Origin of the sequence: Acinetobacter sp. MF4642 (assembly GCF_002018925.1) — a bacterium.
Lineage (GTDB): Bacteria > Pseudomonadota > Gammaproteobacteria > Pseudomonadales > Moraxellaceae > Acinetobacter > Acinetobacter johnsonii.
This window is the reverse complement of the sequence record NZ_MVON01000020.1, coordinates 1-53,243: the sequence shown is the minus strand read 5'-3', so window position 1 is coordinate 53,243 and position 53,243 is coordinate 1. Positions and strand designations below refer to the sequence as shown.

Annotated in this window: 58 protein-coding genes, 3 tRNA genes and 3 pseudogenes; 27 read left to right on the top strand and 37 right to left on the bottom strand. The window is 41.2% G+C overall.

The window, feature by feature from the left end; genetic code table 11:
- From MF4642_RS16695 to def, 5 genes and pseudogenes are all read right to left on the bottom strand, one after another.
- Nucleotides 1-85, bottom strand: a pseudogene (locus MF4642_RS16695) (IS5/IS1182 family transposase); the annotation flags it as partial.
- A 110-nt stretch (nucleotides 86-195) separates the two neighbouring features.
- A complete protein-coding gene (locus MF4642_RS11580; RefSeq protein ID WP_078426309.1) occupies nucleotides 196-960 on the bottom strand; it encodes an IS5 family transposase in 765 nt (254 codons plus the stop codon).
- Nucleotides 961-1,194: 234 nt separating this feature from the next.
- Nucleotides 1,195-3,222 (bottom strand): TonB-dependent copper receptor, encoded by a 2,028-nt coding sequence (locus MF4642_RS11575; protein ID WP_078426308.1) that lies wholly within the window; start codon nucleotides 3,220-3,222, stop codon nucleotides 1,195-1,197.
- 72 nt (nucleotides 3,223-3,294) lie between these two features.
- Nucleotides 3,295-3,714, bottom strand: coding sequence for a DUF2946 family protein (locus tag MF4642_RS11570; protein ID WP_004684453.1), 420 nt, complete (start codon nucleotides 3,712-3,714; stop codon nucleotides 3,295-3,297).
- 90 nt (nucleotides 3,715-3,804) lie between these two features.
- Nucleotides 3,805-4,338, bottom strand: a complete 534-nt coding sequence (gene def, locus MF4642_RS11565) for a peptide deformylase (protein WP_004684452.1) — start codon at nucleotides 4,336-4,338, stop codon at nucleotides 3,805-3,807.
- A gap of 120 nt (nucleotides 4,339-4,458) precedes the next feature.
- Here def and MF4642_RS11560 point away from each other — a divergent pair, with 120 nt between their 5' ends.
- Genes MF4642_RS11560 through MF4642_RS11550 form a run of 3 tightly spaced genes read left to right on the top strand, consistent with a single transcriptional unit; the run spans nucleotide 4,459 to nucleotide 7,384 of the window.
- Nucleotides 4,459-5,613 carry a LysM peptidoglycan-binding domain-containing protein gene (locus MF4642_RS11560; RefSeq protein ID WP_004684451.1) on the top strand — a complete coding sequence of 385 codons (1,155 nt, stop codon included), beginning with the start codon at nucleotides 4,459-4,461 and terminating at the stop codon, nucleotides 5,611-5,613.
- Between the two features lie 22 nt (nucleotides 5,614-5,635).
- The gene (gene dprA / locus MF4642_RS11555; protein WP_078426307.1) at nucleotides 5,636-6,769 is read left to right on the top strand and encodes a DNA-processing protein DprA; all 1,134 of its coding nucleotides are present in this window, start codon (nucleotides 5,636-5,638) and stop codon (nucleotides 6,767-6,769) included.
- A 45-nt stretch (nucleotides 6,770-6,814) separates the two neighbouring features.
- Nucleotides 6,815-7,384, top strand: a complete 570-nt coding sequence (locus MF4642_RS11550) for an L-threonylcarbamoyladenylate synthase (RefSeq protein WP_078426306.1) — start codon at nucleotides 6,815-6,817, stop codon at nucleotides 7,382-7,384.
- Between the two features lie 400 nt (nucleotides 7,385-7,784).
- Here the strand turns inward: MF4642_RS11550 and MF4642_RS11545 are convergent, their stop codons facing one another.
- Nucleotides 7,785-8,705, bottom strand: a complete 921-nt coding sequence (locus MF4642_RS11545) for a DMT family transporter (RefSeq protein ID WP_078426305.1) — start codon at nucleotides 8,703-8,705, stop codon at nucleotides 7,785-7,787.
- Nucleotides 8,706-9,042: 337 nt separating this feature from the next.
- Here MF4642_RS11545 and MF4642_RS11540 point away from each other — a divergent pair, with 337 nt between their 5' ends.
- From MF4642_RS11540 to MF4642_RS11515, 6 genes are all read left to right on the top strand, one after another.
- The gene (locus tag MF4642_RS11540; protein WP_078426304.1) at nucleotides 9,043-9,597 is read left to right on the top strand and encodes a hypothetical protein; all 555 of its coding nucleotides are present in this window, start codon (nucleotides 9,043-9,045) and stop codon (nucleotides 9,595-9,597) included.
- 123 nt (nucleotides 9,598-9,720) lie between these two features.
- On the top strand, nucleotides 9,721-10,266 hold the full coding sequence (locus tag MF4642_RS11535) for a glutathione peroxidase (RefSeq protein WP_004984048.1): 546 nt from the start codon (nucleotides 9,721-9,723) through the stop codon (nucleotides 10,264-10,266).
- A gap of 198 nt (nucleotides 10,267-10,464) precedes the next feature.
- Nucleotides 10,465-10,848, top strand: coding sequence for an RcnB family protein (locus tag MF4642_RS11530; RefSeq protein ID WP_078426311.1), 384 nt, complete (start codon nucleotides 10,465-10,467; stop codon nucleotides 10,846-10,848).
- A gap of 135 nt (nucleotides 10,849-10,983) precedes the next feature.
- Nucleotides 10,984-11,574, top strand: coding sequence for a hypothetical protein (locus MF4642_RS11525; RefSeq protein WP_101495449.1), 591 nt, complete (start codon nucleotides 10,984-10,986; stop codon nucleotides 11,572-11,574).
- A gap of 90 nt (nucleotides 11,575-11,664) precedes the next feature.
- Complete coding sequence (locus MF4642_RS11520) at nucleotides 11,665-12,108, top strand: AAA family ATPase (protein ID WP_078426302.1); 444 nt, start codon at nucleotides 11,665-11,667, stop codon at nucleotides 12,106-12,108.
- An 81-nt stretch (nucleotides 12,109-12,189) separates the two neighbouring features.
- On the top strand, nucleotides 12,190-13,125 hold the full coding sequence (locus tag MF4642_RS11515) for a hypothetical protein (protein WP_078426301.1): 936 nt from the start codon (nucleotides 12,190-12,192) through the stop codon (nucleotides 13,123-13,125).
- Nucleotides 13,126-13,156: 31 nt separating this feature from the next.
- Here the strand turns inward: MF4642_RS11515 and MF4642_RS11510 are convergent, their stop codons facing one another.
- The 11 genes from MF4642_RS11510 to MF4642_RS11460 form a co-directional block, all read right to left on the bottom strand.
- Nucleotides 13,157-13,477: a hypothetical protein gene (locus tag MF4642_RS11510; RefSeq protein ID WP_004684433.1), complete on the bottom strand. Its 321-nt coding sequence runs from the start codon at nucleotides 13,475-13,477 to the stop codon at nucleotides 13,157-13,159.
- A gap of 357 nt (nucleotides 13,478-13,834) precedes the next feature.
- Entirely contained in the window at nucleotides 13,835-14,254 is a 420-nt protein-coding gene (locus MF4642_RS11505) for a F0F1 ATP synthase subunit epsilon (RefSeq protein WP_004684427.1), read from the bottom strand.
- A 26-nt stretch (nucleotides 14,255-14,280) separates the two neighbouring features.
- Complete coding sequence (gene atpD, locus MF4642_RS11500; protein WP_004684425.1) at nucleotides 14,281-15,675, bottom strand: F0F1 ATP synthase subunit beta; 1,395 nt, start codon at nucleotides 15,673-15,675, stop codon at nucleotides 14,281-14,283.
- Nucleotides 15,676-15,701: 26 nt separating this feature from the next.
- Nucleotides 15,702-16,571 carry a F0F1 ATP synthase subunit gamma gene (gene atpG / locus MF4642_RS11495; RefSeq protein WP_005401891.1) on the bottom strand — a complete coding sequence of 290 codons (870 nt, stop codon included), beginning with the start codon at nucleotides 16,569-16,571 and terminating at the stop codon, nucleotides 15,702-15,704.
- Between the two features lie 88 nt (nucleotides 16,572-16,659).
- Nucleotides 16,660-18,204 (bottom strand): F0F1 ATP synthase subunit alpha, encoded by a 1,545-nt coding sequence (gene atpA, locus MF4642_RS11490; protein WP_004684423.1) that lies wholly within the window; start codon nucleotides 18,202-18,204, stop codon nucleotides 16,660-16,662.
- Between the two features lie 44 nt (nucleotides 18,205-18,248).
- A complete protein-coding gene (locus tag MF4642_RS11485; protein ID WP_004984037.1) occupies nucleotides 18,249-18,785 on the bottom strand; it encodes a F0F1 ATP synthase subunit delta in 537 nt (178 codons plus the stop codon).
- 12 nt (nucleotides 18,786-18,797) lie between these two features.
- The gene (locus tag MF4642_RS11480; RefSeq protein WP_004684420.1) at nucleotides 18,798-19,268 is read right to left on the bottom strand and encodes a F0F1 ATP synthase subunit B; all 471 of its coding nucleotides are present in this window, start codon (nucleotides 19,266-19,268) and stop codon (nucleotides 18,798-18,800) included.
- A gap of 38 nt (nucleotides 19,269-19,306) precedes the next feature.
- Nucleotides 19,307-19,552, bottom strand: coding sequence for a F0F1 ATP synthase subunit C (gene atpE / locus MF4642_RS11475; protein WP_000424060.1), 246 nt, complete (start codon nucleotides 19,550-19,552; stop codon nucleotides 19,307-19,309).
- An 84-nt stretch (nucleotides 19,553-19,636) separates the two neighbouring features.
- Nucleotides 19,637-20,512, bottom strand: a complete 876-nt coding sequence (atpB, locus tag MF4642_RS11470) for a F0F1 ATP synthase subunit A (RefSeq protein ID WP_004684418.1) — start codon at nucleotides 20,510-20,512, stop codon at nucleotides 19,637-19,639.
- 107 nt (nucleotides 20,513-20,619) lie between these two features.
- Entirely contained in the window at nucleotides 20,620-21,018 is a 399-nt protein-coding gene (locus tag MF4642_RS11465) for an ATP synthase subunit I (protein WP_004684416.1), read from the bottom strand.
- A 171-nt stretch (nucleotides 21,019-21,189) separates the two neighbouring features.
- Nucleotides 21,190-22,029, bottom strand: a complete 840-nt coding sequence (locus tag MF4642_RS11460) for a metal ABC transporter solute-binding protein, Zn/Mn family (protein WP_078426300.1) — start codon at nucleotides 22,027-22,029, stop codon at nucleotides 21,190-21,192.
- Between the two features lie 141 nt (nucleotides 22,030-22,170).
- Between MF4642_RS11460 and MF4642_RS11455 the strand changes: the two genes are divergently transcribed.
- Genes MF4642_RS11455 through MF4642_RS11440 form a run of 4 tightly spaced genes read left to right on the top strand, consistent with a single transcriptional unit; the run spans nucleotide 22,171 to nucleotide 24,738 of the window.
- A complete protein-coding gene (locus tag MF4642_RS11455; protein WP_004684412.1) occupies nucleotides 22,171-22,665 on the top strand; it encodes a transcriptional repressor in 495 nt (164 codons plus the stop codon).
- Complete coding sequence (gene znuC / locus MF4642_RS11450; protein WP_078426299.1) at nucleotides 22,650-23,432, top strand: zinc ABC transporter ATP-binding protein ZnuC; 783 nt, start codon at nucleotides 22,650-22,652, stop codon at nucleotides 23,430-23,432. Before MF4642_RS11455 ends, znuC begins: the two co-directional genes overlap by 16 nt.
- 3 nt (nucleotides 23,433-23,435) lie before the next feature.
- Nucleotides 23,436-24,236: a zinc ABC transporter permease subunit ZnuB gene (gene znuB / locus MF4642_RS11445; protein ID WP_078426298.1), complete on the top strand. Its 801-nt coding sequence runs from the start codon at nucleotides 23,436-23,438 to the stop codon at nucleotides 24,234-24,236.
- 4 nt (nucleotides 24,237-24,240) lie between these two features.
- A complete protein-coding gene (locus MF4642_RS11440; RefSeq protein ID WP_078426297.1) occupies nucleotides 24,241-24,738 on the top strand; it encodes a DUF523 domain-containing protein in 498 nt (165 codons plus the stop codon).
- Here the strand turns inward: MF4642_RS11440 and MF4642_RS11435 are convergent.
- On the bottom strand, nucleotides 24,719-25,339 hold the full coding sequence (locus tag MF4642_RS11435) for a LysE family transporter (protein WP_078426296.1): 621 nt from the start codon (nucleotides 25,337-25,339) through the stop codon (nucleotides 24,719-24,721). The two genes, MF4642_RS11440 and MF4642_RS11435, sit on opposite strands and share 20 nt — an antisense overlap.
- 161 nt (nucleotides 25,340-25,500) lie before the next feature.
- Between MF4642_RS11435 and MF4642_RS11430 the strand changes: the two genes are divergently transcribed.
- Nucleotides 25,501-26,421 (top strand): Dyp-type peroxidase, encoded by a 921-nt coding sequence (locus MF4642_RS11430; protein WP_078426295.1) that lies wholly within the window; start codon nucleotides 25,501-25,503, stop codon nucleotides 26,419-26,421.
- Between the two features lie 104 nt (nucleotides 26,422-26,525).
- Here MF4642_RS11430 and MF4642_RS11425 read toward each other — a convergent pair whose 3' ends face one another.
- The 5 genes from MF4642_RS11425 to MF4642_RS11405 form a co-directional block, all read right to left on the bottom strand.
- Nucleotides 26,526-27,050 carry a hypothetical protein gene (locus tag MF4642_RS11425; protein ID WP_078426294.1) on the bottom strand — a complete coding sequence of 175 codons (525 nt, stop codon included), beginning with the start codon at nucleotides 27,048-27,050 and terminating at the stop codon, nucleotides 26,526-26,528.
- Complete coding sequence (locus MF4642_RS11420) at nucleotides 27,050-29,470, bottom strand: hypothetical protein (protein WP_078426293.1); 2,421 nt, start codon at nucleotides 29,468-29,470, stop codon at nucleotides 27,050-27,052. Before MF4642_RS11420 ends, MF4642_RS11425 begins: the two co-directional genes overlap by 1 nt.
- Nucleotides 29,470-30,003, bottom strand: coding sequence for a hypothetical protein (locus MF4642_RS11415; protein ID WP_004684400.1), 534 nt, complete (start codon nucleotides 30,001-30,003; stop codon nucleotides 29,470-29,472). Before MF4642_RS11415 ends, MF4642_RS11420 begins: the two co-directional genes overlap by 1 nt.
- Before the next feature lie 6 nt (nucleotides 30,004-30,009).
- Entirely contained in the window at nucleotides 30,010-33,405 is a 3,396-nt protein-coding gene (locus MF4642_RS11410) for a type VI secretion system Vgr family protein (protein ID WP_078426292.1), read from the bottom strand.
- Nucleotides 33,406-33,556: 151 nt separating this feature from the next.
- Entirely contained in the window at nucleotides 33,557-35,257 is a 1,701-nt protein-coding gene (locus tag MF4642_RS11405; RefSeq protein ID WP_078426291.1) for an NAD-dependent malic enzyme, read from the bottom strand.
- A 273-nt stretch (nucleotides 35,258-35,530) separates the two neighbouring features.
- Here MF4642_RS11405 and MF4642_RS11400 point away from each other — a divergent pair, with 273 nt between their 5' ends.
- The gene (locus tag MF4642_RS11400) at nucleotides 35,531-36,130 is read left to right on the top strand and encodes a hypothetical protein (RefSeq protein ID WP_078426290.1); all 600 of its coding nucleotides are present in this window, start codon (nucleotides 35,531-35,533) and stop codon (nucleotides 36,128-36,130) included.
- Nucleotides 36,131-36,138: 8 nt separating this feature from the next.
- Here the strand turns inward: MF4642_RS11400 and MF4642_RS11395 are convergent, their stop codons facing one another.
- The gene (locus MF4642_RS11395) at nucleotides 36,139-36,423 is read right to left on the bottom strand and encodes a DUF2798 domain-containing protein (RefSeq protein WP_004684392.1); all 285 of its coding nucleotides are present in this window, start codon (nucleotides 36,421-36,423) and stop codon (nucleotides 36,139-36,141) included.
- 177 nt (nucleotides 36,424-36,600) lie between these two features.
- Here MF4642_RS11395 and argS point away from each other — a divergent pair, with 177 nt between their 5' ends.
- Both argS and MF4642_RS11385 read left to right on the top strand, forming a co-directional pair.
- The gene (gene argS / locus MF4642_RS11390) at nucleotides 36,601-38,406 is read left to right on the top strand and encodes an arginine--tRNA ligase (RefSeq protein ID WP_078426289.1); all 1,806 of its coding nucleotides are present in this window, start codon (nucleotides 36,601-36,603) and stop codon (nucleotides 38,404-38,406) included.
- 278 nt (nucleotides 38,407-38,684) lie between these two features.
- Nucleotides 38,685-39,287, top strand: coding sequence for an SPOR domain-containing protein (locus MF4642_RS11385; protein WP_078426288.1), 603 nt, complete (start codon nucleotides 38,685-38,687; stop codon nucleotides 39,285-39,287).
- A gap of 29 nt (nucleotides 39,288-39,316) precedes the next feature.
- Here the strand turns inward: MF4642_RS11385 and MF4642_RS11380 are convergent, their stop codons facing one another.
- The 7 genes and pseudogenes from MF4642_RS11380 to MF4642_RS11350 form a co-directional block, all read right to left on the bottom strand.
- Nucleotides 39,317-39,916 carry an alpha/beta fold hydrolase gene (locus MF4642_RS11380; RefSeq protein ID WP_078426310.1) on the bottom strand — a complete coding sequence of 200 codons (600 nt, stop codon included), beginning with the start codon at nucleotides 39,914-39,916 and terminating at the stop codon, nucleotides 39,317-39,319.
- Nucleotides 39,917-39,930: 14 nt separating this feature from the next.
- Entirely contained in the window at nucleotides 39,931-40,572 is a 642-nt protein-coding gene (locus MF4642_RS11375) for a glutathione S-transferase family protein (protein ID WP_078426287.1), read from the bottom strand.
- Between the two features lie 131 nt (nucleotides 40,573-40,703).
- Entirely contained in the window at nucleotides 40,704-41,102 is a 399-nt protein-coding gene (locus MF4642_RS11370; RefSeq protein ID WP_078426286.1) for an OsmC family protein, read from the bottom strand.
- A 102-nt stretch (nucleotides 41,103-41,204) separates the two neighbouring features.
- On the bottom strand, nucleotides 41,205-42,152 hold the full coding sequence (locus MF4642_RS11365) for a pirin family protein (RefSeq protein WP_078426285.1): 948 nt from the start codon (nucleotides 42,150-42,152) through the stop codon (nucleotides 41,205-41,207).
- 383 nt (nucleotides 42,153-42,535) lie between these two features.
- Nucleotides 42,536-44,104 carry a glutamine-hydrolyzing GMP synthase gene (guaA, locus tag MF4642_RS11360; protein WP_004684379.1) on the bottom strand — a complete coding sequence of 523 codons (1,569 nt, stop codon included), beginning with the start codon at nucleotides 44,102-44,104 and terminating at the stop codon, nucleotides 42,536-42,538.
- A 147-nt stretch (nucleotides 44,105-44,251) separates the two neighbouring features.
- Entirely contained in the window at nucleotides 44,252-44,599 is a 348-nt protein-coding gene (locus MF4642_RS11355; protein WP_078426284.1) for a NirD/YgiW/YdeI family stress tolerance protein, read from the bottom strand.
- A 126-nt stretch (nucleotides 44,600-44,725) separates the two neighbouring features.
- Nucleotides 44,726-45,130 (bottom strand): annotated as a pseudogene (locus MF4642_RS11350) (DoxX family protein).
- A gap of 194 nt (nucleotides 45,131-45,324) precedes the next feature.
- On the opposite strand from MF4642_RS11350, the gene MF4642_RS11345 reads away from it, so the two are divergent.
- Complete coding sequence (locus MF4642_RS11345; RefSeq protein ID WP_078426283.1) at nucleotides 45,325-45,963, top strand: DedA family protein; 639 nt, start codon at nucleotides 45,325-45,327, stop codon at nucleotides 45,961-45,963.
- A gap of 3 nt (nucleotides 45,964-45,966) precedes the next feature.
- Here the strand turns inward: MF4642_RS11345 and MF4642_RS11340 are convergent, their stop codons facing one another.
- The 5 genes from MF4642_RS11340 to MF4642_RS11320 form a co-directional block, all read right to left on the bottom strand.
- Entirely contained in the window at nucleotides 45,967-46,560 is a 594-nt protein-coding gene (locus MF4642_RS11340) for a LysE family translocator (RefSeq protein ID WP_005401909.1), read from the bottom strand.
- Nucleotides 46,561-46,775: 215 nt separating this feature from the next.
- Entirely contained in the window at nucleotides 46,776-47,165 is a 390-nt protein-coding gene (locus MF4642_RS11335; RefSeq protein WP_078426282.1) for a hypothetical protein, read from the bottom strand.
- Nucleotides 47,162-48,016, bottom strand: coding sequence for a ParA family protein (locus tag MF4642_RS11330; protein WP_004684373.1), 855 nt, complete (start codon nucleotides 48,014-48,016; stop codon nucleotides 47,162-47,164). The genes MF4642_RS11335 and MF4642_RS11330 overlap by 4 nt, the downstream gene beginning before the upstream one ends.
- Nucleotides 48,017-48,101: 85 nt before the next feature.
- Nucleotides 48,102-48,494, bottom strand: coding sequence for a SirB2 family protein (locus tag MF4642_RS11325; protein WP_004684372.1), 393 nt, complete (start codon nucleotides 48,492-48,494; stop codon nucleotides 48,102-48,104).
- A gap of 14 nt (nucleotides 48,495-48,508) precedes the next feature.
- Entirely contained in the window at nucleotides 48,509-48,817 is a 309-nt protein-coding gene (locus MF4642_RS11320) for a BolA family protein (protein WP_004684371.1), read from the bottom strand.
- Nucleotides 48,818-49,037: 220 nt separating this feature from the next.
- Between MF4642_RS11320 and MF4642_RS11315 the strand changes: the two genes are divergently transcribed.
- From MF4642_RS11315 to MF4642_RS11305, 3 genes are all read left to right on the top strand, one after another.
- A tRNA-Gly gene (locus MF4642_RS11315) sits at nucleotides 49,038-49,113 on the top strand.
- A 41-nt stretch (nucleotides 49,114-49,154) separates the two neighbouring features.
- Nucleotides 49,155-49,230: transfer RNA gene (locus tag MF4642_RS11310), tRNA-Gly, on the top strand.
- A gap of 37 nt (nucleotides 49,231-49,267) precedes the next feature.
- Nucleotides 49,268-49,343 (top strand) — tRNA-Gly (locus tag MF4642_RS11305).
- Between the two features lie 335 nt (nucleotides 49,344-49,678).
- On the opposite strand, the gene MF4642_RS11300 is transcribed toward MF4642_RS11305, so the two are convergent.
- Nucleotides 49,679-49,906 carry a helix-turn-helix domain-containing protein gene (locus MF4642_RS11300; protein WP_078426281.1) on the bottom strand — a complete coding sequence of 76 codons (228 nt, stop codon included), beginning with the start codon at nucleotides 49,904-49,906 and terminating at the stop codon, nucleotides 49,679-49,681.
- Nucleotides 49,907-50,021: 115 nt separating this feature from the next.
- Here MF4642_RS11300 and MF4642_RS11295 point away from each other — a divergent pair, with 115 nt between their 5' ends.
- The 6 genes and pseudogenes from MF4642_RS11295 to MF4642_RS16690 form a co-directional block, all read left to right on the top strand.
- Nucleotides 50,022-50,231: a hypothetical protein gene (locus MF4642_RS11295; protein WP_000122748.1), complete on the top strand. Its 210-nt coding sequence runs from the start codon at nucleotides 50,022-50,024 to the stop codon at nucleotides 50,229-50,231.
- A 19-nt stretch (nucleotides 50,232-50,250) separates the two neighbouring features.
- Nucleotides 50,251-51,435: a site-specific integrase gene (locus tag MF4642_RS11290; protein WP_078426280.1), complete on the top strand. Its 1,185-nt coding sequence runs from the start codon at nucleotides 50,251-50,253 to the stop codon at nucleotides 51,433-51,435.
- Nucleotides 51,425-51,673 carry a hypothetical protein gene (locus MF4642_RS11285; RefSeq protein ID WP_078426279.1) on the top strand — a complete coding sequence of 83 codons (249 nt, stop codon included), beginning with the start codon at nucleotides 51,425-51,427 and terminating at the stop codon, nucleotides 51,671-51,673. Before MF4642_RS11290 ends, MF4642_RS11285 begins: the two co-directional genes overlap by 11 nt.
- Nucleotides 51,674-51,745: 72 nt before the next feature.
- Nucleotides 51,746-52,282 carry a DUF1376 domain-containing protein gene (locus MF4642_RS11280; protein WP_078426278.1) on the top strand — a complete coding sequence of 179 codons (537 nt, stop codon included), beginning with the start codon at nucleotides 51,746-51,748 and terminating at the stop codon, nucleotides 52,280-52,282.
- A gap of 10 nt (nucleotides 52,283-52,292) precedes the next feature.
- Nucleotides 52,293-53,039 (top strand): ATP-binding protein, encoded by a 747-nt coding sequence (locus tag MF4642_RS11275; protein WP_078426277.1) that lies wholly within the window; start codon nucleotides 52,293-52,295, stop codon nucleotides 53,037-53,039.
- A 119-nt stretch (nucleotides 53,040-53,158) separates the two neighbouring features.
- Nucleotides 53,159-53,243 (top strand): annotated as a pseudogene (locus MF4642_RS16690) (IS5/IS1182 family transposase); the annotation flags it as partial.

Here is a 53,243-nt window from a genome sequence, read left to right as displayed (position 1 = left end):
CCATTTCAGTAAAAACATGTCGAGGTACGCCAACCAAGCGTTTGAATTCAGAATCTGAAAAACGATTTAATTTCTGATATCTCATGAAATTTATATTGAGGTGGTTTTTACTTTCGCAAGAGGTCTATTGTTTTAATTAATTTAAATAGAAATATATCAAAGTAATATTTAAATATTTTAGGGTCTGTTGACATTTCAAGTATAGAATTTACCCGATAAAGGTAGCCAAATAAATATACAAGCTAATGCAACTGCCCCCTCATAGCTACACTTTAGCTTATCATATCGTGTTGCTATTCCTCTGAACTGCTTTAACCTACAAAATGCATTCTCAACTAAGTGTCTGATTTTATATAAATACCAATCCATATGATCATTATTTGACTGAGTATTTGATTTTCTTGGAATATTCGCTTTAGTTTTTTTCACAGATATTTGTTCTCTTAATGATTCAGAGTCATATCCTTTGTCTGCACAACATACTTCCGTTTCACTCAAATCAAGTTTTTCAATCATTTTGGGAGCAATCTTGACATCATGTATCGTTCCATCGGAGATAATAATTTCGATTGGATTGCCATCCGCATCAACAGCTAAGTGTATTTTAGAACTATTTCCACCAATGCTTTTAGAAATATCCTGATCTTTTATTCCAGCAGAATGTTGGTGTGCCCGAACATGACTAGCATCAATAAAAACCCATTCCATATCAGCATTTGAAGAAATTAATTTAAATATTTTCATTAACTTATCATTTTTACACCAGCGATTATATTTTTTAAAGATTGAGTTATACGAACCAAATTCTTTAGGCAAATCACGCCATGGGCAGCCTGTTCTTATTCTATAAAGTATTGCTTCGACAAAATTTCTCAAATTAGATTTGAAATAGATATCAAAATTTCGGAAAATAGAAAGTAACTTAGACCAGTGTTGATCATTCAGCATTGTACGAGGCATAGCGAGAAGTAAATTTGGTTTGGCGATTAAATTTTACTTTCTCGCTATTTTTTTGAACAGAAAATGTCAACAGGCCCCAAAGTAATATTTAAATATTTTATTTAAATCGCTTTTTCTTTCTACTTTTTATGGTGAATATCCGCTCACAATGCTGTTTTCTCACTCAATTTCTACCTTAAAACCAAAACAGCCATTCTATTTCTAGAATGGCTGTTTCCGATCATCTCAACATGTTTAGAACTTCATACTGATACGCGCCCAATAATTACGTCCAATATTATTGAATTGTTCGGTTGCAGCATAATCAAAACCTGAACTTCCAAGTTTATTCAAATGCTCGGCATAGTTTTTATTCAGCACATTATCTATTCCGACTGAAAGGTCTAAATCTTTTTGGATATTATAAGTCCCATTTAAAGACAAAGTTCCAAAACTTTTACTATCTTCTAAATCGTATCCAATGATATTGCCTTCTCGATAACTGGTACGATCTTGTGCTGCCACCACACGCCATAACAAACCAAGATTATATTTCTCTTGCACATAACGTAGATTGAAACGCCCTTCTAATGGTGCAATTTGCGGTAAAGCGGTGTGATCCGTTGTATTTTCACCCCACGCATACATGGTACTGATATCCGCTTGAATTTGATCCGTCAACTGGTAAGCTACACCTACTTCAGCACCGGCAATGGTTGCATCGACATTTCGGCTACGAGCTTCATATTTCGTTTTACCCATAGAAATCACGGGTACATATTTAACTAATATATAGTCTTGAATCAAACCTGCATAAACTGAAGCCCATGATTTAAATGCACCCTGTTCATATTGATAACCTGCATCAAACTGCGCGGTTTTTTCATTCTCTAAATTGGCAAAGGTCGTACCTGTACTTTGATGGTATTTGGTACTAAACAATTCCCAATAATCAGGCACACGCTCTACATAACCCAAACCTGCGTAAGTTTTAACATGTTCCGCAAGTTCACTTTCAATTCGAATAAAACCACTTGGCAGGGTTTCTTTACGCTCTGTATCAGTGGCTAAGTTATCGATCTTCGCTTGATCGAGGCGTGCACCTGTCACCAGTTTATGCTGATCATTGAATGCATAACTCAGCTCACCGAAAGCCCCATAAGACTCAAAATCCATATCTCCGACACGAGCTTTATTTTGATAAGGAGACATTAAGCTACCACTACGTTTAGTGTGCTCATTTTTTTGACTATCAATACCTGAAATAAGTTGCAATTGTCCCCAGTCCTGCGTCATAGCAACCCGTGCATTTAAAGTCCTACGAGCAACATTTGAAGCCATCGGCATTGACATACCATCTGCGGGATTAAATTTTCGCAAACTAAAATTATCCATGACATGATCGTTATAGCTATAGTCCACCTGCGCTTCGACTTTCTTGATCACCTCACTAATGTTTTTCTTTTCAACATGTAAACCTAGACTTTCACGAGCAAACTTAGAGCCATCCATGCTACGTCCAGCATAGACTGCCTCACCATCACTCTTCCCACCTTTCAGCTCTATCCATGTGTCCTCATTTGGAGTCCAGCCCAGCGCAAGATCTGCATTCCACTTTTCCCAATCGGACGGAACCGTATTGCCAGCTCCATCTTGATAGCTATCTGCAATCGAACGGTTGGCATTTAAACGTGCGTATTTCGTTTCATCACCAACAGCGGCTTCAACATTCTGATCCAAGCGACCATAAGAGCCAAGCATGACACTGGCTTGTCCGCGATAGGGTTTCACCGAAGTGAGCTGTTCAGGTTCACGTTCAAAAATAACAGTTGCGGCTGAGCCAGTATGTGCATACTGAACAGTTTGTGGCCCTTTTACGACTGTGATTTTGTCGTAGCTTTCAGGGGAGACATAAGAAGCTGGATTATCCATACGACCTGGGCATGCGCCTAAATTTTCCGTACCATCTGTGAGGATTTTAATACGTGAGCCAAACATACCGCGGAAGGTGACATCACCATTCGCCCCACCATTTTTGATTTGGTTAAAACCCACAATACTTTGTAGGTAGGCTGCACCATCAACCGCAGGAATTGGCTGAGTGGGTTGTTTAGGGTCAGCATGTACAATCAGACCATGGGCATCATTGCCCTGCTGAGCCGTCACCACGATAGGTGCTAAAATGTGTGCACTGTCTGCTTCAGCGGCAAATACGACGCTTGAAAAACAAGCAAGGGAAATCGCAGCCGCAAGAGGCTGTAAAAAGAATGTAGGCTGAGCCATTTTTATTCTCACTGAATCTATAAATACAACTAGGCTAGAGTCCGTTAAGACCCGAAAAATATATGTCTAGGTTTATACAAACAGTGGCGGTGCTCGCCCTTGAGGTAGTAAAAAGAGTTGTTGCAGTGCAAACCAAACATGCGCAAAGGCTTTTTGGAATGCAATTAAACGGACTTGAATACGGTCAAGTACCGCTTTTAACTCTAAATCAGGCGGCAGCACGAGATTGCCATATACCGTACAGTATTGGCATTGATGACTTGCATCATGATGATTGTGTTCGGCATGTTGTGAACTGAGTTCATGCTGATGTGTTGAATGCTTTTCAGCATGAGAACTGAGATGTTCAACTGGTTTGAGTAAAAGCGCACGCGAAATGGTTTCACAGACCGGCGCAATTTGATATTGCGTCGGTAGTAAAGGCTGTAAAAAAACAGCAATCTGTAAAAACACAGCTACACAAGACAGTAGCAACGCAGCTCTAAAAAACAATCCATTCCATCCGAATTGAGAACGCGGCCAGTATAACAAAGCCCAATTGAAATTGGGCTCACTTTAAAGATGATTTTTAAGCAAAAAAACTTAACCGCGTTTCACAGCTACTTTGTCTTTTTGGCGCTGACGAGTCAATTTTTCTACTTTTTCACGTGCACGTTGACGCTTCAGTGGTGACAAATAGTCGACGAACAATTTGCCATTTAAGTGATCCATTTCATGTTGAATACAAACAGCGAGAAGTTCGTCAGCTTCGATCTCAAATGCTTGACCTTCAAGGTTAATTGCTTCGATCTTTACGCGTGACGGGCGCTCAACTTTGTCGTATATTTGGGGAACTGATAGGCAGCCTTCTTCATAGGGCTGCGTTTCTTCAGTCAATGGGGTAACTTTGGGGTTAATGAATACCAAAGGTTGATCTTTATGTTCAGACAAGTCCATGACAATCAACTGAATATGACGATCAACTTGTGTCGCGGCAAGTCCAATGCCTGGCGCTTCATACATGGTTTCAAACATATCTGCAGCCAGCTGACGAATTTCATCAGTAACTTCTTCGACGGGTTCTGCAATGGTACGAAGACGGGGATCAGGAAAACTTAAAATAGGTAATAAGGCCATACTGCGTCCTCAATTATGCCATTGATCAAAAAACCAAATGAAGGGAATGCTTGATCAAAAAAATGTGTGTAATATCGTTATTATAACGCAACTACATACATAATTTTAGGAATTATGATAATGAAAAAGGTTTTTATGGGCATGCCATCTTTTAGTGCCTTGGGGTTTAAGCAACACATGTTAGCACTTGCGGTTTGCGTAAGTGTTGGCGCAGGCGTCATTTCAACAGCTCAAGCGGCGCCTACACGAAATTACAATCCACCTGCTTTAAAAGCCAATGCACCGAATGTTTATGTGGTGAAAAAAGGCGATACCCTGTGGGATATTTCTAAACGTTTCCTAAACAATCCTGTGCGTTGGCCTGAAATTTGGGCCAGCAATAGACACGTCAAAAATCCACATTGGATTTTCCCGGGTGACCGCTTACTGATGTGTACTCATGAAGGCCGTCCAATTATTGGTAAAGACGAAGGCGATGGCTGTGAAGGGATTATTCGTCGTTATACAGGCGGCACTAAACTTCAACCTCAAGCACGCGTTGAGTCTTTAAACAATGCCATTCCTGTCATTCCACTGGAATACATTAAAAACTGGCTTGAACACAGCACTATTCTTTCAGAGGAATCTCTGGAAGGTACACCATATATCGTTGGTGCTGCCGATCAGCGTGTCATTGCAGGTAAAGGTCAAACCGTTTATGCACGTGGCCAAGGCATTGAAGTCGGTCAACGCTACGCGATTTACCGTGAAGGCGAACCGTACATTGTGACGGATGCAGAGGGTAAAAAACAAAATCTAGGTCTAGAATTGACTCAGGTTGGCTCAGCCATTGCCATTCGTGGTGAAAATGACATGTCCACTTTAGAAATCACAGATTCGTATAATTCTGAAGTACGTCGTGGTTATCGCGTACTGCCTGAATACGACGCCATGCTTCCAACCTTGTTCTACCCAACACATGCACAAGATGTGACTGGGGGTGGACAAGTGATTCGTGTTCAAGGTTCGATTGGTCTAGCTGCGAAGCATTCAGTTGTAACCATTGATCGTGGCACAGTGGATGGCGTTCAATCGGGTTATGTGTTCTCGGTTAGTCAAAAGGGTCAAGAAATTCGTGATCCGAAAACCAATGAAAAACTGACCCTTCCAACGGAGCGTATCGGCAACATCATGGTATTTAAAACCTTTGACCGTGTCAGCTATGCTTATGTGCTCGACAGCGAACTACCAATGAACTTGGGCGCGAAACTTTCTCCCTCTGTCGTGGATGAATAATCCGTTGCTTTAAGGTGTATATATGCTGAACTCTTTATCACATGAACAGATTGCAACAATCACCCTGTGGTATTTAGTTCAGCATTCTTTATCGAGCTTTCAAAAACTACAGCAGCATTTTGGCACAAGCACAAAAGCTGTTGCTGCCTCCAATCTTCAGATCTGGCCAAATCTCGGCTTACACAAAAGCCATCTACAACGTGTCGCAGAAATCCAAACACCTGCTGGACAAACCAAATTACAAACTTTATTGCATGACGTCCAATCCAATTGTGATTTTATTTTGCTTGATAGTGAAAGTCATTATCCCTCGCAGCTGCTGCCCTATGCTGACCGACCACCGATTTTATTTGGTCAGGGCAATCCACAAAGTTTACTCCAACCTCAAGTTGCTATCGTCGGTAGTCGAAAACCCAGTCCGCACGGCAAACAAGTGGCTTATGACTTTGCTTATTACCTCGCCGAAAAAGGCTTTTATATTTGCAGTGGTTTAGCTGAAGGCATTGATGCAGCGGCACATCAGGGCGGCTTAAAACATCAACGCACTATTGCGGTGATGGGCACGGGCTTAGATCTCACTTACCCTTCCCAACATCAAGCCCTGCGTACGCAAATATTAGAAAATAATGGCTGTATCATTACTGAATTTTTACCACATACACCGCCTTTACAGCATAATTTTCCACGGCGCAACCGCATCGTCAGTGCATTGAGTTTAGGGGTTGTGGTTGCAGAAGCCGCACTCAAAAGTGGCTCTCTTGGCACAGCCAAAACTGCTGCTGAACAAGGCAAGATAATTTTTGCGATTCCCGGTCATATTTACAGTGAACATCATCAAGGTTGTCATCAACTAATCCGAGAAGGGGCGATTTTGGTTGATCATCCTGAGCAAATCATTGAAGACTTGGCACTCCCCACTCAATGGCATAGCCAATCCCAGTCACAAGAAACCGCCCCAAGTGCTAGTATTGAGATCCCATCTGATTTACTCAAACTTTATAATCAACTGGATTGGGTGGGACAAAATATGGATCAACTTAATTTCAAACTTAACACCGATATTGCCACACTCACGAGCCAGTTAATGGAACTGGAGATTTTGGGGCTTGCACAACAACAGGCTGGTAATTATCTGCGTTGCCGTTCCAACCAATAAGGTTCACAATAACCCTTTATGAATCAATAAAAGGTACTAAGTGTAATGATTACCACCTCTGTGACTGAAGCGGCGCAATGTTTAAAACAAGGTCAAGTTTTAGCATATCCAACAGAAGCAGTATGGGGTTTAGGCTGTGATCCGTATAACGAACAGGCCTTTCTAGATATTTTGCAGATTAAGCAACGCCCGATTGAAAAAGGGGTAATTTTACTGGCTGGGCAAATTGCTCAAGTTGAACCGCTTTTAGAACATTTAGATCCCAACATCCGCCAGCAAGTGATCGAGAGTTGGAGTGATCGCAGTCCATCAGAACGCGCAACCACGTGGTTACTACCAACGAATGAACACATTCCGACATGGATTAAAGGCAATCACCCTAAAGTTGCTGTACGGGTAACCACACATCCGATTTGTGTGGCGCTTTGCAATGCTTTTCAAGGCTTTATTGTCTCCACCAGTGCCAACCCCGCTGGATTATCACCTGCCCGTTCACTACAAGATGCCAACCACTACTTTGCCCAACAGGTCAATTATCTGAATGGTGACCTAGGCTTGAGCCAAGAACCGAGTCGCATACTCGATGCCGAAACTGGCGCAGTGGTTCGTGCTTAAAAGCGTGCTATTTCTCAGGATTTTTACTGAAAAATAGATAAAAAAAAAGCTCAGCCATATAGGGATGGCTGAGCATAAAAAAGGATGTGTAATCACATCCAGAGGGTCTGAAAACTGATGAGCAAACACTTAATACCCGTTTTGACATTGGCCTAAGTTTGCAGTGCGCGTATTATGTAGCAAATTGCATTTCTAAACAAATAGATTTTTTATATTAAAAACAGCGTTAAAACGCTGATTAATTGAGATAATTAAAATATAATTCAAATTATCTACCTATTTTTAATCAGCTTTTATATACATTAAATACATTAATCATCTAAAATAGCATTAATAAATTAACTTATTAATGAATTATTCTATTAAAAAAATAATTTAAATGATCGATTTTCAACCAAAATTAATCCATCGAGTTTACTAAAGGTGCCGTTTTTAAAGCTGTTTTACGCTGTGCCAGTAAAATGCCACAGATAATGACCACACCACCGACCGTATGATAAACCGTCCACGCCTCTTTCAACCAGACATAGGCAATCACTGCGGTAAAGACTGGCATCAAGTTCATGAAAATACTGGTTCGATTCGGCCCTAAATGGGTAATGGCCAACATCCACAGTAAAGGCGCAACCAAAGAAGGGAAAATGCTGGCATACATAACACTTGCCGCATTTTGACTATTGATTGAATCGAGACCGAAATAGGCAATAAAAGGTAAATGGTAAAGCAGTGCAAAAAAGATCTGCACATAGAGGCTCAACATCAAGGGAATTTGCAATTGCCACTTTTTCAAAAACACCCCATAAAAGGCATAGAAGAATACCGCAACCACCATCAGGACATCACCCAAATGCCCACCCGATTGAACTAAGCCTGCAAGATTGCCCTGCCCAATGATATAAACCAAACCTGCAAAAGATAAAATACTCCCGATCATCGCAAAACGATTTGGAATATCTTTTAAGATCAGCAGTGAAACAAAAATGGTAAAGATCGGAATAAAGGCATTAATCAATCCCATATTGGTCGCAGTCGTATAGTGCGCTGCGGTGTAGGCTAAGCCCTGATACAACACCAGACCAAATGCACTTAGCACTGCCAACTGACCCAAATGCACTCGAATTAATGCCCACTGCCGACATAAAGGTCGCACGACAAAAGGTGTTAACAGAATGAAGGCAAAGAACCACCGATAAAAACTAATACTGACTGGCGAAATGAAATCAGCTACATAACGCGTAACGACAATATTGATCGACCAAATGAGTACGGCAATGATAGGGAGACTCAAAGCCCAATACATACGTTGTGTTGTGGTACTCATTCTTTTTCCCGTTTAGCTTTTGTTTGCAAAATTTAAATGAATGGTAAAACATTTTTATGATTTATTCGAATATCATTTGGGTATCACACATAATTGATACATTTATCTTAAAATATAAAATTCATAAAAAACATAATATTAAGACAATGTAAAACTATACACTTCAATAAATTGATGCATTTCAGCAGCTTCACTCTACAAAAACACCATAGAACAATGTCAACGATCTCTGCATCGTATTGATGCTGTTCTAGCGAACGTATTTTTTAATTGATTGGTCATTGCTCTTATAGACTTTGGCCTACAAAAACATATTTCCCGATAGAAGGATGTCGTTATGAAAAAGTTACTTTTAACCACAGTTTGTATGGCCACACTTACTTTGGCTGCGTGCGAAAAAAAAGGAACTGAGCCAGCCGTTGAACAAACGACGTCTGCATCTGAAGCGACCTCAACCGAAGCAACCACTATCGTTGCTAATCATAGCAATAACAATATTGCCGATATTCAAGCCGATTTGTTAGCCGTACAAACGCTATCGAATGCCAAAGCTCAAGAAGCCACCGCGTTTCAAAAAGAAGTGAGTGCAACCTTAGAGAAAAAGGATCCCGCTCAAATTAAAAGTATGGTTGAAAAAACAGAAACCTATGTGAAGCAATTTAATGATGAATTGGATGCCTTAACCTTAAAAAGTGCTGAAGTAGATGCTTTACGTGAAAAAATGCAGGACGCCAATGATCTGGGTGTCGAGCTCACCAAAGAAAGTACAAAAACAACGCCAGATAGCGCGAAAATCACCGAACTTCAAAACAAAGCCACTGAATTGCAGAAATCGATCATTGCTGACGTAACGGCTTTAGAAGCGAAAGTCAAAGCAGCTCCAGCATCTTAATGACCTCCCTACTCTTTAAAGCAAGCCTCGGCTTGCTTTTTTGTTGCGATCAACCCGCAAATGGGCGTGACTTTGTCGAACGCTTCCAACACAATAAAATGCACATCGTATAAGGACACGCAAATGAGCACTTCGATTTATAACATTCCTGTCAAATCCATTCAGGGCGAAGACATCAACTTAAACCAATACCAAGGTAAAGTTCTCTTGGTGGTGAATGTGGCATCTAAATGTGGCCTCACACCGCAGTACGAAGGTTTAGAAAAACTCTATCAAGACAAAAAATCACAGGGTTTAGAGATTCTAGGTTTTCCTGCCAACAATTTCTTGGCTCAAGAACCGGGTTCAGATGCTGAAATTCAAGAATTCTGCTCCTTAAACTATCAAGTAGATTTCCCGCTTTTTTCAAAAATCTCGGTCGCAGGGGATGATAAGCATCCGTTATATGAAACGCTCACCCAAGCGGTGCCTGAACGTATTGGTGAAGGCCCTTGGTGGAAAGACTTGGTGGACTATGGTTTAACACCGAACGAACCACCTGAAGTGCTGTGGAACTTTGAGAAATTCTTAATCAATAAAAATGGCGAAGTGGTTGCGCGTTTTGCACCGGACATTACGGCCAATGATCCGCGTATTGTCGATGCCATCAATGCCGAATTGGCCAAATAAGCCTGAAGCTGTTTATAAGCAGTCGAATTTAACGGCTGCTTATATTTTATTTTTTTAAATGAGTAATGACACTCGAATCGGTTCGATCTTCATGATTTCTTCTTTATTTTGATGATTTTACAACACTTCATTCACGATCAATCAAATACTTCACTCTATGATGCATCTATCCGCTCAAGACAACCAAAAGTGAAGCTCATGAATACCTTTATAAAAGCAGCTATTTTATCTATCTCAACGGCATTGATTGCCCTTCCTACACTAGCAGCACCACAAGAACAACATCAGCAACATCAGCAACATCACGCAGCTCAGTCACACGGACATGCGCAACAGCAGACATCAAATGGACATCAACAGCCAACTCAAGCCACTGTAAAGAAAGCCAACCGTCCATCTCAAGACTGGAAAGCAGGTCAAAAACTCCCAAGCGCTTACCATAGCAATGCCTATAAAGTAGATCACCAAAAATACAAAAAACTCAGCAAACCGGCTAAAAACCAACAGTGGATTAAAGTGAATGGCGACTATGTACTGACAGACATTCGTAATCATTCCATTATTAAAATCATTGCTGGTTAAACTGCTGTAAATGAAGAGTGCTCAGGCACTCTTTTTTTTGTTTTAAAAAGTTTTGTTATGACTTTGAAAACCAGCATTTTATCTACACATTTTGCCCTTATATTAAAAAACACATAGCCCAATATTGATTTGATGATGAAAAAGCTTTTACAAAACTTGGTTCTTCCTTTTGCACTGTTTAGTTCAGGCATCCTACTCATTGGCTGTGAGCAAGCAACAGAGCCGAATCAGCAAGACATCCAGACTGAGTCATCTGAGCAACACCAATCAGCGAATACACAAAGCCCTGAAAAAGCTGAACTGAAAAGTGGCAACATGCTCTATATCGTGCGTGATGTTGCAGATATGCAATTAAAAGCAGGCGAATATGTCACTCAGCTGCAAGAAACCCAAAATGACTTGCAGACCGCAATTGAACAGCACGATCAGCAACAGTTGCAAGAAGCCGCGACAGCTTTACAACAACAGCTTACAGGTTTCAATAATGCCTTGAATGGCCTGAATCTTAAAACCCAAGAAATCAATGATATCCGTGAAAAATTACTGTCTGCTAACCAACAAGTTTTAGCTTCGCCTTTTTTAAATGGACAAGTGGATTTTAGCCAAGTCGACTTTAAAAAGATACAACAGCAAATGGGCACGATCCAATCTGAAATGTTGAAACTGGCTTCAATGATGATTCCGCAACAAGCTGAGAATGATAGCTCAAACACAAACCGATCTTAAAACATGTAAATATTGGTGCTTTCAGCAATAGAGTAGGAGAAAATGACTACAACCGTTTTCTCCTACTTTGATTGAGGCACGATTTCACACATGCAGCTGATTATTTTTATGGGCATCCAAGCTTCGGGAAAATCGAGCTATTATCTGCTGAATTTGGCACATAGCCATTTGCGCATCAACCTTGATATGCTGAAAACACGGCATCGTGAAAAACTCATTTTTGAAGCAGGACTGGCCTCAAAAACCAAAATGGTGATTGATAATACCAACCCTACGCCAGCCGATCGTGCGCGTTATATTGCCAGTGCTCAGGCCGCAGGCTTTGAAATTGTTGGCTATTTCTTTGAGACTGAGCTTAAAGGTGCACTGGAACGCAACCACTTACGTGAAGGCAAAGCCTGCATTCCTGAAGTCGGAATCAGAGCCACCGCTCAAAAATTTGAACCTCCACACTACGCTGAAGGCTTTGATGCACTGTATAAAGTTCGTATTCTTGGGCAAGGTGAATTTTCAATTTCACCCATACAGATTTGAAGCTTTAATGAAAAAACATTAACTATTTCTCATTTTTAGGCTACCATGTACAAATAAGAAACACAGAAAAACATTTTTATAATGAAAAAAGTCATTCTTGTGATCGCCTGTTTAGCAATCATCGTCTTTGGCGGGATGCACTTTTTAATGCCTGAAAAAACCACGCCACACTTAACCCAGTTTTTTTCTAAAGAGCATAAAGAGGTTCAACGTATTCAGGACTGGCTCAAATACAAACAACAACAGCAGTTACTTTTGGTCGATGTTGTAAGCCCTGTCAGCCCCAAACAACAAGGTGCTTATGCTGAATACATCAAACAAAAAATTGAGTTCAACCAGCAAAATATTCAGCGCCTGCAGCTCAGCCGCTATCAAAGCAAAGCGTTTAAAGAGCTACAACAGCTCGAAATTCATGCGCTAGAGCAATGGAATACATTATTTCAAACGCATATTGTAGATGCCTTCGTTGAACAACAACATTTCACTGAAATTCCAGCCGAAGAATACCAACAATTTGATACTGAAGCGCGCTATGCCTTACAAAAGCAAGAAGTTTTGGTTCTCGAACACTTACAACAATTGCTGCAACACAACAGCCCATATCTGTCTGACATCGATCATAGCCTGCTCAGTGATTGGCTTTATTACCAACTGATGCAACATGAAATTCATCCGGTTTTCTCTGAATGGTTGGAAGTCGAAACAGATATGCCTGATCGAAGCCGTCAAGATGCGATGCAAGACTTAAGGCTTTATAAGCGGTTTAACCCCAATACCGATGAATATAAGTACATCATGTCACTCGAAACACAGCTTTGGCAGAACGAACACCCATCTTCAAATTTGCTTGCACAGCCGTCCAATACCATGTCCAATTCGGATATCGAAATCGATCCAGAGATTGTGATTCCTGAAGATAAACCTCAAGTTGAGCAAATCAAAAAGTTGATTGAGACTCAACACAATAGCGTTAGCCGCATGATGTTCAGCCAATTGCGTCAAAGCTTTTTGCAATAAATTTAAAATAATGCTTTGAGCTCACACCTCATCAAAACGAAGACTGTTCCTGAGTTTTGCTCTGTGCTAACCATTCTTTAAAAGCCTTTTGCATGGCGTGACGCTCATATGGCTTGGCTAAACGTGCTTCCATCATTGAAAAATCACCCTTATAAGCTGCTTCAATCATGGCTTTGGTCAGCTCCTGAATACTCTCGCGACCTCGATGTTCATATTGTAATATTTCTTCTGAAGTCAGTACCAAGTCCCAACATGACACCACTGAACTCATATCGACTGCGATACTCAGATAATAATGCTCAAAATCTTGGTAAAGTTCCCAAAAGTGGGATTCATGCGCAATCAGGTTCATCTTCATCTACCCTCACAGAGAAGTGTTCAAAATATAACTTCTGTTGAATAAAAGATATGCAACTTTAGATAGTCGTGCCCCTGCTAAACGAAATATATCAAGCATAGGAGCGCTGGTTCAGCTGAATTTTAAAAATTGTGTATTCAAAGTATTCTACAAGCCAGCGTACAGTTAAAAGACGAAGGACTATCATGCAAAACAAAGATTGCATGTATGCAGCAGACCAATCCAGTCCATTTGAACAATGACAACTAAGAAACCAACAAACTCATCATGAAATAAGCAATTGACGCATTTTCACCAACAGACATAAAAAAAGCCACCTTTCGGTGGCTTTTTTTAATCTCAAACCGTCTCTTATTGAGCGCGGTTTTTGATTTTGCGGATGGTTTCCAACTGAGCAGCAGTTTCTGCAAGAGCAGCCAAAGCAGCAGCCGAGTCCAAGTCGCTCTTTTGATTCGCGAGCAATTGTTCAGCGTGTTTACGCGCTTCAAGAATTGCTGCTTCATCTAAGTTTTCTGCACGGACTGCAGTATCTGCAAGAACCGTAACAACATGCGGTTGAACTTCTAGAACACCACCAGATACATAGATTAACTCTTCTGTACCGTTTTCAAGCAGAACACGGATTGTACCCGGCTTGAGTAAAGTTACTAGTGGCGCGTGACCAGGCATAATACCTAATTCACCACCAGCACCTTTAGCAATTAGCATCGTTACAGCGCCAGAGTACAAAGACTCTTGAACACTTACAACATCACACTGCATAGTCGACATGAGAATCTCCTAAATTAGGTAACTAATTAAAGTTTCTCAGCTTTAGCAATTACTTCGTCAATACCACCAACCATATAGAACGCTTGTTCTGGAATGTGGTCATATTCACCAGCTAAAAGACCTTTAAAGCCACGAATCGTTTCTTTAAGCGGTACAAGTTTACCAGGAGCACCAGTAAACACTTCAGCTACGTGGAACGGTTGAGAGAAGAAACGTTGGATTTTACGCGCACGGTAAACAGTCAACTTATCTTCTTCTGCAAGTTCGTCCATACCAAGAATCGCGATGATGTCTTTCAATTCTTTATAACGTTGAAGAACGTTTTGAACTGAACGAGCAATCTCGTAATGCTCAGCACCCACTACTAGTGGATCTAACTGACGTGAAGTTGAGTCAAGTGGATCGATCGCTGGGTAAATACCAGAAGATGCGATGTCACGGCTCAATACTACAGTTGCATCTAAGTGAGCAAACGTAGTTGCAGGCGATGGATCTGTTAAGTCATCGGCAGGTACGTATACCGCTTGGATTGACGTAATAGAACCAGACTTAGTCGATGTAATACGTTCTTGAAGAACACCCATCTCTTCTGCAAGTGTAGGCTGGTAACCTACTGCAGATGGCATACGACCTAGAAGTGCTGATACTTCAGTACCTGCTAGTGTATAACGGTAGATGTTATCTACGAACAATAGTACGTCACGGCCTTTGCCGTTTTCGTCTTTCTCGTCACGGAAGTACTCAGCCATGGTCAAACCAGTCAACGCTACGCGTAAACGGTTACCCGGTGGCTCGTTCATCTGACCGTAGACCATTGCTACTTTGTCTAGAACGTTTGAGTCTTTCATCTCGTGATAGAAGTCGTTACCTTCACGAGTACGCTCACCAACACCAGCGAACACAGATAAACCTGAGTGCGCTTTCGCGATGTTGTTGATCAACTCCATCATGTTTACAGTTTTACCAACACCGGCACCACCGAACAGACCAACTTTACCACCTTTAGCAAACGGGCATAGTAAGTCAATGACTTTAATACCAGTTTCTAAAAGGTCAGTAGAAGCTGCTTGTTCAGCATAAGAAGGTGCTTGACGGTGAATCGGCAAACGCGCTTCAGTCGCAACTGGACCAGCTTCGTCGATTGGGCGACCAAGAACGTCCATGATACGACCCAAAGTCGCTGTACCCACTGGTACAGAGATTGGAGCGTTAGTATTCGTTACGTTCAAACCACGCTTAAGGCCTTCAGTAGAACCCATTGCAATAGTACGAACTACGCCATCACCAAGTTGTTGCTGAACTTCTAATGTAGTTTCAGTGCCATCAACGTGGAGAGCGTCATAGATCTTAGGAACGCTGTTACGTTCAAACTCGACGTCGATAACCGCGCCGATGATCTGAATGATACGACCGCTACTCATTGCTGTCTCCTCAATTCAAAATAATGTTAAACGGCAGCGGCACCACCAACGATCTCAGAAATTTCCTGAGTAATCGCGGCTTGACGCAGCTTGTTATAAATAAGTTGTAGGCTCTTGATCAAATCACCTGCGTTGTCCGTTGCAGCTTTCATTGCAACCATACGAGCTGACTGCTCACACGCGATGTTTTCGATCACGCCTTGATATACCACAGACTCGATATAACGAACCAATAAGCCATTTAAAAGCTCTTCAGCTTCAGGCTCATAGAGATAATCCCAACCGTATTGACGGTTAAGGGTCTTGTTTTCTTCAGCAGTTGCTAAAGGAACAAGTTGTTCGATTTTTTGATTTTGAGTCATGGCATTGACAAAGCCGTTTGACACAAGATAAATACGATCTAACTCGCCTTTATCAAATGCGTCTAACATCACCTGTACAGAACCAGATAACTGTTCAAGGCTTGGTGTATCACCGACATTTGTCGTAGCACCCAGCACTTTACCGCCGTAGTTTTTAAAAAACGAAACCGCTTTTTGACCAATTAAAGCAAATTGAACTTCAATTGACTGCTCTTGTTGCTGTTGTACGTGTTTAACCACTTTTTTGAACAAGTTAATGTTCAAACCACCAGCAAGGCCACGATCTGAAGACACAATGATATAGCCAACGCGCTTCACAGGGCGTTCAACCATATAACGGTGTTTGTATTCAGGATTCGCTTGAACCAAGTGAGCAATTACACGGTGCATATTTTCGGCATACGGACGGCCTTGAGCCATGCGCTCTTGCGCACGACGCATCTTAGAAGCTGCTACCATCTGCATCGCGCGAGTAATTTTCTGCGTGCTTTTGATACTAGCTACTTTGGCGCGAATTTCTTTTAAATTTGCCATACGCTTAACCTAGTATTCGAAGGCCCTTTCGAGCCCTCGAAGGTTGATCCGTGAACCAAACCAAAACTAAATCCAACTGAAGTTGAAATTAGTAAGTTTGAGTCGCTTTAAAGCTTTCAATACCTGCTTTGATTGCAGCTTCGATGTCTTTGTTGTAATCACCAGTTTCATCGATGTTTTGCATTAACGCAGCATTTTCTGAACGGAAGTAAGAGATTAACGCAGCATCAAAGTCTACGATTTTCTTCACTTCAACGTCAGCCATGTAGCCTTCGTTAGATGCATAAATTGAAACAGCTTGGTCAGCAATTGAATATGGAGCATATTGTTTTTGCTTCATTAATTCAGTTACACGTTGACCATGTTCAAGTTGCTTACGAGTTGCTTCATCAAGGTCAGAAGCGAACTGAGCAAACGCTGCCAATTCACGGTATTGCGCCAAAGCAGTACGGATACCACCAGACAATTTTTTGATGATCTTAGTCTGCGCTGAACCACCAACACGAGATACAGAGATACCCGCGTTCACAGCAGGACGAATACCTGCGTTGAATAATGATGTTTCAAGGAAGATCTGACCGTCAGTGATCGAAATTACGTTCGTTGGTACGAATGCAGATACGTCACCCGCTTGAGTTTCAATGATTGGTAATGCAGTTAATGAACCAGTTTGGCCTTTAACTTCACCATTCGTGAATTTCTCAACGTAGTCAGCAGAAACGCGCGAAGCACGCTCAAGAAGACGTGAGTGAAGATAGAATACGTCACCTGGATACGCTTCACGACCTGGTGGACGACGTAATAACAATGAAATTTGACGGTAAGCAACAGCTTGCTTAGACAAATCATCATAAATGATCAGTGCATCTTCACCGCGGTCACGGAAGTATTCACCCATTGTACAGCCAGAGTATGGAGCCAAGTACAACATTGCTGCTGGATCGGCTGCAGCTGCTGCTACAACAGTGGTATACGCCATAGCGCCAGTTTCTTCTAGCTTGCGCACAACGTTAGCAATAGTCGATTGTTTTTGACCAATAGCTACGTATACACATTTAATGCCAGAGTTCTTCTGAGCGATGATCGCATCGATCGCCATCGCTGTTTTACCAGTTTGACGGTCACCAATGATCAACTCACGCTGACCACGGCCTACAGGGATCATTGTATCTACTGATTTATAACCAGTTTGTACAGGTTGATCCACTGATTGACGCCAAATTACGCCTGGTGCTACTTTTTCAACAGCATCAGTTAATTTTGCATCAATTGGGCCTTTACCATCAATTGGGTTACCCAAAGCATCTACGACACGGCCTAAAAGTTCTGGACCAACCGGAACTTCTAATACACGACCTGTGCAACGCGCTTTTTGACCTTCTTGAAGGCTTAAGTAGTTACCTAAAACAACGACGCCCACTGAATCCTGTTCTAGGTTCAGTGCCATACCGTATAAGCCGCCGTCGAATTCGATCATTTCACCGTACATTGCATCAGCAAGGCCGTGAATACGCACAATACCGTCGGAAACCATAACAATGGTTCCTTCGTTTTTAGCGGTCGCGCTGGTGTCCAGATCGCCGATACGCTGTTTAATGAGCGCACTGATCTCGGATGGATTCAGTTGTTGCATTGCGCTATACCTCAATCTTTTTAAAGTTCAGTCTTCATATGCAATTAAGCAAGAAGACGAGTCCGCATTTTTTCTAGCTTGTTAAGCGCAGAATCATCTATCACTTGGTCGCCTGCACGAATAACAACACCAGCAATAAGCTCTGGTTTAACTTCTACAGAAACATTTACCGCAGCTTCGAATTTTTTCTCTAAAGCATGTGCAAGTAATTGTTCTTGTACAGAAGTCAATGGGAATGCAGATTCAATGACTACATCCACAGTATTGTTATTCTGTGATTTGAGCTGCTCGTATTCAGCAGAAATTTCAGGAAGAAGCGCCAAACGGTTGTTTTCAGCAAGCAATGTCAAAAAGTTTGACACTGCTGCAGTTTGGTCTTCGCCTAATACTTTTGCAAAAAGACTTACCTGCTCAGCAGGAGTAAGCTCAGGGCGAGTTAAGAAAGCTGAAAATGCTTCGTCTTGCACCGCAGCACTGAGCAAGTTCAATGCAGATGACCAAGAGTCAGTTGCATTTTGCTCAGAAGCGTAAGCAAATGCTGCTTTAGCGTACGGGCGTGCCAACGTCAAGAGTTCAGCCATAATCCGCCTCTCTTAAAGTTTAGCAGCCAGCTGAGTCAGCATGGCATTGTGAGCTTCAGCATCAACTTTTTGGCTAAGAATTTTCTCAGCACCTGTTACTGCAAGATCAGCAACTTGTTGACGTAATTCTTCACGAGCAGAATTGATTTCTGTATCAACAGCTTCTTTTGCTTGTTGACGAATACGCTCACCTTCAGCTGACGCTTGAGTACGAGCTTCTTCTACCAATTGTGCACCGCGACGGTTCGCTTGTTCGATCAATTGAGCCGCTTGCGCTTTCGCTGCATCTAATTCAGCTTTCACTTGAGCTTGCGCATCCGCAAGATCAGCTTTTGCTTTTTCAGCAGCGTTTAAGCCATCAGCGATTTTACGCTGACGCTCACTAATCGCATTGATTAGTGGTGGCCATACAAATTTCATGCAGAATGCGACAAACATCGCAAATGCAATCGCTTGGCCAATCAATGTGAGGTTGATATTCATTGCTATTCCTCAATAGTTTAATTTAGGAATTAAGCTGATTAACCTACAAATGGATTAGCAAAGATGAAGAACAAGCCAATACCAACACCGATCATAGGCACAGCATCAAGAAGACCCGCGATTAAGAACATACGAGTTTGAAGTTGTGGAGCCAATTCTGGTTGACGTGCAACAGCTTCAAGGAAGCGACCGCCTAAAAGACCAAAACCAATCGCAGTACCTAAAGCACCAAAAGCGATCAAGATAGCAGATGCAATTGCAACTAGACCTAAAGTGAGTTCCATGATAATTCCTCAGAGGTTAGGTTTATACCAAATTAAATTAAAAAATTGTGCGCCCAACCATCCAGTGATAGTTGGGCATTACCATTAATGCTTTTCGCTTGCCATGCTCAAGTATACGATAGTCAGCATCATAAAGATGAATGCTTGTAGCGTGATAACAAGAATGTGGAAGATCGCCCAAGGCACAGACAACGCCCATTGGATCCAGAACGGTAATAATGCGATAAGGATGAAGATTAACTCACCTGCATACATGTTACCGAAAAGTCGCAGAGCCAATGAAACTGGACGTGCAAGGAATGTTACTAATTCAAGAATTAAGTTCACTGGAATCAATAACGCTTTTGCAACTGGGTTACTTGGGTTAAATGGGTTAAGTGCTAATTCGCCAACGAAACCACCAATCCCCTTTTCGCGAATACTGTAGAACAAGATCAATACAAATACAGATAAAGACATACCTAGGGTAATGTTTGGATCTGTAGAAGGTACAACCTTGAAGTAAACGTGATGAGGATCCATACCAAATACACTTGCACCAATCAGTTGAGCTGTATACGGAATAAAGTCAACTGGGATTAAGTCCATTGCGTTCATGAGGAAAATCCACACGAAAATGGTCAATGCAAGTGGCGCAATTAAGCGTGATTTGCCATGGAAAGTATCGCGAACACTTGAGTCCACAAACTCAATGATCATTTCAATTGCAGACTGGAACTTGGTTGGAACACCAGAGTTTGCAGCTTTCGCTACACACCAGAACAACAAACAGAAAATCACACCAAGAGTGATAGACCAACCCATTGAATCCAAGTGAATAGCAGTGAACCCCATCTGTTGAGCTTCTTCAGCAGTCTCAGCCAACTTCCATGAACCATCTGGCATTTTGCCATAAGTCATATTCGTCAAGTGATGCTTGATATACTCGGTCGAAGTAAGGGCATGTTCTTCAGCAGCCATAAATCACACCTGGTCAATGTCAAATACAAATAGAGAGAACGAACATCGCGTGCTGCTTGATATCTCGTCCATCTCCTAAAAAACTTTTCAATTTTTTGTAGTGCTTATTAAACTCGTTTTTGTTGACGCGACACCCAAAATGGAGCAACCCACGTCATGGTTTGAACGAGCATAAAACCACAAAACAACGCCACCGCTGACAACGGTTTGACATTGCTTAAAATTAAAATGAAACCAACAATCACAATTGCAAACTTACCCATCATGCCTTTATACATGTTCGCAAGAACTTGTTTAGAAGCGCGAGCTCCTGCTGCTCGAAACGACTGCCATGAAAAATAGCAAGTCGCAAGCCAACACACGAGCGCACCTAATGCTGCACTCAGGGCTGCGGTTGAGTCTTTCACGACCCAGCCGATCAAGGCTGAAACAGGAATCATACATGCTTGTAAGAGGACTAAAGCTTTCGCTAATCGTCGGTCAATCAAGCGACTAGTTCGGCTCATTATTTATTCACTCACAACAATCATGCTTGACAAGTTTAGCTGATGATTATTTTTAATCGCAGGCATTATAGAGTTACACCCCTGAACATGCAATCTTTTCCCGACCTAAGTCGAGTTTTTTTCTATGTTTAAATTGCTTTTAAACTAATCAATTATTGTTTAATTTTTGCGTCACTTTCGTGCATTTAGCACACATTTATGCACATGATCGGCCAATTGCTTCCACGCGCTGACAAAATCCCCTGCCCCAGTCATGCTTTCATCAACAGCTTGGAAAACCAATGGGTTCAACTTTTGATATTGTGCTTGACTGGCATGCACTTCGGCCAAAAGGCACATCTTTGAATAAGGGCGGCTGTCATTTAAGTATTTGATTTGCGCAACCGTAGGGGCAATATGTGGGTCATCTGTCAAGGCGCCTGCAAAGCGTAAGTTTAAAGGTCGCTCAATGTATTGATAGGCATCATGAAAAGACCAATACGGCCGAGCTTGGGGACTTTGACTATATATAGCTGAGACTTGCAACATTTTCTGAGCAAAGATTTTGGCATTGTTCCAGTAACGCTCCTTATACTCAGGCATCTGTTGTGAACGCAGACCTGCAATAAAGAAACCGATACGTACCGCATTGTTTGGGTCAAGCCAAACATGGGTATCGATGGTATTTTTTAAGGCATCACCACGGGTATTTCGTAGTGGTAAAGCATTGATAATGCCTGAATCTAAAATAGAAACTGCTTTATCATTGGGGGGCAGGAGTTTATCCAGCGGTGCTTCATGGGCTCGTCCCAACCAAACAACCAAACCTGCATCCTGAATGATTTTACGATGCATTGGGGTCAAACTTACATCATGTCCAGATTGATCGGCCAACAATAAGGTTGGTTTTTCAATGCCTTTCGTCACTTCCTGTGCAATCAAGTAAATCGGCTGTGTAGAGACAACCAAGTCTTGCGTCCAAGCAACACTACTAAACAGCGCAAACGCAAAAAAAGCCAAGAAACGGGACATGGGGAGCAATCACTAGAAATACAATTAGTGTTATAATATAACAAATTGATAAAAATACCTATGCCTAATCGAAACTCTCTGCGCTTCATGTTAAGATTTAATGTCGTTTTTCTTTTATAAATTTTGCACTTGAGGTTTGTTATGAGCGCTTGTTCTCACGAACACCACCATGCTTTACATGATGTGCATGGTCATCACAACGTTGAGACGCGTTTGGCTGAAGCAGAAGTCTTGTGCGCAGGAACTGGTGCGCGCCTAACCCCCTTAAGAAAAGAAGTCTTGGCATTGATCCTAAATGCGACAGGCCCGATGGGTGCGTATGACTTGTTGGCTAAAATTAAAAGCAATGCCGACCGCCCTGCTGCCCCACCGACGGTGTACCGCACCTTAGACTTTTTATTAGAAAAAGGCCTCATTCACCGACTCACCTCGATTAATGCCTATATTCCGTGTTGCCATCCACGCGAAGGCCATCAAGCAGCTTTTCTCATTTGCACCGATTGCAAATCAGTGACAGAGGCCTCTGCTCAAGGATTATTACAACAACTCGATGCACTTTCCGCAGCCGATGGTTTTACGGCACAACATAGCATTATTGAAATTTCAGGAATTTGTCAGCAGTGTCGCCACAAATAAGCCTCGATCCTGTTCTGGTCGAACTCTCCCAAATTAGTGTTCGTATCGATGAACGCGACATTTTAAAACATGTCGATTTTGTCTTACATGAACGGGAAATTGTGACCCTAATTGGTCCGAATGGTGCGGGGAAATCCACACTCATTAAAGTGCTATTGGGTATTGTTCACCCTAATGCTGGCGACATTAAAACAACAAAGCCACTCAAGTTTTCTTATGTGCCACAAAAATTTAATCCCTCACATAGCCTACCGCTTAGGGTGAAAGACCTCTTAGCTTTGGAAAAATGCGATCCTGCAATCAAGCAAGAAATTATCCACGATACGGGGATCAGCAAACTTGAAAACTCCAAAGTACAGCAGCTTTCAGGTGGAGAGCGTCAACGCGTTTTACTGGCTCGTGCGCTGTTACGTCAACCTGATATTTTGGTTCTCGATGAACCCATGCAAGGCTTAGACATTCAGTCTGAGGCTGAGTTGTACGACTATGTGCGCAGTTTACCCGCCAAATATGGTTGTGCTGTGCTCATGGTTTCACATGATTTGCAGTGGGTCATGCAAGGAACTCATCGTGTGGTGTGTTTGAATAAACACATTTGTTGTAGTGGCCTGCCTGAAAGTGTGCAACAACACCCTGAGTATCAAGCTATTTTTGGTACTAACCGCGTGTTCTATCAACATCATCATGATCACTGCGCACATGGTGATAGTGCAACGCCTTGTCAGCATGACGCTCGCCCACACATTCACCCTGAACCGGAAGCTTAACTCATGATGGAATGGTTACAACTGCTGTTGCCTGCATGGATTATGGGCACGCTTCTGGTCTTTTTAACTGCGCCACTAGGCTGTTTGATGCTATGGCGTCGCATGTCATTCTTTGCCGACACCATGGCACATGGCACGTTACTGGGTGTCGCGATTGCAGGAGCAATGGCGTTTCCCTTGTGGATGGGTGTGGCTTTTATTGCGGGCTTGTTGGTGGCGATCCTTTGGGTTTTGCATGATCCGCGTTTACCTAATGACGCATTACTCGCACTCTGTTCTGCAACCTTGCTCTGCTCGGGTCTGATGTTTATTCAACATATTCCAAGCTTAAGACCTGAATTACTCAGCTATTTATTTGGTGATTTACTCACGATCACTTGGACAGACCTGCCCGTTTTTGCGACCGTTATTGTTGTTGCACTAGCAGTGCTTTATAAAAGTTGGCAAGCTCAAATTCAGATCGCGATCGATCCTGATATGGCCGTCAGTGAAGGTGTCAGTGCGAAATGGCAACGTTTGATTTTTATGTTGCTACTGGCTTTATTTACCATTTTAGCACTTCGTGCAGTGGGTTCTTTACTGATGGGTGCCTTGCTTGTCATTCCAGCACTCACCGCTCGACTGCTTGCCCACTCTCCAAAACAAATGGTGATTTGGGCCTTTGTGATTGCGCAAATTGGGGTGACAGTTGGTTTATGGTCCAGTGCAGGGCTAAATACTTCTACAGGACTCAGCATTGTCTTAACCATGTCGATTCTGTTTGCGCTGATTTTTATCGCGCAGAAGTTTAAAAAACTGACATAACTAAATGATCCATCAACGTTATTTTATCAGCGCATGTCTACTCGGACAAAAAGTCCGTTATGACGGCAAAGACTGCTTAGTCTCTCAGTTAGTTGAAGCCTTGCTCGATAAAAATTATGTCAGCTTATGTCCTGAAGTCAGTGCAGGACTTCCAACCCCGCGTCCCACAGCAGAAATTCGCCACGGGTCTGGTGCTGATGTTTTATTAGGCCACGCACAGGTTTTTTCCTCAGATGGCCATCAGATTAGCGATGTCTTTATTCAAGGTGCTTACAAAGCTTTAGCATTGGCGCAAGCCAATCACGTTACCCATGCTGTGCTCAAAGCCAATAGCCCATCCTGTGGCAGCGATGGTATTTATGATGGCTCATTTACTGGACAAAAAATTGCAGGGGAAGGAATTACTGCCGCCCTATTTCGTCAGCACGGTATACATGTGGTTACCGAACAACAATTTTTAGCAGAACTGACGCAGACTAAACTTACTGATGAACCAAACTAAGCAATCCCGCCGCACAACTAAATAACACTGCGAAAGTACGATTGAGATATTTTTGCTGTCGCGGTGATGTTAAGAGTTTTAAAACTTTCGCTGCTAACCCCGTATATCCTGCCATCACAATCAAATCAATCGTGACCATCGTGACGGCCATCACCGCATATTGACTCCACTGCGGTTTAGACAAATCCAAAAATTGCGGTAAAACTGCCAATAAAAATACGATTGCTTTGGGATTGCTCATATTGATCAAAAAGCCATACATCACCAATTTGGAGCGCGACTTAGTCGGTTGTTCTTGTTGAATTTCAATCGATTGAATGGGTGCCATCCATTGTAAATAAGCCAAATACAATAAATAAGCCACACCAAACCACTTCACGGCCCAAAATGCCCAAGGCGTTGTGGCAAAGAGCACCCCTACCCCAGCCGCCACAATACCGATTTGCACCAACAAGGCGAGTTGTAAACCCAGCGCATTCCAATAGCCATGCCTAAAACCGTAGTTAAGGCCACTTGACATTGACGCAATAGCCCCTGCCCCTGGAGAAATACTAATGATCCAACATGCGAGTACAAAGCCAAGCCAAATTTGAAATGACATAGTGGTATTGAGAAAAAAATGACCTTTAGATTATATGATCTTTCATGCTTTTAGGGTTTATTATTCATCAATGAATTTATCACTTAAGACTATGAAGCTGAAACTGCATAAGGCACAATAAGTACAGCCAATAGAAATAACAATTTTTTTAGGAGCCATGAATGACCGCCCAATCTGTAATTCTACCATTACCTTCAGATCATGCCCGTTTTATTGTTTTACGTTTAAAAGATTTAAGTATTGAAGAACTTAAAGAAAAATTAGAAGATTTATTTTCAACCCGTGATCGTCTCATTACCCAACATCCACATGCGCAAATTAAAACAGCGGTTGCTTTTGGCCCTGAACTTTGGGCACAACTTCATCCTAGAGCACCTGCTGGGTTTAAACAGCTAGAGCCCATTTATGGCTCTTTCAATATGCCTGTTTCACCTGCGGATGTTTTAATTCATATTGCGTCTCAGCGTACCGATATTTGTTTTGCCCTGAGTCAATCCTTCTTTGAAGGTATCCAAGATAAAGTTGATGTTCTAGATGAACGAGTCTGTTTCCGCAATTTTGATGGTCGAGATTTGACTGGTTTTATTGATGGTACTGAAAACCCGCAGTTCCCCGATGATCGTGCTGCAACGACTTTATTAAGTGAAGATGCAGGAGTATTCGCAGATGGCTCTTTTATCTTTGCACAGCGCTATTGTCATGATTTGGAAAAGTGGAAAAAATTAAAAGTTGATGCTCAAGAGCAAGTCTTTGGAAGGACAAAACTTGAAAGTATTGAACTAGATGATGACGTTAAGCCTGAAAACTCTCACGTTGCACGTGTCGTGGTTGAAGATGATGAAGGCGAGGAAATGGAAATCCTACGTCACTCTCTTCCATATGGCGATGGTAAAGGTGAGCAAGGTTTATTTTTTATTGCCTATACGAAAGATTTAAACATTATTGATGCGATGTTACTGCGTATGTTCGGTACCAGTGGTGATGGAATTCATGACCGTATGCTTCATTTTGTTGCTCCTGTGGACGGTGCTTATTATTTTGCGCCGAGCGAGGAATTGCTGGAAGCAGTGTTGCAAGGGTGATTTTTAAAGCCTGTATCTAAAGTTGAAAATTTTTCCTCAAAAACTTAATCTTACTATTACCCACATTTTTACATAATAAGTAAGATTAAGTTTTAGCTACATTACTAAGCACAACCTTCCATTAAAGTTAAGTTGCTATTTCCAACCTTAATACCGACAACAACACCATTTTCAACATCATAACGTGTTCCTAATTTTTTAGCGCTATCATTCCAATGAATAAGCGAATAGTCTTTTTTAGGATCACCATAGGGATTTTTTCTCTTATCTAAATTCTTTCCTGTATATTTTTCATATATCTCTTTTTCTGGCGCACCTACCTTTATGCCATTATAGGATCTTCTATTACTGTCTATAGAGGAAATAATTGAAATCCTATTATTCATGATTTGAAATTCTATATCCTCGTTCTTATTATCCTTTGCAATAAAACAATCACCTACACGACTACCATCAACCTCTGTCAAATTTTGACCATTATCTCCAATTTTAAAATTCTCAAATCCATCTTCACTAAAACCACTTAAAGAATTTCCATTTTTATCAAAAGTATTACATGCAGATAATAAAAAACAGAAACACACTATTTTTAAAAGTCTATCTTCTTTTATATATCTCATTAAAAACATTATATATCCTCTAAATTTGGATTAAAATTATGCAGGTGAACATGGTTATTATGTCCACTCCAACTCTTGGAATGTGGTAACAATTTATTTTCTTTAATTTTAACAGGATTAGAACCAAATAGTTTATATCCAAATTTATATAATGCATTTAAGAAACCAACATTTTTATCCCAATCAAAATGTTTATGGCTTGTATAAGTTAGTTCATTCATATGTCTATTATTAATAGCAATATACCTAAAGTCTCCATTTTCACCATTTAAGTGAGAGACACTATCTCCCGGTGACCCATCTTTACAGCTAAACCCTGAACCTGTATATTCAGCATACCCAAGGCTACACATAGCACCTAATACTGCAGAAAGAGCAGCTCCAGAAAGATAATATCTTCCATCTCCACTGTCTATTCTCCATAAATAGCCTATATTCCCATTTTTGTACTGTTTATGCTTTCTTTGATCAATCAAATATACCGAGCCTACCCCTTTAACTTTTTTAGAGCTCCATCTATTAGCTACATTAAAATTTGATTTTCCTAAATTATGAATTCCACCATTCTGATCATAATAAATAAATTCAGCAAAGCCTGTTGCTGCTTTATTCTCCCTTTTGATGACTCCACTATAATAAATATGATATCGAGTAGTATCACTTGTTACTGATGATTGACTGCTTACTGCAGTTAATGGCTTTCCTCCATTTTCAGTGTACGTATCGTTTTGCTTTGCTTGATTTTTCTTATCAGTCTCACTCTTAGCACTTTCTGCTTTTTCTTTCGCTTTCTTTTCTTGATCTTCTTTTTGTTTTTGCTGGTTTTTTAAATCTTCTACTTGCTTGAATTTTGCATCCGCAATTTCATACATTTTTGATGCTTGTATAGCATCATTATTAACTGTAAAATTTTGTATCTTAATTGATTTTTCAACCCGGCTTAAAACTAGACTTTTCCCTTTGACTCCAAAACCAAAAACAAAACCTGTTAACATTCGAATATTGATAATGCCAAGGCTATTTGTTCGTTTAGGAATTTCACGCCCCCTATAAAAAATACTAAATAGTGTATTTGGAATAGCATTACCATCATGTATAACTGAAACCTTAAAAGTATGTACGGGCAATTTTACTTTAATCGTTTGATTTTTTAATGCAGCACTGACTCTAAAGTGATGTATGACCTGTTTTTTCCCACTTCCTTCGACAGAAACCTCAATATCACGTCCTTCTTCTGCAATAATCCCTTGTTTAACGCCAGTACCATCAGCTGTATGCTTTTTAATATTACCCTTATAAGTAAGATAAAAATTCATATTTGAAATTGGCTTAGCAGAGTCACCTTCGACAATTTGAATATTAAAACTAACATTTTTTTGTATCGAATTTTTATCAGTTTCATCTTTAGAGGTAGAAGACTGTGCTTGTTCATTTCTTACTTCTTGAGGTGTTTTATTAGTCTGAGGCCTTGGGTGAGGGGTATTATTTTCTTCTAGAACAGTAGGGTAACTAGCAACTTTAAAATCATTTAAAATTGCCTTTTGCTTCTCATTTGCTTTTTGAATAATGCTATTTGACTCTTTTCCGTCAGCGACAATTTTTATTGCAGTGTCAGGATTTCTAACAATAACTGGCAAGTTACCATTTTCATCACTATTAACTCTAACTCTTGTTTCCCCCGAAATATATTTACCATTATTTTGAGAGACGATGGTCACTTTTTTATTTTTCAGCTCTAAACCAGAGCTATCTTTTAAAGTAATATAGATTTTTCTTTTGCAACAATTTTCTAAGTCAAAACCTCCAAACATCGATATATATGAGGAAATATGCGTACCATTTGCATCAGATACAGCAGATTTTTGCTTAAATTGAGGTGAACCAAGAAAAGTAGCCAACCCTCCTTCTCCCATCAAGTGTGCACCAGCAATTGCTCCCGACTCTGTTACCTCAACCCCATTAATAATTTGTCCATAATATTGGTTAAAATCTAACATCCTCATACGTTTACACAAATGATTAATCCAATCATTTACTGCCATTAATTGTAATTCAGGTTTTGTAAGAAAATCATTAAGTGAATAGATTCCATTTTTACCAGACCACTCTCCTTTCCAGTCATTTTTACCAAAAGTTGATCTAATAGTATTTATTTTCCCCCGCTCTTTTTCTGGGTTTAACTTTCTAAAATCTACACCTAGATCCCCTAAGTAATATCCTGTTTCAAATAATGCAGATTCACCCATTTGAAAAAATCCACGGTGCCCCCCTGCACTTTTTTTAGCTGAAGCTATTATATTTATCTTATGATTTGGACTTAACTTTAAATCAGCACTAGACTCTTTATAACTAACAGCTTGTATAAAACCATTTCTATTCAAATTAAAATCTTGCACCGTACCATCTTTAAATCTTATTATTTTATTCATCACTTAAACCTATCATACATTTTATATTTTAAAATATTACTAATAGATGTTTCTTTAAATATATAACCATTTAGAACTGATGCAATTTTTATATCATCACCTATTTTTCCGCAAGATAAATTCACATCAACCTGATCTTCTTTTCTAAATCCATTTTTAATATTTTTTTGGTCTATCTTCCTTGAATAAGCAAATGAATTACCCTCATTATAAATCATAATAAGATCAGTTCTATCATCCTTCATATCAGCCCAGTAAATATAGTAATCTTTATTTTTATATTGGATATGATTACATATCCCTGTAGACATCCAATTTTTATCTTTGAGATTAAAACCAATTTTTCTTGCTACTTTTTTATTCTCATTACTAAAACCTTCTTCCCAGATATCGAAACATTGCACATCTGGTAGAACACGTATTTGTACAGCTGGCTCACTCCAATATTTCATACACTCGTTAACGTTTTCCGCATATAAATTCATGCTATTCAATAGAATATATGAACCTAGCACTATCTTTAACGTCTTCATTTTAACTTAATCCTTGAGCCCAAAATTTTCAAAATCTAATTTCAAATCATCATCTTCATTTAACTCTTCAGCAATCTGCCTATTGTTATGATCATGTTCATCATCACCGCCACAACAGGTTTCATCCGGAAACTTACTTTGGTCTTCTGTAATTTTCTCCTCTATAAGCTGTAATTTATCGGAGCTATTATTACTCTTACCAAGTAGAAGAATTTCAACGTTATCCGGATTATCACTAAAGATCCTTTCTGTCCTTGCAAACTGATCAAGAAAACCGATGTATTCTGTTTTCTTTGCATGATTAATAACTTTATATTTGAACCCGTCTTTCAACAGATCATTATTAATCAACTCACTGAAATCAAAGCGTCGACTAAAGATTCCACTCTCAGGCATTTTAGGTAATTCAGCATTTACTATGGCCCCCCCCACAAAACTATGCTGCCCCGCCTTACTTTCAAACTTTCCACCTGTTGTCGTAAAAATCCCATCCCCATTAATTTTGAGCTGTGAACCACCAGCAGTCAGTACAATTTCTTTCGGACTGGTTATTTCTATTTTATCTTCTGTTGAAATTAACTTAATCACCTTACGCGCAATCGCCTCTATCGCATCATCTTGTGCCTGTAATTCAACTTTTCCTTTTGCAGCAAATGCTTTTAGCCCTTTTTGTGCAGCAAATAAGCTCACTTTATCCTGTGCATGCGCAATAATATTCTTCTGAGCACTTAAGTTGATGGACCCCTGTGCACTTTCAGCGATGTCTTGAGAAGCCTGTAAAACAATATCTTCAGGTGTAGTTAAGGCAATACCATTGGGGGAAGCCAGCAGCATTAAAGCCTGACGAAAGATCTTCGCTTGAGCTTGATTCTGAGTATCCTGCGTTTGCTCTGCCTCTTGAGCATATGTCTCCATAAAGCCTTGCATGGAGCCCAATGCCTGCATGGGATTAACATTCAGTTTGCTGCCTTTATTAAAGCTTCCGCAGGCACTGGTCAGGTCAAAGTCTTTCATCTCAACATTGGCAATCACTTTGCCTACATCTTTTAAAGCGGCGAATGGATCTGCGTTCAATTTTTCTTTAACGCCTTGCAACTGACTTTTCAAAGCATCTGTGCCATGTTCTTCGAGGTTATCGATAAAGGCTTTTAAATTGCCTATTGAAGCCTCTGCATCCCGAAAATAGTCTTTAAATTCATTGATCAAATTGTCCGTATCTTGACCAAATTTTTGAATATCCTCAAGAAAACCACCGCACGTTTTTAATGCCGAAATCGGATCCTGACTAACTGCGGTTTTAAATAAACCAACGGTTGCTTGGAGTGCTTGATTAGCGCCTTTTAACTCTACAGACTGAATCAATTTAGGCAGACGATTGACCACATTCAATGCATCAGTCTGTTGTTTAACAGCCAAAGTACTTAGCATGTGCATACTGTCATGACCTTGCTGCAAGATGGACTGGGCTTCTGATGCAGCCAAATGATCCGCAACCGCTTGATCCTGTGCATAGGTACTAATCAAGAGACCTTTGCCTGCGCGCATGGCTCCCCATTGATCCGTTCTTAACTCAAAACCCTCACCACGCCCATCACTGTTCTCAGTTTCTTTTGGATGACTGAGATTGCCAAGGTTGAGCTGACTCGCTCCATGACTGCTGTGTAGCTGCACACTAATTTGCCCTGTCGTATCATCAAAACGCAGTTGGTTAAAGCCTTGCCCTGCAACCTCTTGTGAACGAATCCCACTGAGTTTTTTTGTCGCAGGTAATGCCCCCTTCACATCAAACATGGTTTGATGGCGCTCGGCCTCATGAATACGCCCTACGACAAAGGGTCGATCAACATCTCCCTCAAAGAAGTCTATGACCACAATTTCTCCAACACGCGGATGAAAACGTGCGCCATACCCCTCACCCGCCCATGGAGTCAATACATCGACCCATGCCGAGTCCGTGTCATTATCATTTGCACCCGCGCCACCATCATGGGCATGATCATCACTACGCGTAAACATAAAGCGAACTTTAATCCGTCCCCAAGCATCCACATAAATTTCTTCCCCTTCAGGCCCGACGACTTTGGCACGTAAAGGATAGGCTGCTGGACGGTGTATCCACGCTTGATATTCAGGAACAATTTTGACCTCACGGCGTACGACAAAGAGTTCATTGGCTTGCCGTTCCTCATTCAGACCTTGCCAGCGACTTCCTTTTAATAACAGATTGATTTGCTGTAATAACTCTTTGGGTAAATTATTTTGGTTATAAAAAACTTTGCCTAAAATGAGAAATTCACGCTCTGCGGACACATGCTGTTCTATTTCAGGATGATCCACCATTTCAAACCAATAGCCCACTTGCGCATCTCGAACGCTACTTTTTGCTGTGAAATATTTGGCCTGAAGCTCATGATATTGGTTCAGTTGTTGGTTGAGACGATCTAGTTGACTGCTATTAGCAGACGTGGCCTGATCCTCACCTTGTAGATCAGCCGTCCATGCTGGACTGACACACCAGACTTGTTCCAGACCCAAACTTTCATTGTCTTGTTGATCACTATGCTGATGTGCACTCAATACAGCCTGACTCTGATCTTGAGCTAAATGTTGCGCTTGCCAACGCTGCGTCTGTACCGTGGTGGATTGTAAGTGACGTTCAGCAATAAAACTGGTGATGCTATCAAAAGGCTCAGTGGCATGGCTGCGGTGGAAACGAATCGTACGACGACCCAATGCTGTAAAAGCTTGATTATCATCCATCAAACGAAGTTGCTGTGCCTGAATCGGTTCCGACGAACTGAGCACCATCGGAGCTTGTTCATCAATCAACCAATTAATCCCTTCACTCCGCCATAGTCGAGTGAGAAATTCAGCGTCGGTTTCATTAGACTGCATGACAAAGGGTCGTACATCATAATCACGGCTCAAACCGTCTAAGTTCAGGCTTAAGCTGGCTGCAAATAATGTACTGTGACTTTGCCACTCGCTAAACAGAGTTTCAGTGATTTCACGAACACTTTTGCTCATAAACACACGACTGTTTCTGCGCTTATGCCACAGCGCTGTTGCATCTTCAATCGTCAGTTTATAAACAGTTAACGCGCCATCACTTTGCCCCTGACTGGCACTGGTAATCACCCCCGTCAGACGAGAAAGCTGCCCCACATCCGTGACCTGATCAACCGCGACTCGCCCACCAATGAACTGTTTTAAAGGCAAATAAGCATTGGTCGATAAACATAGGATTTCAGCTTTTAGGCCCTGATTAATGCGATGTTCACCCTCAATCCGCTGAATAAACACCTGTGTGTTCAAAGCCGAATTGGAAAAATGAATATGCAAAGCACGTTTTTGTGAGCCGAATCCAAAGGATTCCAGCATTTTATAAATAGAATTGAACATGATCATTGTTAAGTTATTGGTTTTTATACTTGTGCGCGGAGTGTACAAAATGTCTTTTTTTTAATCTAGTAAAATAATGTTAATGAAGACGCAGCTCTCAAAAAACAAAAAGGAGCATTACGCTCCTTTTTGTTCAATCTCATTTTCAGCTTTAGAAGGCAACACGTTTATAGTGACGATACTCTGGCTTCCAAAAGTTTTTCTCAATCGCGTGTTGCAATTGCTCATCACTAATAATTGGGGCTACACCTGCATCCATTGCTGCTTTGGCCACTTTGAAGGCTATCAGCTTAGAGACTTTCTGAATTTCATCAATCTCAGGCAATAAATCTGCTGTAGGGTTCACGAGCATCGGTGAGCAATCTGCCAAAGCATTACTCGATGCAATCAGCATCGAATCGGTCACACGGGTTGCATTGGCCGCAATCACGCCCAACCCAATGCCTGGGAAGATATACGAGTTATTACATTGCGAAATATTATAAATTTTGCCTTGATAATTGACAGGAGCAAAAGGACTGCCTGTCGCTATCAAAGCCTTGCCGTCCGTCCAGTGAATAATATCTGCTGGCACGGCTTCGACACGCGAAGTGGGATTAGACAGTGGCAATACAATCGGACGATCACAGTTCGAAGCCAAAGTACGAATCACTTCTTCAGTGAATAAGCCCGGCTGACCCGATACGCCAATCAATACGGTAGGTTTGGCATTCTTCACGACATCGAGCAGTGAAATCACCTCTTCAGCATTGCCCCATTGCGCTATCACGTCTGGCTTTTGCGCCAATTTACGTTGGAAATCGAGCAGGTTCGGCTGATTTTCAGTGATCAAACCAAAACGATCGACCATATATACGCGTGCACGCGCTTCGGCATCAGTTAAACCTTCAACCTTCATCTGCGCAACAATTTGCTCAGCAATCCCACAGCCTGCTGAACCCGCACCTAAGAAGGCAACGGTTTGATCTTTGAGCTGTTTACCTGCCGCACGTGATGCAGCAATCAAACTGCCCACAGAAACGGCTGCGGTACCTTGAATATCATCATTAAAACAACAGATTTCATCACGGTACTTATTCAATAAAGGCATGGCATTATTTTGCGCAAAATCTTCAAATTGAATTAAGGCTTTCGGCCAACGACGCTTGATCGCAGCAATCACTTCATCAACAAAAGCATAGTACTCATCACCACTGATACGCGGTTGATTCCAACCCATATAAATCGGATCATTCAGTAACTGCTGATTATTGGTGCCGACATCGAGGGTAATCGGTAACGTATAAGCTGGGCTAATACCACCACACGCGGTATAGAGCGACAATTTTCCAATGGGAATACCCATTCCGCCAATGCCTTGGTCGCCCAAGCCTAAAATACGCTCGCCGTCGGTAATCACAATGACTTTGACATTTTTCTTATTGATGTTATGCAAGATGTCATCAATATGCGCACGGTCTGGATAGGAAATAAATGTGCCACGATGGCGGCGATAAATATCCGAGAAACGCTGACAAGCCTCACCCACCGTTGGAGTATAAATAATTGGCATCATCTCACTTAAATGGTTTTCAATGAGGTGATAGAACAAAGTTTCGTTGGTGTCTTGAATATTACGCAAGTAAATGTGCTTATTGATCGCATCATTAAAAGCACAATATTGTTGATAAGAACGCTGACTTTGTTCTTCAATGCTTTCTTCAACATGCGGAATTAAACCATGCAAGTTGAAGCGAGTGCGCTCTTCTTCCGTAAACGCCGATCCTTTATTTAACAGCGGTAACTCAAGTAAAGTATTGCCCGCATAAGGGATGTATAAGGGTTGTTTTGTCTTTAAATATTCTGTCGTCATTACCTATCTCGTTATACATAGATTTAGATGAACCTATGGGGAGAATCTATGCATCTAATTCGGCTACTAGCTTAGCGCCATTTGCGCATCTTTTGATATTTATAAGCGTGATGCAATTATCAAAGCGATTTAGTCTGAAAATAAAAATCAAACCGACGCAACGCAAAAATCAAGTTTGCGGCAGTCTTTTCGGTCAAATAGCGCATGGATAAAATTTGAACTTGAATAAAGCTCAAGCTAAGCTAACGCTTTTATTTCTTCTTTATATTAAAAATGATCATCAAAAAACTAATGTTGTTGAGCCTTACGTATCTTTGCCTCACACAAATTACAGCATGCCAATCCATTTCTACGGCGCAAACGACAGTGAGTGATAAAATTACAGGACTATTTGCTCATAACGAAAAACTGCCTGAAATCGATCCCAAAGGCATTGTTGATATCAGTAAAGCCACCATCGAGCAATATGAGCAACTCAGTGCAAATTTACCCTTGAACCAATGGGTCTATTTGGAAAATGAAAAACAAGGGATTTATCAGCTACAAAACAAATCGACCGAAGGCTTTGTACTCTCACTACGTCTGAATTGTAAAAGCAGCAGTCATCCCCCTACGTTTGAGCTTCAAGATGCGCAAGGCAAACGTATTTTATATGGCTATGATAAAGAAGCAGGACAGATTCAGTTTTTACTCGACAACAAAAACTATGGCAATCCCTTTGATCCATTTCAACGCCAAACCCTAAGTCGTTTTCAACAACAGCTTGCCAGTGCCAAAGTGATTAAGCTCTTTCATGCCGGCAAACTGTATCGTTTTCAAAACCAAAATGCGGAACTCCTAAGCAAACCTGTCTCATGCCGTGAAAATAGCTAAAATGGAGGTTATTTGGGTGGGTTCAAATGTGACATATCGACAAACACACCGGTCAAACGGCGCACAATCGGTAGCACAATGAGCACTACAGGATAGGCCACCACCCAAGACATCATCCATGCGGACAGCCAAACCTGTAGGAAATTGTCCACCCAGCCCAAATTGCGCCAAAGATTGATCATTGAGATAATGCCACTCATAAAAAATGAGATAAAAAACGGCAAAATAAACATGGCATATTTTGCTGGTAACTTGGGAATATTGCCAATGATCATCGGTCGCTGTTCAGACACGTTTTATCCTTAAAAGTATGCGTTTTAGTTTTCATCATACTGCGCTTTTCATGTTTATTGCAGAGCAATCGTTAGCAGTTTTTGAACATTTTTTATTCTATAAAAATGGATTCACCTAAAGACGCGGAAATTTGCTATATTTAGCGTTTTTCTGCGACATTAAATTTTCGACTGAATATGAACACGGCAATCCAAGCAGCTCTCGAGCACGCAGTACAAAACCTTCAAGCTGAAGGTATCCTTCCAGCAGACTGGAACAACAGCAGTACTTTGACGCGTACCAAAGACCGAAGCCACGGGGATTTCGCGTCCAATATCGCGATGATTGCCTCTAAAGCTGCGGGTATGAAGCCTCGTGATTTAGCCGAAAAAATTCTTGCTGCGCTGCCAGAAGTGGCGGACATTAGCAAAGCAGAAATCGCAGGTCCTGGCTTTATTAACTTCTTCTTAAATGCCGACCAACGTTTTGCTGTACTTGATCAAATTCAAGCGCAAGGCAATCAGTTTGGTCGCACGCAAGCCAATGCTGCGAAAAAAATTCAAGTAGAATTCGTTTCTGCCAACCCAACCTCGAGCTTGCACGTTGGTCATGGTCGTGGCGCAGCCTATGGGATGACGGTTGCAACCTTGCTTGAAGCAACAGGTGCAACGGTAGACCGTGAATATTATGTGAATGATGCAGGCCGTCAAATGGACATCCTTGCAACATCCACCTATTTACGCTACCTCGAATTAACAGGCCAAGAACTGGTTTTCCCTAAAAATGCCTATCAAGGCGATTATGTTAAAGAAATCGCGCAAAGTATTATTGATGCTGATGGTGATGCCTACGTCCGCCCTGTAGCAGACGTCTATAAAGATGTCCCTGAAGATGTGCAATATGCAGAAGAACTCGATGCTGAAGGCAATAAAGTTGTCCTTTCAGGCGACAAAGAAAAGCACATTGATGGTCTAATTCATAATTCACAAAGCCTAATCGGTGAAGCTTACCGCGTATTCCACCAAGCAGCGCTGAATGCGATCTTAGATGACATCAAAGATGACTTGGGCGAGTTTGGTGTAACCTTTAACCAATGGTTCAGCGAAGCCTCATTGACAGGCAAAATTGATGAAGCTTTAGAAACTTTAGAACAACGTGGTTTCTTATACGAAAAAGACGGCAACATTTGGTTCAAATCGACTGAATTTGGCGATGAAAAAGACCGTGTTGTGAAGCGTCGTAATGGACAAACCACTTACTTTGCTTCTGACATTGCTTATCACCTGAACAAATTACAACGTGGCTATACCGATATCATTGATATCTGGGGCTCAGACCACCATGGCTATATTTCACGGGTCAAAGCAGCCATTGATGCCTTAGGTTATGATTCGAAAAAACTGACTGTGCTTTTAGTTCAGTTCGTCAGCCTATGGCGTGGTGGTGAGATGGTACAAATGTCATCTCGTTCTGGTCAGTTCGTGACTTTACGCGACCTGCGTAAAGAAGTGGGCAACGACGCTGCGCGTTTCTACTACGTGATGCGTAAGTCTGAGCAACACATTGACTTTGACTTAGACCTTGCAGTTTCACAAAGCAAAGACAATGCGGTGTACTACATTCAATATGCGCATGCACGTGTCAATCGTATGGTCGATGTGAAAGCACCTGAAAAAGGCATTAGTTTTGATCGGAACAAAGTAGCTGATTACGATGCGACCTTATTAGTTCTTGACGCTGAAACTGAAATTCTTGCCAAACTTGCGGCCTATCCTGAAATTGTGCTTCGTGCTGCAAATAGCTATGAACCACACCAAGTGGGTAACTATTTGAAAGAACTCGCAGCGTTATTCCATGGTTGGTATAACTTGGATAATACCAGAATTATCGACGAACAGAATATTGCCCTTTCGCAAGCCCGTTTATTACTTTCAATAAACGTACAACAAGTTTTGCGTAATGGTTTAGAGTTACTAGGTGTGTCTGCACCTGAAGCCATGTAATAAGTGAAGCAAAGCTTCACACATGGCTGCAAGACCGAAAGCTATGCTTGAGGTAACGATGTAAAAAGCAACGCTTTGCACATCGCCGCAAGATGAAGGGCTTTGCCCGAAGTAGCCATATCAACTCTAATGTATTTCTCGCTTTGTGAAACTTGAATTTTGCAAAGCGATTCTTTATTTTACGATGACGCCTCTTTTAATCCCTTGAGGCCAAGTATTAAAATAAAGAAAAGAATGGGCCAGTCCCTCATATTGATTAAAAGAAAAGAGGTTTCCACGTGTTTGGAAAAACGCAGCGCGGTGTATCTGAAAGACCGAACAAACCCAAAAAGCCACTGATTCCAGCTTGGCTCGGTACACTTGTGGTCATTTTAATCGTGCTCTGTTTTGCTGTAGCACTGTTACTGTGGAAACCTTGGGCACCAGTGAAGCCGAAAGGTCAAATCACTTCGGAACATTATCAAGAAGAAACCAATAAAGACTACCGTTTCTACGACTTACTGCCACAGCAGCAAGTGACGCCAATTCCTGATCAAGCCATTCCTGAAACCAAAGATAATCCAAGCACCGTGGTGATTGTTGAAGCACCTGCTGCCGAAGAAAGTATCCCTGCTGAACCGGGTTTAACCGAAGCAGCACCGACACCGCAAGCGCCAAGTTTTATATTGCAAGTCCGCAGTTACCCTGACCCAGACAGTGCCGATGCACGTCGTGCAGAAATTATCTTAAATGGTCTCTCTGCCGATGTCGTCAAAACCGTTGAAGGTGGCCAAACATGGTATCGCGTGATTTCAGGGCCATATGACTCGCAAGAAGCCGCGGTGATTGCACAGCAAACCCTACAACATAGCGGGATTGATTCGATTGTGGTCAAACGCTAAAACAAAAAAGGATGCCTCGGCATCCTTTTTTATACTCTGAGTTTGACGAGAAAATTTTCAATCAATTGCGCAACGTGCGCCGCATGCACATAAGCTAAATCATGTTGACCCTGTGACACGATATGCAATTCAGCATGTGGTATTTGACGGTGTAAGGCCTGCCCCACCGCAACAGGGCTAATCGGATCTGCATCGCCCCAAATCAACAAAACTGGACACTGGATACGCTCCAGACTATCCGTCAAATCAGACTGATGCTGAACAAACCAATCAGGAACCATAAAGCTCTGTTGATAATCCTCTCTCCAATCCTTCACCTGAAAAGGACTTAAATCAATACCGCCTGAGGTTGCCACAAGTACCAAAGCCTGCACCTGCTCAGGTTTTTTTAGGGCAGCTTGTACTGCAAAAATGCCGCCCATGGATTGCGCAATAACCACAGAAGGCTGTTGGATTTGATTCAACACATCGGCTTGTAAGCCTTCAAAACTTTGCACATCCACATCATCAGCATAACCACCAAAGCTCGGATAAGCGACGACTATAGTTGAATCGTCCTGTAGGAGTTGGATAACAGGTTGCCAAAATGCCGTATTGCCCGATGCACCGGGCAAAAAAATCAGGTTCAAATCATCACCACCCACTAGAAACCACTGAGCTCTTTGGCTTTTTTAAATGCTGGGCGCTGCTGAATGCGCTGTGCATAAGCAACCATTTGAGGGTTATGGGCTTTTACCCGCTCTTGCATCGCCACCACAGGAAAGCTCATTTGAATATCAGCAAAGGAAAAATCACCTGCAAAATAGTCATGTTGAGATAAATAATTTTCCAAATATGCACTGTGCTCTTTCAAGCGTGGATTAATAAAGCCACCTTTCACCCCATCACAAATTTTATTGGCAATCGGTTTAATTAGAAAGGGAACATGCTTGGATACATTACTCATCACCAAAGTCATGACCAAATATGGCATCAACGAGCCTTCGGCATAATGCATCCAGTAGTTGTATTGCATTAAATCCTTTGGATTTTGCGGTTTAAACTTGTGCTCCGTATCGTAGGTGGCTTGTAGGTATTCCAAAATAACCGCAGATTCTGCTATGACCAAATCACCATCGGTCAAAACAGGTGCTTTACCTAAGGGATGAATGTTTTTTAACTCAGGTGGCGCAGCATAGGTCGGTAGGCGTTTATAAAACTTCACCTCATACTCCAGCCCTAACTCTTCCAAAGCCCATAAAATGCGTAAAGAGCGTGAATGTTCCAAATGGTGCAGGGTGATCATTGTTTTACCTTTTGTTTTAATTGAAATCTAGCACTCACTTTACGCTAAAATTTGGATTTTGCATCTGTCGATACACATGAATACCCAGTCGCGCAAAATCCTTTACCGCCTATAAAAAACCATCAAGCGAGTTAAACAATTGAGGTTTCAATCTCGACGGAACGTAATAAAGTTTTAGTGACTGGTGTTTTTTGACAGATGTCTAAGATTTTTTGGTGTGCTTCTTCTGTCAATGTTTGCTCAAACGACAAACGACGGCTGATCCATTCTCGGCCTTCTTTATTGGCATTAAAATCTGCTTCGACACTAAAAGTCCCCCACTCAATACCTTTGTGCTGCGCATACATCCGTAGGGTAATCATGGTGCAGGAAATCAAACCTGTACAAATAAAGTCATAAGGTGCAGGGCCTTTATCTTGACCGCCAAAAGACGCTGGTTTATCGGTAATGAATTGATGTCGTCCACTGCTTACTTCACCAGACCATGCTTCGACGCATGTTTTGACTTCCGCATTCGCAATTATTGCCATTTTTTTATTATCCTATTTTTCATTGATATTATTTTGAATAGGTTTCAAGTATTGAAACTATCCACCTATTCTGTTGTTGAACGACTTGTCGCAGTATTCAATTTATTTTGAAGCACGCATTTGGTCTGGAAATGCCGGAGCTTCCAAGCGCGGGCCTTCATAGTCAGGAATGAAACCAAAACGTTCATCTTGTGCAATCCACTGATCACGCGCAATTTTCAATTCTTCTTGAGTACGACCAACAAAGTTCCACCACAGTAAAATTGGACTTTCAAACGGTTCACCACCTAACAGTAACAAGCGGCTGCCAGCATGAATTTCAATTTCAATCGCACTTACACCCTGCTCGAGCACCACCATATTGTCTTCCGTCAGTTCGTGCCCATTGACCGTAGCCGTTCCTTCTAAAGCCATAAATCCATACTCAAAGTTTGGATTGAGTGTTAAACGGGTTTTGGTGCTTTCTGCTGCGCTTAAGTCCACCCCTAATAGCTCGGTATAAACACTCACAGGTGAGGTAGTATTTAAAAACGCTCCGACCAAAACGGTAAATTCCACCCCATCTTTTTCCACCACTGGCAGTTCTGGATAATGATCGAAACGCGGTGCAACAGCAATTTGTGCATCAGGCAATGCAATCCACAATTGTGCTGCATGCATTTTGGTTTCTGTATCTGGTGCGACTTCCGTATGGGAAATCCCGTGTCCTGCGGTCATGAGGTTGACCTGTTTTGGACGAATCAACTGTTTGCTGCCCAAACTGTCGGTATGCATCATGGTGCCTTCAATCATCCATGTAAAGGTTTGCAAACCGATATGTGGATGTGGGCCAACATCTAAACCGTCCCCTTGAGGGAAGGTTACAGGGCCTGCGTGATCTAAGAAACACCATGCACCAATCATTCGTTTATGGCGACTTGGCAGCGCGCGTTTGATGACCGTCCCTTGGCCGATTTCAGCACTTCTCAGTGGAAACTCTTGAATGAATTGATTTACGTATTTTTCACAGTCATCCGAATGTGAAAGTTCAGTATAGTTATTATTCGTCATGTGCTTACTCATTACAGATCCATATGTCCTAGATCATAACAAGCAGATTCCCAACTGCACATCCCTAAAAATAGAATGCTGATTCTTAAACTTGGGACAATATCTTGTGTTTTCAAAACCTAACTACAAGACAATGAGTGGATGTAAAAATGTTGTTACATCTTTCTCCCTATATGCCTTAGTAGTTCATACGCATCTACTCAAACTTTATTAGAAAGTATAGATATTACGATTCCGAATGACTCACTTCATCCAAATAATCAAACACCATAAAAAAAAGAGCGCCTAAGCGCTCTTTTTCAAAAAGTAATTTTCGTCAACTGCCGCGAGCATAGCTCTTGGCGTAATTTAGGCAAGAAGCTTCGCTTCTTGAAAGCCCTAAATTACTCCCATTCAATCGTTGCTGGTGGTTTAGACGACACGTCATAAACAACACGAGAAACATCTTTAATTTCGTTCATGATACGAGTCGAAATTTTATCGACAAGATCATAAGGAAGATGTGCGAAACGCGCTGTCATAAAGTCAACCGTTTCAACGGCACGAAGTGCAATCACCCATGCATAACGACGCCCATCACCTACGACGCCAACAGATTTCACAGGTTGGAATACAGCAAAGGCTTGTGCAGTTTTATCATACCAACCGCTAGCACGAAGCTCTTGCATGAAGATGTCATCTGCAAGACGTAAAATGTCTGCATATTCTTTCTTCACTTCACCCAAAATACGCACGCCCAAACCTGGACCTGGGAATGGATGGCGATATAGCATTTCAAACGGTAAACCTAAAGTTGTGCCTAAACGACGTACTTCATCTTTAAACAAATCACGGATTGGCTCAACCAATTCAAAAGCTAAGTCATCTGGTAAACCACCCACATTGTGGTGAGATTTAATCACATGAGCTTTACCATTTTTAGTTGCAGCAGATTCAATCACGTCTGGGTAAATTGTCCCTTGAGCAAGGAAGTTTACGCCATCAAGCTTACGCGCTTCTTCAGCAAAAACTTCAATGAACTCACGACCAATGATTTTACGTTTCTTCTCAGGATCAACTTCACCAGCAAGTGCAGTCAAGAAACGCTCTTCCGCATCGGCACGAATCACACGGATACCCATGTTTTTCGCAAACATGTCCATCACTTGTTCGCCTTCGTTCAAACGAAGCAAGCCGTTGTCAACGAATACACAAGTCAATTGATCGCCAATCGCACGGTGTAAAAGCGCAGCAACCACTGATGAATCAACACCACCCGACAGACCTAAAAGAACTTTTTGATCGCCAATTTGTTGACGTAATTGTTCAACGCGTAAGTCAATGATGTTTTCAGAGTTCCACAGGCTACGACAGCCACAAATGCTGTGTACAAAGTTAGATAATAACTCTGCACCTTTTGCAGTGTGCGTTACTTCTGGGTGGAACTGAATCCCGTAAAAACGACGCGTTTCATCAGAAACCATCGCCACTGGACAGCTTGGTGTGCTTGCAGTGATTTGGAAACCTTCAGGAATCGCTGTCACTTTGTCACCATGACTCATCCAGACTTTAAGTTGGTCTTTGGTGTCTTCAAGATCACCAATCAACTTGTCACGAACTTGAATGTTTACTTCGGCATAACCGAACTCATGTACAGTACCCGGCTCAACTTTACCGCCAAGCTGTGCAGACATGGTTTGTAAGCCATAGCAAATACCCAAAACTGGTACACCTAAGTTGAACACAACTTCTGGCGCACGTGGGCTGCCTTCTTCGTGTACGCTCTCAGGACCACCTGATAAGATGATACCGTTTGGATTAAATGCACGAATGTCTTCTTCAGACATGTCATAGGCATACATTTCAGAATATACACCAGCTTCACGTACGCGGCGTGCAATAAGCTGGCTATATTGAGAACCGAAATCCAAAATAAGGATACGATCTTCAGTAATTTGAGTATTGGTAGTCATGACAAACAACTATGAAAGGCAAACGAATATAAGCGCCGTATTCTAGCATTTTTCCGCGCATAACGCACATAATTCGGACAAGCTTTATACAACGCTTAAAACCCAATGGTTTTTATATCAAAAAGCACGCTTTCGCGTGCCTGATGTTTATTTCAAAACTTTTTCTATTTTAACGACTTCAATATCAGTCGGTTTATAACGATGTGTATCCACCTCACCGACCACCTGTACTTTATCGCCTGCTTTAATATTGGATGCTTTCCATAAATGGTCATCAATATCCAGCAAAATAACCCCTGTACCATCGCTGAACTCGTAGTGGTCTTCATTGAGATGTTTCAGCAGCGTGCCTTTTAAGGTGACCGCAGTTTCATCTTTGAGCTTTGCAATGGCTGACACAGAGACATGGTTCTTTGCAGCTTCTTGTAAAATGATATGATCATCTTTGGCCCATGCGCCAGCGGCAAGACTTAAACTTGTAATACATAACCCTATTTTAAAAAGATTTTTTCATCTTATTTTCCTCATGTTTTATTGATCTTGATCAAAAAAAATAACGTCCACACCGTACTTTTTTGTAAATAAAAAAGCAGCATCCTGCATGCTGCTTTTCATTTTGAATTATTTTTCAATCAAATGATCTAGACTCATTTTTCCTGCACCATGCAGGATTAGAAACAATAGACCACCTGCCATGGCAAAATTTTTCATAAAATTAATGCTGGCTTGTGCGCCATCGTGAAAAATAAACGCGGTAATAACACTAAATAGGTCTAAGCCAAACGCAGGAAAGTGGGCTTGAAAACCAAATAACAGCGCTAAGCCACCACCAAACTCAACTAAAATGGTTAAAGGTAATAGCGCTCCAAGCCCCCATATACCCTAAAGTTACGCTATAAGCTGAAATTTTTCCCTAGCTTGCAACAAGAGAATATAAGCCATCAGTACACGGGGAATTAAAGCTAAAACTACATCTGTATTGGGTTGATTGATAATATTTTTGGCCACAACATTTCGATTAAATATTTTTACACCTTTAAATACGTTTTATTTGAAGTTGTAGCTATCTTAATGTTCTCTATTTTTAGAATAAATATCCATTTTCATCACACATACTTTTAAGATAAGAACACTGATAGCTAAATTTATTTACGTTTTAATACTGACTTCTGATAACGAGACTGCTAGGATTTCCGCACTCTTTTGCTTATTTGTGCCCCATGGAACTGATTGATTTTATATTACATGTCGATGACCATCTGCTTGAGTTTATCACCAACTATGGGGTTTGGATTTATGCAATTTTGTTTCTCATCATCTTTGTGGAAACAGGTTTGGTGGTCATGCCGTTCCTACCCGGCGACAGTTTATTATTTGCCGCAGGTGCATTAGCTGCATCCACAGGTGCAATGAATCCGTGGACTCTTGGTGTTTTACTTTTTATCGCGGCCGTACTGGGCGATACGCTGAATTATCACATTGGTCGTTATATTGGACCGCGCGTTTTTGAAATCGAATCCCGTTTCATCAATAAACAACATCTGATTAATACACAAAAATTCTTTGAAAAACATGGTGGTAAAACCATTATTTTTGCGCGTTTTATTCCTTTTGCGCGGACTTTTGCACCTTTTGTAGCAGGTGCAGGAAAAATGGATTACAAATTTTTCCTGTCTTATAACCTAATTGGCGCATTCTGCTGGATTGGTTCATTCATTACTTTAGGCTATATTTTTGGTAATGTGCCTGTGGTCAAAGACAATTTCACGCATCTGATTTTCGGCATTATTATTATTAGCATCTTGCCGGGAATCATTGGTTTTATTCGTGCCAAATTAAAGAAAAAAATCAACCACTGAAGCTTAAGCAAAAAAACGTAGAATCACGGGAAACATACACACCACCAACAACATGGCCGATCCTTTATATAAGAGATCGGCTTTTATTTGTTTGGACTCACCCGATAAAATGGCACGGCCAAAAGACATCCAGAACAGTGCCGTTGGCAATAACACCAGACTAAACACCGCAAACACCAAAAAGAAATTGGTCGGATTATCCCAAGCTTCATAGGGAAAAATACCTGCAGCAAATAAGACCGCTTTCGGATTTTTCAAAGTAGAAAAAAATAATTGTTTAGGTCGAATCGAGGTAAAACGTTGATTATGTTTTTCTAAGTGCGAGCTTTTCCACAAATGAAAAGCCAACCAAAATACATAAACTGCACTGAGTGCATGTAAAAGATCAATCAGATAAGGCCAAGTCGGTGTACTGAGATGAATCAGGAGTGCCCATAAATTGATGGCATAGAAATACCCAAACAGTTCTGCGGGTACAAGTAAGCTGGTCTTCGCAAGACCTTGCTGATGTGCAGAGCTTGCGAGTAAAGCATTGGTCGGTCCCGGAATCATCAAGACAGCAATCATTGCCAATACAAACAGCCAACTCTCAATCATAGACATCCAACAACAGCATTAAAGATGCGCAATTTAGCCGAAAAAGAGCGGTTTCCTCAAGTCAAAGCGGAAAAAAACACAGAACCCATGAGGTAGAAAAGTGCATGGTGAAACCATAGTCTGTTGTTTTATTGAAATTATTTCCGAAACATTTTGCTAAGATTTTAATGGCTGCTGAAAGGTTGAACCCTTCAGCAGAATGAATAAATGCGGCATTAATTCGTCTTATTTTGCACGGTAATTGCACAGCCTTTGAATTTTGCAGCTTGTACAATCGCCTCTTGCTGACCCAAAAGTCGTGAAATTTCAGTTTTTTTGGTATTCGATGATTGTCCTATATTCACTGAAACGCTTGGACCAAAGCCCCAACCGCCACCATGACTCCATCCACCACCCAGACCTAGACCCACGCCGACACCCGTGCGTTTTGCAGTAGGTACACCTTCATCTAAATGTTGCTGAATCCGATTATATTCCGCTTGTAACTGTTGGCAGTTCAAAGCTTGATACTGTGTAGGAGAGACATAAGTCGGTTTAACCGTTGTGGCACAGGCACTCAATAACAGCGTACAGCCCATTAAAAAAGCAATTGTGATCTTTTTCATGCTGAATCTCGCAATTTATTATTCTCAATCTCATTGAACAATGATTGATAGGCCTGCGTCAATTTATGATCGTGTGCCAAATGAATCAAGGGTAAATTTTTGTGATGCGATTCTTTCATCAGCACCGATGGAGGCAACATACTTTCTAATACAGGAAGACCTTCATCCTTCAGCTGTTGCACCACTTCACGCGGAAGTTTGGCTTGCGCTTGGAACTGATTCACCACAATGCCTTCAATTTCTAAATGATCATTATGATCGTCTTGAGTTTCGAGTACATTTTCGATCAAAGTTTGCAGTGCACGTTTAGAAAAGACATCACAATCAAACGGAATCAGGACTTTATTAGCTGCAATCAGTGCCGACAAAGTAAAGAAGTTAAAGGCTGGCGGTGTATCGATATAGACACGATCATATTTTCCGGCAAGCTGTTGTAACGCATCACGCAGTTTATAAATTTTATGTTTTGACTCTAAAGCATAAGCCAATGCCCCGAGGCTTGGGCTGGCTGGAATCACATCCAAATTTTTAAAAGGGGATTGGTGCACATAACTTTCTAAGCCTTTAGCACGCCCTTTGAGGATCGAACCAATGGCACTGCCCAATAGACTTTTATTTTGAGTCGTTCCAAGTACTTCTTCAAAATAGTTTTCAATATTGGGTTCTAAGGCTGGCTTGTCTGCCGAATACGTTGCGTCATCGCCCAATACATACTGGCTCGAATTCGCTTGCGGATCGAGATCAATCAGTAAGGTTTTTAAGCCTTGATGTGCACTAATTGCCGCTAAATTCACTGCAATACTGGATTTGCCGACACCACCTTTTTGATTAAATACCACACGTGTATGCATAAAATCCCCTCCATCTTGTTATTTTTCCGCTATAGATAGCAGTGTAGCGCAGAACAATCGCTGTGCCGATGATTATGTCTAACAATTAGCCAAAGTTTGGTTTAATCATGACTAAACCTAAAATGGATATCATCGCTACCACCGCCAAGAATAACCCCACTCGGCGCTGTGTAAGTAAAATGCTGTCTTCTTTTTTATAAGCTTTCGACAAAGAAGATAACATCACTAAAAATAAAACCACTTTGGCATAAAACCATGTTTGCACATCAAAGTTTTTCATCACTAAAAGTGCAACCCCAGTCAGTACAATCACCAGCATGCTTAAGTGCTGAAGAGCAACAAAAACTGTTCGACCTGCTGGATTGGGTTGATTGCCTTGAACGCCTTTAAATAATGTCAGGGCACGCGCCAAAATCACGACACATGCCAAGCTGACCGCACACATATGCACGATCTTAATCAATAATTGTGTTTCCATAACTGAATCTCTGCTTAGCTTTTCGGGGCATGTACGCAATTTGGACTAGAAGTGTCTTGTCCTTGCCATTCTTCAGGTAGAAAGGCATGAATAGCTAAAGCATGAATTTTACCTGGACTGAGTAAGTCTCCTGCTACCGCATAAATTTTTTGATGGCGCTGAACTAAACGTAATCCCTCAAAAATATCACTCACCACGATTACTTTAAAATGTGACTCTTTCCCTGGAAAATAACCGCCATGACCAGAAGATTCATTCACAACTTCTAAATATGATGAGGAAAGCTGTTGTAAGCGTTCAATCAATTGCTGCTCCAAGCTCATACCTGTCTCCAAAAATAATGATTCGTTCAGAGTATACCTGTTCCTTCGAGATGTTGAATGCGTAAAACTCTTTTCACTAACATGAGGCACAACGTTTCGTGAACAAAAGTTAAAAAAGCTCAATACGCAGTCTAAAACTGGCTTTATTTTATGCAATTAAACTCAGCTTTTTCATAAAGCTATTGACCCTGAACTTGCTTGCTGTATCATACAGCGCTATGCGGGAATAGCTCAGTTGGTAGAGCACAACCTTGCCAAGGTTGGGGTCGCGAGTTCGAGTCTCGTTTCCCGCTCCAAATTTTTTTCAGTGTAAGTTTTAGCAAAAACTGCTCAATACGCGGGAATAGCTCAGTTGGTAGAGCACAACCTTGCCAAGGTTGGGGTCGCGAGTTCGAGTCTCGTTTCCCGCTCCATTTTTTAGTGTAAGTTTTTATAAAAACTGCTCAATACGCGGGAATAGCTCAGTTGGTAGAGCACAACCTTGCCAAGGTTGGGGTCGCGAGTTCGAGTCTCGTTTCCCGCTCCAAATTTAAAAGGCCCTAGTCGAAAAATTAGGGCTTTTTCTTGTTGATTTTATTATATTTTTTAAAATTCCGCCTTCCTTTGTAATTCAATTCAATAAAAAATATTCTTAATGTAATTTGTATTTTGTGACCAAGATGTGACCATGGCGTGCCCACGACAATAAAAATGGTCTTAATTGATCTCAAATGCTCTCATTTCATCACTACTTTTTAGCCCCCCTCAGAGCTTTTTTGGCTGTAAAAAAAACACCAAACTCTTTTCAAAGTACAGTTTTTTTACCAATCGTTCAATGATTTGTGACCATTTCACTTTTTGATGTGACCATTTGTGACCAAACTATTCATTAACATATTGTTCTTTATTGTCTTTTTCAAAAATAAATAAATCTCCTACCTGCACATCCAAATAATCGCAAATACGATCGATAGTCTCTAAATCAATTCGAGTCAATTCGCCATTATAAAGCTTATGCAAAGTTGTCTTGTTAATGCCTGTGCCACGAATTAAGTCAGCTACACGCATTTTTCTTTCAGCCAACAATATTGGTAGTTTACAAATAACCATTAATTTTTCCTCTAATACAATGAAAATTTAATTGCATTTAATTAAATTTGAGGTTATTTTAGATCTAAGGATGAAAAATTCATTGCATCCGATGAATTACGCTAGGAATACAATTATGTCATATACCTATCTCACAGCCCAGCAACTGGCTGAAAAAATCCAGTACGACGCTCGTACTATTCGCAACCAGCTAAAGGACAGTGTCTTTATCGAAGGTGTTCACTACATCCGTCCTTTCGGTGGTCGCAAAATTCTTTTTGTTTGGGAACGCATTGAAACTGAAATGCTTAAATTCACTGGTTTAAGCATGGATGCCTTGCAATAAGGCTTAGGAGGTTTAACTCATGGCTACCATCCGGGAACGAAGTGGCAAACTGATTGCAGACTTTCGCTACATGGGCATCCGTTGCAGAGAAACAACCAATCTTGAAGACAATGCTTATAACCGACGCATTTTGAAAAAACGTCTCGAGCAGCTTGAAGCTGAAATTACTTTGGGAACTTTTGAATACGAAAAGTACTTTCCAAAAAGTAACCGTGTTGAGGAGTTTAAGGAAAAAAGAAGTCAGCAAATTGCTGTACAAACCAAAGTACCTCTTTTTAAAGAGTTTACTGCACTGTGGTTTAAACAGAAACAGATTGAGTGGAGAACATCCTATCAACACAAGGTTTCAATTATTATCAAAAATTACTTGATTCCTGCTTTTGGTAATCAGGTTCTCTCGAAAATCAAGAAGTCAGACTTGCTGAACTTCCGTGCCTCTCTCGCCAAAGTGACACACGGAAAAGATCAGACAAGTCTGAAAGCATCGAGAATCAATCAAATCATGACGCCTTTACGTATGATACTCAATGATGCGGCTGAACGATACGAGTTTGAGTCGCCTTATAAAAATATTAACAATCTGAAAGAAAGTAAGATTGAAGTCACTCCCTTTTCTCTGGAAGAGGTACATAAAATTCTTACCACTGTTCGTGATGATTTTAAGCCTTATTACACTGTTCGATTTTTCACAGGTATGCGCACCAGTGAGATCGATGGATTGCAATGGAAAAATGTGGACTTACAACGTCGGGAAATCCACATTCGTGAAGCATTAGTGAATGGGGAGCTTGGTGGAACCAAAACTTATGGTTCTGACCGTACCATCCAAATGAGTGATCGGGTTTGTCAGGCCTTTCTGCAACAGAAAAGCTTAAATAATGGTAAATCAGAGTTTGTCTTCTGTAACCGCGATGGTGAACCTCTCGATTATCGTTTAGTGAATAAACGTGTCTGGCATCCCCTGCTACGCTATTTAGGACTAAAGCCTCGTCGTGCTTATCAAACACGTCATACTGCTGCAACGCTCTGGCTGTCGGCAGGCGAGAATCCGGAATGGATCGCACGCCAGCTGGGACATTCAACCACTGAAATGCTGTTTAGGGTCTATAGCCGCTACATTCCAAATGTTACACGTCGCGATGGTAGCGCTTTTGAAGCCATGCTGGAGAGACTTAATACAGAGGAGCTTGCCCATGAAAAGTAAAGCTTTCTTTGGCGGCGTAGTCGTTAGTCCAGAAGCAGATATGGTCGCGCGTGAACTCATTCACGAGTTACATATTCCCAAACTTCACAATCTAGCTTTTTTGTTGGAAATCAATAAATGCTTCGATGATCACCAGGCGTTGAGACTCTGGTTACAGCGAATGTTGGATGAAGGGCAAGCCCATTACGATGACTTGGCCCAACAGGCCCGTCTCCGCTTAATGAGTCTCGCTCACTAATAAAACAAACACAGACAGAAGGTCATCCAATCGATGACCTTAGCCCCTCTATACCTATAAAAAGGTGAAAATATGCATAAAGATATTTCAATTTGGATGCCACTCTATATTGGCGACTTACAGGCAAAATTCGCACGAATGACCGCAGAACAAATTGGTGCAGCACTGCTGTTAATGATGGATTTCTGGAAAAATGGGGCTATTCCTCATGATTTAGCGACCGTATGCAGCATCACCAAGTTATCGCAACATACCAAGGCTAAAACTTTGTTGAATACGCTGATAGCCCTGGAATTGTTTGAAGTCGAATCTGAGCAGATTCATTCAAATTTTTTAACCAGTTTAAAAAGCCAGGCATTGCAAAATCAACAAATGAAATCTGATAAAGCTAAAAATGCAGCTCAAGCACGTTGGGGGAAATCCGCAAGTAATGCTCAAGCATCAACCAAGCAACGAAAAGTAAATACTCAAGCAGCTCCTGAGAAGAGCCCGAGTATTACTCAAGTCATGCTTGAATCATGCCCTTCATCTTCATCTTCATCTTCATCTTCATCTTCAAATTTTGAAGAAAAAAATGAGAGTTTTTTAGAAAATTCAAAATGGATTTAGGAGATCAGCCATGAAAACCATGCTTAAAACGCTCCAGTTTCGCGCAGAAACAACGGAAACACTTTGCCCTACCCATCATATACCCCTGATGGAAATCGCCGGTCACAGGCTCTGTAAATTGTGTGTCAAAGAAACCGTCCAACACTCACATGCAGCCTATGAGAATGAACTGCAACAGCGATTGCTAAAACAGAAAATTAAAAATTCAGGGCTCAATAAACGCTACCTGGATCGGGGCTTCAAGAATTATGTAGTTGCATGCCCTGCACAAGACAATACCATCAAACTATGTCAGGCCTTTGCACAGCAGATTATTTCTGACCACAACCCGAACATGTTGATGATTGGTACACCAGGTACAGGTAAAACCCATCTGAGTGCATCAATTATTCGTAACATTCTGCATAACAGTACAAAATCTGCACGCTACTATACCAGTGCAGAAATTGCTCAAAAAATGATGGACACTTGGTCAGATGCTTCACGCTCTGAAAAGGAAGTCATCGACCATTTCTCCAGCTTTGATTTATTAGTGATTGATGAATATGGCCTGCATGACCGGCATGAAAAACCCCTGGAGATGGTACATAAGGTTTTGTATAGTCGTTATGACAACATGAAATCTACCCTTCTGATTTCCAATTTCACAGTCCAAAATATGCAGCGAGATTTAGGTATCCGATTATGGTCACGATTACATGAAAACAATTTGATTGTAGTACCGTGTTATTGGGATGATCAGCGGATAACCAAATAATACGACTCTTTACTTAAGCCAATTATCTCGCTGAAATAATTGGCTTTTATAATTAGATTTTTCAAAATTGCATTAATTAGACCTCTTGCGAAAGTAAAAACCACCTCAATATAAATTTCATGAGATATCAGAAATTAAATCGTTTTTCAGATTCTGAATTCAAACGCTTGGTTGGCGTACCTCGACATGTTTTTACTGAAATGG

What these genes read in the sequence shown, in the direction of transcription:
- MF4642_RS11580 (WP_078426309.1), bottom strand. Translation starts at nt 960, where the DNA reads ATGCCTCGTACAATGCTGAATGATCAACACTGGTCTAAGTTACTTTCT.
- MF4642_RS11575 (WP_078426308.1), bottom strand. Translation starts at nt 3,222, where the DNA reads ATGGCTCAGCCTACATTCTTTTTACAGCCTCTTGCGGCTGCGATTTCC.
- def (WP_004684452.1), bottom strand. Translation starts at nt 4,338, where the DNA reads ATGGCCTTATTACCTATTTTAAGTTTTCCTGATCCCCGTCTTCGTACC.
- MF4642_RS11560 (WP_004684451.1), top strand. Translation starts at nt 4,459, where the DNA reads ATGAAAAAGGTTTTTATGGGCATGCCATCTTTTAGTGCCTTGGGGTTT.
- dprA (WP_078426307.1), top strand. Translation starts at nt 5,636, where the DNA reads ATGCTGAACTCTTTATCACATGAACAGATTGCAACAATCACCCTGTGG.
- MF4642_RS11550 (WP_078426306.1), top strand. Translation starts at nt 6,815, where the DNA reads ATGATTACCACCTCTGTGACTGAAGCGGCGCAATGTTTAAAACAAGGT.
- MF4642_RS11545 (WP_078426305.1), bottom strand. Translation starts at nt 8,705, where the DNA reads ATGAGTACCACAACACAACGTATGTATTGGGCTTTGAGTCTCCCTATC.
- MF4642_RS11540 (WP_078426304.1), top strand. Translation starts at nt 9,043, where the DNA reads ATGAAAAAGTTACTTTTAACCACAGTTTGTATGGCCACACTTACTTTG.
- MF4642_RS11535 (WP_004984048.1), top strand. Translation starts at nt 9,721, where the DNA reads ATGAGCACTTCGATTTATAACATTCCTGTCAAATCCATTCAGGGCGAA.
- MF4642_RS11530 (WP_078426311.1), top strand. Translation starts at nt 10,465, where the DNA reads ATGAATACCTTTATAAAAGCAGCTATTTTATCTATCTCAACGGCATTG.
- MF4642_RS11525 (WP_101495449.1), top strand. Translation starts at nt 10,984, where the DNA reads ATGAAAAAGCTTTTACAAAACTTGGTTCTTCCTTTTGCACTGTTTAGT.
- MF4642_RS11520 (WP_078426302.1), top strand. Translation starts at nt 11,665, where the DNA reads ATGCAGCTGATTATTTTTATGGGCATCCAAGCTTCGGGAAAATCGAGC.
- MF4642_RS11515 (WP_078426301.1), top strand. Translation starts at nt 12,190, where the DNA reads ATGAAAAAAGTCATTCTTGTGATCGCCTGTTTAGCAATCATCGTCTTT.
- MF4642_RS11510 (WP_004684433.1), bottom strand. Translation starts at nt 13,477, where the DNA reads ATGAACCTGATTGCGCATGAATCCCACTTTTGGGAACTTTACCAAGAT.
- MF4642_RS11505 (WP_004684427.1), bottom strand. Translation starts at nt 14,254, where the DNA reads ATGTCGACTATGCAGTGTGATGTTGTAAGTGTTCAAGAGTCTTTGTAC.
- atpD (WP_004684425.1), bottom strand. Translation starts at nt 15,675, where the DNA reads ATGAGTAGCGGTCGTATCATTCAGATCATCGGCGCGGTTATCGACGTC.
- atpG (WP_005401891.1), bottom strand. Translation starts at nt 16,571, where the DNA reads ATGGCAAATTTAAAAGAAATTCGCGCCAAAGTAGCTAGTATCAAAAGC.
- atpA (WP_004684423.1), bottom strand. Translation starts at nt 18,204, where the DNA reads ATGCAACAACTGAATCCATCCGAGATCAGTGCGCTCATTAAACAGCGT.
- MF4642_RS11485 (WP_004984037.1), bottom strand. Translation starts at nt 18,785, where the DNA reads ATGGCTGAACTCTTGACGTTGGCACGCCCGTACGCTAAAGCAGCATTT.
- MF4642_RS11480 (WP_004684420.1), bottom strand. Translation starts at nt 19,268, where the DNA reads ATGAATATCAACCTCACATTGATTGGCCAAGCGATTGCATTTGCGATG.
- atpE (WP_000424060.1), bottom strand. Translation starts at nt 19,552, where the DNA reads ATGGAACTCACTTTAGGTCTAGTTGCAATTGCATCTGCTATCTTGATC.
- atpB (WP_004684418.1), bottom strand. Translation starts at nt 20,512, where the DNA reads ATGGCTGCTGAAGAACATGCCCTTACTTCGACCGAGTATATCAAGCAT.
- MF4642_RS11465 (WP_004684416.1), bottom strand. Translation starts at nt 21,018, where the DNA reads ATGAGCCGAACTAGTCGCTTGATTGACCGACGATTAGCGAAAGCTTTA.
- MF4642_RS11460 (WP_078426300.1), bottom strand. Translation starts at nt 22,029, where the DNA reads ATGTCCCGTTTCTTGGCTTTTTTTGCGTTTGCGCTGTTTAGTAGTGTT.
- MF4642_RS11455 (WP_004684412.1), top strand. Translation starts at nt 22,171, where the DNA reads ATGAGCGCTTGTTCTCACGAACACCACCATGCTTTACATGATGTGCAT.
- znuB (WP_078426298.1), top strand. Translation starts at nt 23,436, where the DNA reads ATGATGGAATGGTTACAACTGCTGTTGCCTGCATGGATTATGGGCACG.
- MF4642_RS11440 (WP_078426297.1), top strand. Translation starts at nt 24,241, where the DNA reads ATGATCCATCAACGTTATTTTATCAGCGCATGTCTACTCGGACAAAAA.
- MF4642_RS11435 (WP_078426296.1), bottom strand. Translation starts at nt 25,339, where the DNA reads ATGTCATTTCAAATTTGGCTTGGCTTTGTACTCGCATGTTGGATCATT.
- MF4642_RS11430 (WP_078426295.1), top strand. Translation starts at nt 25,501, where the DNA reads ATGACCGCCCAATCTGTAATTCTACCATTACCTTCAGATCATGCCCGT.
- MF4642_RS11425 (WP_078426294.1), bottom strand. Translation starts at nt 27,050, where the DNA reads ATGTTTTTAATGAGATATATAAAAGAAGATAGACTTTTAAAAATAGTG.
- MF4642_RS11420 (WP_078426293.1), bottom strand. Translation starts at nt 29,470, where the DNA reads ATGAATAAAATAATAAGATTTAAAGATGGTACGGTGCAAGATTTTAAT.
- MF4642_RS11415 (WP_004684400.1), bottom strand. Translation starts at nt 30,003, where the DNA reads ATGAAGACGTTAAAGATAGTGCTAGGTTCATATATTCTATTGAATAGC.
- MF4642_RS11410 (WP_078426292.1), bottom strand. Translation starts at nt 33,405, where the DNA reads ATGTTCAATTCTATTTATAAAATGCTGGAATCCTTTGGATTCGGCTCA.
- MF4642_RS11405 (WP_078426291.1), bottom strand. Translation starts at nt 35,257, where the DNA reads ATGACGACAGAATATTTAAAGACAAAACAACCCTTATACATCCCTTAT.
- MF4642_RS11400 (WP_078426290.1), top strand. Translation starts at nt 35,531, where the DNA reads ATGATCATCAAAAAACTAATGTTGTTGAGCCTTACGTATCTTTGCCTC.
- argS (WP_078426289.1), top strand. Translation starts at nt 36,601, where the DNA reads ATGAACACGGCAATCCAAGCAGCTCTCGAGCACGCAGTACAAAACCTT.
- MF4642_RS11375 (WP_078426287.1), bottom strand. Translation starts at nt 40,572, where the DNA reads ATGATCACCCTGCACCATTTGGAACATTCACGCTCTTTACGCATTTTA.
- MF4642_RS11370 (WP_078426286.1), bottom strand. Translation starts at nt 41,102, where the DNA reads ATGGCAATAATTGCGAATGCGGAAGTCAAAACATGCGTCGAAGCATGG.
- MF4642_RS11365 (WP_078426285.1), bottom strand. Translation starts at nt 42,152, where the DNA reads ATGACGAATAATAACTATACTGAACTTTCACATTCGGATGACTGTGAA.
- guaA (WP_004684379.1), bottom strand. Translation starts at nt 44,104, where the DNA reads ATGACTACCAATACTCAAATTACTGAAGATCGTATCCTTATTTTGGAT.
- MF4642_RS11345 (WP_078426283.1), top strand. Translation starts at nt 45,325, where the DNA reads ATGGAACTGATTGATTTTATATTACATGTCGATGACCATCTGCTTGAG.
- MF4642_RS11340 (WP_005401909.1), bottom strand. Translation starts at nt 46,560, where the DNA reads ATGATTGAGAGTTGGCTGTTTGTATTGGCAATGATTGCTGTCTTGATG.
- MF4642_RS11335 (WP_078426282.1), bottom strand. Translation starts at nt 47,165, where the DNA reads ATGAAAAAGATCACAATTGCTTTTTTAATGGGCTGTACGCTGTTATTG.
- MF4642_RS11330 (WP_004684373.1), bottom strand. Translation starts at nt 48,016, where the DNA reads ATGCATACACGTGTGGTATTTAATCAAAAAGGTGGTGTCGGCAAATCC.
- MF4642_RS11325 (WP_004684372.1), bottom strand. Translation starts at nt 48,494, where the DNA reads ATGGAAACACAATTATTGATTAAGATCGTGCATATGTGTGCGGTCAGC.
- MF4642_RS11320 (WP_004684371.1), bottom strand. Translation starts at nt 48,817, where the DNA reads ATGAGCTTGGAGCAGCAATTGATTGAACGCTTACAACAGCTTTCCTCA.
- MF4642_RS11300 (WP_078426281.1), bottom strand. Translation starts at nt 49,906, where the DNA reads ATGGTTATTTGTAAACTACCAATATTGTTGGCTGAAAGAAAAATGCGT.
- MF4642_RS11295 (WP_000122748.1), top strand. Translation starts at nt 50,022, where the DNA reads ATGTCATATACCTATCTCACAGCCCAGCAACTGGCTGAAAAAATCCAG.
- MF4642_RS11290 (WP_078426280.1), top strand. Translation starts at nt 50,251, where the DNA reads ATGGCTACCATCCGGGAACGAAGTGGCAAACTGATTGCAGACTTTCGC.
- MF4642_RS11285 (WP_078426279.1), top strand. Translation starts at nt 51,425, where the DNA reads ATGAAAAGTAAAGCTTTCTTTGGCGGCGTAGTCGTTAGTCCAGAAGCA.
- MF4642_RS11280 (WP_078426278.1), top strand. Translation starts at nt 51,746, where the DNA reads ATGCATAAAGATATTTCAATTTGGATGCCACTCTATATTGGCGACTTA.
- MF4642_RS11275 (WP_078426277.1), top strand. Translation starts at nt 52,293, where the DNA reads ATGAAAACCATGCTTAAAACGCTCCAGTTTCGCGCAGAAACAACGGAA.